The 57,671-nt window shown below is 66.3% G+C and carries 45 protein-coding genes and 3 pseudogenes (2 of these 48 running past the window's edge); 24 read left to right on the top strand and 24 right to left on the bottom strand.

What is annotated here, in order from left to right:
* Positions 1–696: the 5' portion of a substrate-binding domain-containing protein gene (locus tag N5095_RS02780; RefSeq protein ID WP_267620815.1), read on the bottom strand. 741 nt of this gene lie to the left of the window's left edge; only the first 696 of its 1,437 coding nucleotides appear in the window; it begins with the start codon at positions 694–696; its stop codon lies off the left edge, out of view.
* Positions 697–830: 134 nt separating this feature from the next.
* Between N5095_RS02780 and N5095_RS02785 the strand changes: the two genes are divergently transcribed.
* The 4 genes from N5095_RS02785 to pdxA all read left to right on the top strand — a co-directional run bounded on the left by N5095_RS02785 (position 831) and on the right by pdxA (position 5,360).
* Positions 831–1,607 carry an SDR family NAD(P)-dependent oxidoreductase gene (locus tag N5095_RS02785; RefSeq protein ID WP_267620817.1) on the top strand — a complete coding sequence of 259 codons (777 nt, stop codon included), beginning with the start codon at positions 831–833 and terminating at the stop codon, positions 1,605–1,607.
* A gap of 242 nt (positions 1,608–1,849) precedes the next feature.
* Entirely contained in the window at positions 1,850–2,881 is a 1,032-nt protein-coding gene (locus N5095_RS02790; protein WP_267620819.1) for a zinc-dependent alcohol dehydrogenase family protein, read from the top strand.
* Positions 2,882–3,100: 219 nt separating this feature from the next.
* Positions 3,101–4,372 (top strand): four-carbon acid sugar kinase family protein, encoded by a 1,272-nt coding sequence (locus N5095_RS02795; RefSeq protein WP_267620821.1) that lies wholly within the window; start codon positions 3,101–3,103, stop codon positions 4,370–4,372.
* Complete coding sequence (pdxA, locus tag N5095_RS02800) at positions 4,362–5,360, top strand: 4-hydroxythreonine-4-phosphate dehydrogenase PdxA (protein ID WP_267620823.1); 999 nt, start codon at positions 4,362–4,364, stop codon at positions 5,358–5,360. The genes N5095_RS02795 and pdxA overlap by 11 nt, the downstream gene beginning before the upstream one ends.
* A 56-nt stretch (positions 5,361–5,416) precedes the next feature.
* Here pdxA and N5095_RS02805 read toward each other — a convergent pair whose 3' ends face one another.
* The 4 genes from N5095_RS02805 to N5095_RS02820 all read right to left on the bottom strand — a co-directional run bounded on the left by N5095_RS02805 (position 5,417) and on the right by N5095_RS02820 (position 8,673).
* Entirely contained in the window at positions 5,417–6,115 is a 699-nt protein-coding gene (locus N5095_RS02805; RefSeq protein ID WP_267620825.1) for a cyclase family protein, read from the bottom strand.
* 38 nt (positions 6,116–6,153) lie between these two features.
* Positions 6,154–6,918, bottom strand: coding sequence for an HTH-type transcriptional regulator GlpR (glpR, locus tag N5095_RS02810; protein ID WP_267620827.1), 765 nt, complete (start codon positions 6,916–6,918; stop codon positions 6,154–6,156).
* A gap of 75 nt (positions 6,919–6,993) precedes the next feature.
* Positions 6,994–7,833 (bottom strand): class I fructose-bisphosphate aldolase, encoded by an 840-nt coding sequence (locus N5095_RS02815; RefSeq protein WP_267620829.1) that lies wholly within the window; start codon positions 7,831–7,833, stop codon positions 6,994–6,996.
* Between the two features lie 57 nt (positions 7,834–7,890).
* A complete protein-coding gene (locus N5095_RS02820) occupies positions 7,891–8,673 on the bottom strand; it encodes an SDR family NAD(P)-dependent oxidoreductase (RefSeq protein WP_267620831.1) in 783 nt (260 codons plus the stop codon).
* Between the two features lie 1,244 nt (positions 8,674–9,917).
* On the opposite strand from N5095_RS02820, the gene N5095_RS02825 reads away from it, so the two are divergent.
* The gene (locus N5095_RS02825; protein ID WP_267620833.1) at positions 9,918–10,670 is read left to right on the top strand and encodes a ThuA domain-containing protein; all 753 of its coding nucleotides are present in this window, start codon (positions 9,918–9,920) and stop codon (positions 10,668–10,670) included.
* Positions 10,671–10,870: 200 nt separating this feature from the next.
* Here the strand turns inward: N5095_RS02825 and N5095_RS02830 are convergent, their stop codons facing one another.
* A complete protein-coding gene (locus tag N5095_RS02830) occupies positions 10,871–11,038 on the bottom strand; it encodes a hypothetical protein (protein ID WP_267620835.1) in 168 nt (55 codons plus the stop codon).
* Positions 11,039–11,609: 571 nt separating this feature from the next.
* On the opposite strand from N5095_RS02830, the gene N5095_RS02835 reads away from it, so the two are divergent.
* Positions 11,610–12,269 (top strand): helix-turn-helix domain-containing protein, encoded by a 660-nt coding sequence (locus tag N5095_RS02835; protein WP_267620837.1) that lies wholly within the window; start codon positions 11,610–11,612, stop codon positions 12,267–12,269.
* A gap of 69 nt (positions 12,270–12,338) precedes the next feature.
* Here the strand turns inward: N5095_RS02835 and N5095_RS02840 are convergent, their stop codons facing one another.
* Complete coding sequence (locus tag N5095_RS02840; protein WP_267620839.1) at positions 12,339–12,602, bottom strand: hypothetical protein; 264 nt, start codon at positions 12,600–12,602, stop codon at positions 12,339–12,341.
* Between the two features lie 351 nt (positions 12,603–12,953).
* Between N5095_RS02840 and N5095_RS02845 the strand changes: the two genes are divergently transcribed.
* From N5095_RS02845 to N5095_RS02855, 3 genes and pseudogenes are all read left to right on the top strand, one after another.
* Positions 12,954–14,327 carry an aminomethyltransferase family protein gene (locus tag N5095_RS02845; protein WP_267620841.1) on the top strand — a complete coding sequence of 458 codons (1,374 nt, stop codon included), beginning with the start codon at positions 12,954–12,956 and terminating at the stop codon, positions 14,325–14,327.
* A 368-nt stretch (positions 14,328–14,695) separates the two neighbouring features.
* A pseudogene (locus N5095_RS22480) lies at positions 14,696–14,791 on the top strand (hypothetical protein); the annotation flags it as partial.
* A gap of 385 nt (positions 14,792–15,176) precedes the next feature.
* On the top strand, positions 15,177–15,569 hold the full coding sequence (locus N5095_RS02855; protein WP_267620845.1) for a cupin domain-containing protein: 393 nt from the start codon (positions 15,177–15,179) through the stop codon (positions 15,567–15,569).
* A gap of 96 nt (positions 15,570–15,665) precedes the next feature.
* On the opposite strand, the gene N5095_RS02860 is transcribed toward N5095_RS02855, so the two are convergent.
* Entirely contained in the window at positions 15,666–16,553 is an 888-nt protein-coding gene (locus tag N5095_RS02860) for a methylenetetrahydrofolate reductase (RefSeq protein WP_267620847.1), read from the bottom strand.
* A gap of 82 nt (positions 16,554–16,635) precedes the next feature.
* Complete coding sequence (locus N5095_RS02865) at positions 16,636–17,802, bottom strand: DUF8073 domain-containing protein (protein ID WP_267620849.1); 1,167 nt, start codon at positions 17,800–17,802, stop codon at positions 16,636–16,638.
* A 338-nt stretch (positions 17,803–18,140) separates the two neighbouring features.
* On the opposite strand from N5095_RS02865, the pseudogene N5095_RS02870 reads away from it, so the two are divergent.
* Positions 18,141–19,364, top strand: a pseudogene (locus N5095_RS02870) (RNA-guided endonuclease InsQ/TnpB family protein).
* A 153-nt stretch (positions 19,365–19,517) separates the two neighbouring features.
* On the opposite strand, the gene N5095_RS02875 reads toward N5095_RS02870, so the two are convergent.
* The gene (locus N5095_RS02875; RefSeq protein ID WP_267620851.1) at positions 19,518–19,937 is read right to left on the bottom strand and encodes a GlcG/HbpS family heme-binding protein; all 420 of its coding nucleotides are present in this window, start codon (positions 19,935–19,937) and stop codon (positions 19,518–19,520) included.
* 206 nt (positions 19,938–20,143) lie between these two features.
* On the opposite strand from N5095_RS02875, the gene N5095_RS02880 reads away from it, so the two are divergent.
* The 4 genes from N5095_RS02880 (at position 20,144) to N5095_RS02895 (ending at position 27,417) form a co-directional block, all read left to right on the top strand.
* A complete protein-coding gene (locus N5095_RS02880) occupies positions 20,144–22,717 on the top strand; it encodes a GcvT family protein (protein WP_267620853.1) in 2,574 nt (857 codons plus the stop codon).
* A gap of 257 nt (positions 22,718–22,974) precedes the next feature.
* Positions 22,975–25,527, top strand: a complete 2,553-nt coding sequence (locus N5095_RS02885; RefSeq protein WP_267620855.1) for a GcvT family protein — start codon at positions 22,975–22,977, stop codon at positions 25,525–25,527.
* A 68-nt stretch (positions 25,528–25,595) separates the two neighbouring features.
* A complete protein-coding gene (gene ilvA, locus N5095_RS02890) occupies positions 25,596–26,843 on the top strand; it encodes a threonine ammonia-lyase (protein WP_267620857.1) in 1,248 nt (415 codons plus the stop codon).
* 130 nt (positions 26,844–26,973) lie between these two features.
* A complete protein-coding gene (locus tag N5095_RS02895; RefSeq protein WP_267620880.1) occupies positions 26,974–27,417 on the top strand; it encodes a universal stress protein in 444 nt (147 codons plus the stop codon).
* Positions 27,418–27,485: 68 nt separating this feature from the next.
* On the opposite strand, the gene N5095_RS02900 is transcribed toward N5095_RS02895, so the two are convergent.
* Both N5095_RS02900 and N5095_RS02905 read right to left on the bottom strand, forming a co-directional pair.
* The gene (locus tag N5095_RS02900; protein WP_267620882.1) at positions 27,486–27,647 is read right to left on the bottom strand and encodes a hypothetical protein; all 162 of its coding nucleotides are present in this window, start codon (positions 27,645–27,647) and stop codon (positions 27,486–27,488) included.
* Between the two features lie 53 nt (positions 27,648–27,700).
* Complete coding sequence (locus N5095_RS02905; RefSeq protein WP_267620884.1) at positions 27,701–28,117, bottom strand: hypothetical protein; 417 nt, start codon at positions 28,115–28,117, stop codon at positions 27,701–27,703.
* 373 nt (positions 28,118–28,490) lie between these two features.
* On the opposite strand from N5095_RS02905, the gene N5095_RS02910 reads away from it, so the two are divergent.
* Entirely contained in the window at positions 28,491–30,245 is a 1,755-nt protein-coding gene (locus tag N5095_RS02910) for a BCCT family transporter (RefSeq protein WP_267620886.1), read from the top strand.
* A gap of 306 nt (positions 30,246–30,551) precedes the next feature.
* Here the strand turns inward: N5095_RS02910 and N5095_RS02915 are convergent, their stop codons facing one another.
* Positions 30,552–31,136 (bottom strand): hypothetical protein, encoded by a 585-nt coding sequence (locus N5095_RS02915; RefSeq protein ID WP_267620888.1) that lies wholly within the window; start codon positions 31,134–31,136, stop codon positions 30,552–30,554.
* A 123-nt stretch (positions 31,137–31,259) separates the two neighbouring features.
* Positions 31,260–33,731: a dihydropteroate synthase gene (gene folP, locus N5095_RS02920; RefSeq protein ID WP_267620890.1), complete on the bottom strand. Its 2,472-nt coding sequence runs from the start codon at positions 33,729–33,731 to the stop codon at positions 31,260–31,262.
* 286 nt (positions 33,732–34,017) lie between these two features.
* On the opposite strand from folP, the gene N5095_RS02925 reads away from it, so the two are divergent.
* On the top strand, positions 34,018–35,745 hold the full coding sequence (locus tag N5095_RS02925) for a formate--tetrahydrofolate ligase (RefSeq protein ID WP_267620892.1): 1,728 nt from the start codon (positions 34,018–34,020) through the stop codon (positions 35,743–35,745).
* A 225-nt stretch (positions 35,746–35,970) separates the two neighbouring features.
* Here N5095_RS02925 and N5095_RS02930 read toward each other — a convergent pair whose 3' ends face one another.
* The 3 genes from N5095_RS02930 to N5095_RS02940 form a co-directional block, all read right to left on the bottom strand.
* A complete protein-coding gene (locus tag N5095_RS02930; protein WP_267620894.1) occupies positions 35,971–36,351 on the bottom strand; it encodes a Rid family detoxifying hydrolase in 381 nt (126 codons plus the stop codon).
* A 176-nt stretch (positions 36,352–36,527) separates the two neighbouring features.
* On the bottom strand, positions 36,528–37,097 hold the full coding sequence (locus N5095_RS02935; RefSeq protein ID WP_267620896.1) for an anthranilate synthase component II: 570 nt from the start codon (positions 37,095–37,097) through the stop codon (positions 36,528–36,530).
* Position 37,098: 1 nt separating this feature from the next.
* Positions 37,099–38,625: an anthranilate synthase component I family protein gene (locus tag N5095_RS02940; RefSeq protein WP_267620898.1), complete on the bottom strand. Its 1,527-nt coding sequence runs from the start codon at positions 38,623–38,625 to the stop codon at positions 37,099–37,101.
* A 376-nt stretch (positions 38,626–39,001) separates the two neighbouring features.
* Here N5095_RS02940 and N5095_RS02945 point away from each other — a divergent pair, with 376 nt between their 5' ends.
* Entirely contained in the window at positions 39,002–39,895 is an 894-nt protein-coding gene (locus tag N5095_RS02945) for a bifunctional methylenetetrahydrofolate dehydrogenase/methenyltetrahydrofolate cyclohydrolase (protein ID WP_267620900.1), read from the top strand.
* Between the two features lie 1,326 nt (positions 39,896–41,221).
* Here the strand turns inward: N5095_RS02945 and N5095_RS02950 are convergent.
* Positions 41,222–41,806, bottom strand: a complete 585-nt coding sequence (locus tag N5095_RS02950; RefSeq protein ID WP_267620902.1) for a cyclodeaminase/cyclohydrolase family protein — start codon at positions 41,804–41,806, stop codon at positions 41,222–41,224.
* 5 nt (positions 41,807–41,811) lie between these two features.
* Positions 41,812–42,150 (bottom strand): hypothetical protein, encoded by a 339-nt coding sequence (locus tag N5095_RS02955; RefSeq protein ID WP_267620904.1) that lies wholly within the window; start codon positions 42,148–42,150, stop codon positions 41,812–41,814.
* Between the two features lie 258 nt (positions 42,151–42,408).
* Between N5095_RS02955 and N5095_RS02960 the strand changes: the two genes are divergently transcribed.
* Positions 42,409–43,440 carry an NAD(P)-dependent alcohol dehydrogenase gene (locus N5095_RS02960; protein WP_267620906.1) on the top strand — a complete coding sequence of 344 codons (1,032 nt, stop codon included), beginning with the start codon at positions 42,409–42,411 and terminating at the stop codon, positions 43,438–43,440.
* 745 nt (positions 43,441–44,185) lie between these two features.
* On the opposite strand, the gene N5095_RS02965 is transcribed toward N5095_RS02960, so the two are convergent.
* Positions 44,186–45,394, bottom strand: a complete 1,209-nt coding sequence (locus tag N5095_RS02965; RefSeq protein ID WP_267620908.1) for a Cdc6/Cdc18 family protein — start codon at positions 45,392–45,394, stop codon at positions 44,186–44,188.
* 955 nt (positions 45,395–46,349) lie between these two features.
* Between N5095_RS02965 and N5095_RS02970 the strand changes: the two genes are divergently transcribed.
* The 6 genes from N5095_RS02970 to paaK all read left to right on the top strand — a co-directional run bounded on the left by N5095_RS02970 (position 46,350) and on the right by paaK (position 54,391).
* A complete protein-coding gene (locus N5095_RS02970; protein ID WP_390202547.1) occupies positions 46,350–47,801 on the top strand; it encodes a PQQ-dependent sugar dehydrogenase in 1,452 nt (483 codons plus the stop codon).
* Positions 47,802–48,091: 290 nt separating this feature from the next.
* Positions 48,092–49,351 (top strand): ABC transporter substrate-binding protein, encoded by a 1,260-nt coding sequence (locus N5095_RS02975; RefSeq protein WP_267620910.1) that lies wholly within the window; start codon positions 48,092–48,094, stop codon positions 49,349–49,351.
* Complete coding sequence (locus tag N5095_RS02980; protein WP_267620912.1) at positions 49,352–51,331, top strand: ABC transporter permease; 1,980 nt, start codon at positions 49,352–49,354, stop codon at positions 51,329–51,331.
* Positions 51,331–52,269, top strand: a complete 939-nt coding sequence (locus tag N5095_RS02985; protein ID WP_267620914.1) for an ABC transporter ATP-binding protein — start codon at positions 51,331–51,333, stop codon at positions 52,267–52,269. Before N5095_RS02980 ends, N5095_RS02985 begins: the two co-directional genes overlap by 1 nt.
* Complete coding sequence (locus tag N5095_RS02990; protein ID WP_267620916.1) at positions 52,262–53,038, top strand: ABC transporter ATP-binding protein; 777 nt, start codon at positions 52,262–52,264, stop codon at positions 53,036–53,038. Before N5095_RS02985 ends, N5095_RS02990 begins: the two co-directional genes overlap by 8 nt.
* Positions 53,039–53,104: 66 nt before the next feature.
* Complete coding sequence (gene paaK / locus N5095_RS02995) at positions 53,105–54,391, top strand: phenylacetate--CoA ligase PaaK (protein WP_267620918.1); 1,287 nt, start codon at positions 53,105–53,107, stop codon at positions 54,389–54,391.
* A 40-nt stretch (positions 54,392–54,431) separates the two neighbouring features.
* Here the strand turns inward: paaK and N5095_RS03000 are convergent, their stop codons facing one another.
* From N5095_RS03000 to N5095_RS03015, 4 genes and pseudogenes are all read right to left on the bottom strand, one after another.
* The gene (locus tag N5095_RS03000) at positions 54,432–54,890 is read right to left on the bottom strand and encodes a PaaI family thioesterase (protein WP_390202549.1); all 459 of its coding nucleotides are present in this window, start codon (positions 54,888–54,890) and stop codon (positions 54,432–54,434) included.
* Between the two features lie 87 nt (positions 54,891–54,977).
* Positions 54,978–55,466: pseudogene (locus tag N5095_RS03005) on the bottom strand (VOC family protein); the annotation flags it as partial.
* Positions 55,467–55,688: 222 nt separating this feature from the next.
* Positions 55,689–56,417: a G protein-coupled receptor family protein gene (locus N5095_RS03010; RefSeq protein ID WP_267620920.1), complete on the bottom strand. Its 729-nt coding sequence runs from the start codon at positions 56,415–56,417 to the stop codon at positions 55,689–55,691.
* Positions 56,414–57,671, bottom strand: partial view of a methyl-accepting chemotaxis protein gene (locus N5095_RS03015; RefSeq protein ID WP_267620922.1) — the 3' portion only. 431 nt of this gene lie beyond the right edge of the window; 1,258 of the gene's 1,689 nt are visible here — the last part of the coding sequence; its start codon lies beyond the right edge, outside the window; the stop codon is at positions 56,414–56,416. The genes N5095_RS03010 and N5095_RS03015 overlap by 4 nt, the downstream gene beginning before the upstream one ends.

The raw sequence follows: 57,671 nt of genomic DNA on the forward strand, positions 1-57,671 counted from the left end.
TTCTTCGTGGATAACCTTCGCGTTCTCACGGTGGTGTTCCCACGTCTCTGCGACCTCCAGTCCGTGCTTGTCATAGAGGTCTTGGAGGTAAAATTGAGTCTGGACCTCGACGGTGATGGGCAATCCAGTCCACTTGTCACTGTATCCGCCACCGTGGGCCTGCCAGCGTGACGCCTCGAACAGGTCATCAGGCTTGTACCAACCCTCATCATACAGGCTGCTATCGTTGAAGTACGTGTCGAGCGGCTGGAGCCACCCCTCGTCACGGAACTGGTTGACCACCTGATCCATGAAGAAGACGTCGAACTGGCCGGCGCCGGTGCTCACGTCGGTCTGTCGCTTGGTCCGGAACTGCTGCTCGGGCAGGATGTTCCACTTGACGTCGATGCCGGTGAGTTCCTCGAACACCGGAATAGCGGGCTTGATCGCCGACACCCACGGATGCTGGACGGCGCCGATGTTGATCTGGTCCCCCTCGAACTGCTTCCACTCGATGTTCGCGTCCTGGTACTTGCTGAGTGGGATGGCGAGTTCGCCGGAGGAGCCGCCACCACTGCTATTACCCGAGTTACTCGAGTTTCCTCCTCCCCCTCCACTCGAACCCCCGCGCGTGCATCCCGCGAGACTACCCAGTACACCTGCACTCGTTACACCTGCTGCTTTCAGAAACCGGCGTCTCTCCTGGTCGCTGGTCATGGTATGACTACCGTACTCACACCACTATAATCATTGCACTTAATCCTTTCCCAAAATTCGGTGCGATTAGTACCAGCGGCCGGGTGCGACCGACCCCGGGTACTTAGCTACCCCACGTTGAACCGATTACTGCAATGGACTGTGACCTCACAGACAAGACCGCACTGATATCCGGGTCCGGAAGGGGAATGGGACGGGCGTCCGCGGAAGAACTGGCACGAAACGGCGCGGACGTCGTCGTCAACGACGTCGACGAGGCGGTGGCCGAAGAGACCGCGGCGGACGTTCGCGACCTCGGCGTCGACGCGATCGGCGTCCCCGCAGACGTGAGCGACGGAGCAGAAGTGGCTGCGATGGTCGAAACGGCGGTGGACGAGTTGGGACCGATCGATATCCTCGTCAACAACGCCGGTGTGGGCGATTCCGGGCCGTTTCTCGATGGGGAGTACGACGAGACGTTCGAACTGAATCTCGACGTCCACCTCCACGGGGCGTTGAACTGTACCCGGGAGGTCGTCGACGGGATGGTCGAGCAACAGTACGGAAAGATAATCAACTTCACCTCGATCCACACGAAGAACGGGGTCGGGATGTCGCCCGCGTACGACGTCGCGAAGTACAGTCTGCTGGGGCTGACGAAGAGCCTCGCTCTCGAACTCGGGCGGGAGGGTATCCGCGTCAACGCGGTCGCCCCTGGATGGGCGAACACCAGACTGACCGAGGGGTTCAGCGATGCAGTCACCGAGCAGATTCTCGACAACAACCCGCTCGGGCGGTTCGCCGAACCCGAAGAGGTCGCCGACGCAGTGGCCTTCCTGGCCGCCCCGGCGAGTGACTATATCAACGGCCACGAGCTCCGCGTCGACGGCGGACAGGTGCCCATCGACAGTTGGCGACTGGACAGTCGATAGACCCCCGACACTGGCAGCCCACCCGAGTAGCACCAATATTTATATACAATGTCCGGGTGTATTCGCTTGGAGTTACATCGTGTACAGGACTCGGCCTCGACCGTGGGCGGAGCCCCATCCCTCCTGCGAACGTCGAGGTTCCCCGAGTCTCACGATACAGCGATAGCAATGATACAGATACACAGACGCGACGTCCGAGTCGAAGAGCCAGAGCCAGCAACCAGCTATCCACGGAGACGACGATGCGCGTAGCCTCACTGACGGACGTCGGCGAGATGAACGTAGAGGAGCGAGAACGTCCGGAACCGAAACCGGACGAGGTCGTGATACGCGTCGGTGCGTGTGGCGTCTGCGCGACCGACCTCCACATGTACCACGGGTCGTACGCCGTGGACTTCCCGATCGTGCTGGGCCACGAGAGCGCCGGCACCGTCACGGCGGTGGGGTCGGACGTCACCGGCGTGGAGTCCGGTGACCGCGTCGCGTTGAACCCCGCGGTGCCGTGTGGGACCTGTTCGTATTGTAAGCGTGGGAAGACGAACCTCTGTGATAACGCGACCGCGATCGGCGGTGCCGGCGACCGCATCATCGACGGCTCGTTCGCCGAGTACGTCCGAGTGCCAGCGGGCAACGTCGAGAAGGTCGGCGACCTGCCGTTCGACCACGCCGCCCTCGCCGAGCCACTCGGCTGCTGTGTTCACGCTGCCAACCGCAGCGGCGTCGGGCAGGCGGACAGCGTCGCGATAATCGGTGCCGGACCGATCGGGCTCATGATGTTACAGACGCTTCGGAACCGTGGTGCGGGGCCGATAGCTGTCTCGGAACTCGACCCGAAACGTCGCGAAGTCGCCGCCGAGATGGGCGCGGACCTCGTGGTCGATCCCAGCGAAGGCGACCCCGTCGAAACGATTCGAGACGAGATCGGTCCGGTCGACGCCGGCATCGAGGTCGTCGGGCTGGTCCCGACCATCCAGCAGGCCTACGACGTGACCGCCAAAGGGGGCAACACGCTCATCGTGGGTGTGCCGAAGCAAGACGCGACGATGGAGATCAATCCCTTCGAGCTCTACTACAACGACCTCGACATCCGTGGGACGTTCGCGCTCACACAGGAGACGTTCGAACGAGCAGTGTCACTGCTCCGGCAGGGCCGTATCGACGCCGAGTCGCTCGTGACCGAAGAAATCGGTCTCGAAGACATCCCCGACGCGTTCGAACGGATGGAGAACAACGAAGGGCTGAAGAAGGTCGTCATCCCCGGCGACAGCGACTGACGGACTCGGTCTCTTTTTCGCTGCCAACTTCGAACCTCTCGGAGAAGTTCGAACTCCAGGGAAGCAGGAGCCACATCGGATTGGTATTTCTCGTCTTCCACCCTGCAACGGGGCAGCGACGTGCGAACGTTTCTTTACGGCGTGTCTCCCAAGACGACCCATGGACGGTCGCAGTCCAGCCGAGCGTGTTCAGTACGAGAACCGTCGAGAGGGACGACCATGAGCCGATTTGTCGTCGTCGCAGACGACCTGACCGGCAGCTGTGACGCCGGCCACGAGTTCGCGAGGCGAGGGTACGACACCCGGGTCGTGCTCTCCCCACAGTCGGATAGGAGGTCGCAGGGGGACGTCAGCGTATACGACACTGCATCACGCTACGTGGTACCCGCCGACGCCGCCGAGTGCGTTCGAACGGTTCTCGAGGGTTCCGACTCCCCCGTCGTCTACAAGAAGGTCGATTCGACCCTTCGCGGGAACGTTCGCGCGGAGGTCGAAGCTGCCACGCGAGCGGTCTCTCCCGACCTGGTCGTCGTCGCTCCGGCGTTTCCGGCCAACGGACGGGTGACGGCGTGTGGGTACCACCTCGTCGACGGACAGTTGGTGACCGAGTCACCGCCCGGAGGGGACGAGGAACGACCGCCGACACACGACTCCCTCCCGGCGTTCTTCGCGTCGAGTGAGTATCCCGTCGAGCGAGTCGGCGTCGAAGCGGTCTCGCGCGGTGTGACTGCCGTGCGTGAGGCGTTCGAGTCGTCGTGTTCGACGGAGGAACCGGTCGTCGTCGCCTGCGACGCCGTGACGGACGGCCACCTCGAAACACTCGCCACGGCGGCCGACGACTTCTCCGGGCGATGTCTGTACGTCGGGAGCGGTGGTCTCGCCCGCCACGTCGTCGTCCCGGGGAGGCCATCGGGGTCCGACTCGAGCGTCGACGAGAATCGGTCCGTGGTGGGCGTGTCCGGGAGCGTCGCACCGGAGACGCTCGAGCAGGTCACGGCGGTATCGAAGGACCGGCGGCGACAGCTCGACCTCGAGACGGCGGTCACCGACCCGTCCACCGCGGGGGGCGACCTGGCGTCCCGTGGGGGTGCTGTCGCCGCCGAATACGGGGGTGTGCTCCTCCACAGTGCCGAGACACGTGACGACGTCGACCGAGCGACGGTCGCCGGCGAACGGGCTGACGTCGATGGGTCGACGGTTCGACGCCGAGTGTCGACGGCGCTTGCTATCGGTGCTGCGGAGGTCGCCAAGGACGGCCACGCGTCGAACCTCTTTCTCACGGGCGGGGCAACTGCCCGGGCGGTCCTCGAAACCCTCGACGCGACGGCGCTCCGCATGGCCGGGGAGGAGGTCGCCTCGGGAATACCGCTAGCGACGGTAGAGGGGGGCCCAGCGGACGGGGTGACGGCAGTCACGAAAGCGGGCGGGTTCGGCAGCGAGCGGGTAATAATTAAGTCCCTCGCTCGTCTCGGTCTTCCCGATGAGCGATAGACTACCGACTATCGGCGTTACCATGGGTGATCCGGCAGGCATCGGAAGCGAAGTCATCGTCAAATCACACTCGACGTCGGTCGAGACGGCGAACGTGGTGGTGATCGGCGACGCGTCCGTTCTGGCGGACGCGGCAGACCGGTTCGCCCCGGACCTGACCGTGCGCCGTGTCGACTCGCCCGCGGCGGCCGACGCCGACCCCGAGGTACTTCCGGTGGTCGACCTCGATAACGTGTCCGCCCACCAGTACGGGGAGCTTTCACAGGATAACGGCGAGGCGAGCCTCGAGTACATCCAGCGAGCGATCGAACTCGCGCAGGCCGGTGAGATCGACGGCATCACGACCGCGCCCATCAACAAGCAGGCGACCCGGATGGCGGGGAGTGAGTACGCGGGCCACACCGGAATGCTCGCCGACTACAGCGATACCGACGACTACTCGATGATGCTCATCGAAGACGAGTTGACGGTGACGCACGTCAGTACACACATCCCACTGCGAGAGGCCTGTTCCCAACTCACCGTCGACGACGTCGCGTCGACGATTACCGTCACGGACGAGGCACTACGCGACCTCGGTATCGACGACCCTGCTATCGCCGTCGCGGGGCTGAATCCCCACGCGAGCGACGGTGGACTCCTCGGCGACGAGGAAGCGGAGACCATCGAACCGGCGGTGGACCGTGTCGCGAAGACGGGCGTCGACGTCACCGGACCTCACTCGCCGGACACGGTGTACGTTCGAGCCGCGGCAGGTGAGTTCGACTGTGTCGTCTCGATGTATCACGACCAGGGCCACATTCCGATCAAGATGCTCGGCTTCACCGGCAACGACGATGCGGTCAGCGGTGTCAACGTTACCATCGGGCTCCCGATCGTCCGGACGAGCGTCGACCACGGAACAGCCTTCGACATCGCCGGCGACGGAGTCGCCTCCGAGCAGAGTATGATCGACGCGGTGGCGACGGCCGTCGAACTCGTCCGATAGACGCGGGTCCCCGCTATCGCTGCTCCGAACAACTGTGCGAGTTCGTGCCCGGGAGGTTACACCAACGCGAAGGCACGAACCGAACATCCACCCGTTCCCTGGACGTTGAGCGGCGGGAAAAAGAAGTCCGCACGCCGACTGTCCGCACCGTCGAGCACTTGATCGAGGTTCCGTAGCTCCTCGATAGGGATGACGTCGTTCTCGAGTAGCGGGAGATGCGAATCGGCCGGGTGGACGTCGGTCGACGGTCCGTGGGCCGGCACCTCGTCGTACCACCCGCCGACACTCGCCCCTTCCGTTCCCACTGCCTTCGGGTCCAGCGAAGCGACGTACTCCGCGGCCTCACCGGTCAGATAGGGGAACTCGAAGAGGTACTCGGGGGTCTGACCGTAGTACTCGTCCCACCCGGTGTGAAGCATGACGACGTCACCGGGCTGAATCTCGGACTCGTAGGCCTCGATGTCGGCACGAGCTATCGACTCCTCCGGCTCTTTCGGCGTCAAGTCGATGACCACGCCCTCGCCCATGAACCGGTCGATAGCGAAGTCGTCCAGCGTCTTCCCTTCGGGGATGAAGTGTGCCGGGGCGTCGATGTGAGTCGCAGTGTGGCTCCGCATCTCCAGCCGTTCCATCGTGAACCCGTCGCGTGCGGCCAACGACGTCCGTTCCAGGTCGACCGGTGGAAAACTCGGCCACACCGGGATGTTCTCGTTGATCGGGTTGGACAGCTCGATGACTTCCTTGGAGTCGAGCATGGCAGAGCCGACAGACTAGGGGAAGATAAGTATTGTGCTCAGCGGAACACATCTTCGACGAACTCGGTGTCATCGAACAGATCGCGATAGTCGTCGGGAACACGACCGTCGGTGACGAGGAGGTCGATGTCGTCGATGGTCCCGAATCGCCGGAAGCTCTGCTCGCCGAACTTGTCGGTGGTGGTGACGACGACAGTTCGTGCCGCGTGCTCTACGGCGAGCTGCTTGATCTTCGCCTCGGACTCGTTCGGTGCCGACAACGCACCCGTGGGTTCGATACCGTTTACGCCGATGAACGCGAGGTCGAAAGACGAGTTTCGAATGTAATCCTCCGTCGTCGGCCCGATCAGTGCCTTGGTCTCGCTCCGGTACTCTCCACCCGTCAGTTGGACCGTTCCGTCCGCTTTGGATAGTTCCGGCAACAGCAGTGGAGCGTTGGTGACGATGATAGTCGAACTGTCATCAGGGATTTCCTTGGCGACCTGCATCGTGGTCGTCCCTGCGTCGAAGAAGACGACTTGACCTTCGTGAATCTCTTCGACGGCTCGCTCCGCAATGGCCTGCTTGCGGTCCAGGTTCTGGACGAGACGACGGTCGAACGCTCGTTCGACGCCGACGTTCGTCACGGGAACGGCGCCGCCGTGCGTCCGTTCGACGAGGTTCCGCTCGTCGAGGTCGGAGAGGTCGCGCCTGATGGTGGACGGCGACACGTCGAGATGTCCGGCCAACTCCTCGACCGAGAGCCCGCCGTGTTTCGTAACCAGTTCCGTGACGGACCGCCGCCGCTGTTCGGGGGTGCTCATGAGACGACCCCCCTGGGCTGGCCCGTTTGCCGCACCGACGCCGTTGGCATGGCTACGACTACAGCCGAGCGGTATTTAGCTCTCTCGTCCACCCGGAACTGCTGCGGCCTCCGGTTCTTCCCAGACTTCTTCGACGGAGGCCCCTTCGTGGACGATTTTCGTGAGCGCGGAGACCGTCCGTGCTGGGTTCTCGGACTTCCAGATGGTTCGCCCGATCATCAGTCCACGTGCCCCGGCGTCCATCGCGCCTTCGACCGATTCGAGCATGGCCCGAGTGGTGTCGGTCGCTGGCCCACCGAGTATCATCACCGGGACCGGCGAGTTCCGCACCAGGGGTTCGAAGGATTCCACACTACCTGTGTACGGTGCTTTGAGGATATCAGCTCCGAACTCCCAGCCCATGCGCATGGCGTCGGCCACATATTCGGGGTCTGTCTCCAGTTGACCCGGAACCCGTTCGCCCCACATGACGGGTTCGACGACGAGTGGGACGCCCGTTCCACGCAGCTCTTCGGCGAGCTGCCCGATGTACTCGACGTTGCGGCGGAACGTCTCGTTGTTGTCACGGCCGAACACGAGGACCGTTTTGACGCCGACGGGGTCGAGTTCCCGGAGGAACTCGGCGTCGAACGCTGGCGTCCAGAGGTCCTGCCCGTGGTCCCGACCGGGACTGGTCGACCACGTCACGACGTCTGCCGTGAGAACGACGTCGACGTCGGCCTCCCGTAGCCGGTCCTGATAGTGACGGGCGAAGTGGGGGCCGATGAGTACCGCGTCGGGCTCCCCGCGTAGTACTTCGTCGAGTGTCTCTTCGGGCGTCTCGAACCCCTCCGGCGAGCCGAGACTGAGGCCGTGATCCAGCGCTACGACGACTGCGTTCCCTGACGGCGTGTCTAGAAGCTCTGTTTGGGTCATCGACTTCGATTGTGGTGAATATGGCCACCTATTTAACCGTTTTCCTAGCGGTAACCGTTATATCGTCCGCCAGCCGCCATCGACCATCAGAACCTCGCCGGTCACGTAGTCGGCATCGTCACTGGCGAGATAGAGGGCGGCCCCGGCGACGTCTCCGGGTGTTCCCGCACGTCCTGCAGGAACTGGTTTGATGAGGTCGTCCTTCTGAGCTGCCTCCGGCGCCTGCTCCGACCATCCGTCGATGAACTCCGTGGCTATCTGGCCGGGGCCAACTGCGTTTACTCTGATGTCGTGGTCCGCTAGTTCGAGGGCTGCCCCTCGAGTGATCATCTTGACAGCGGCCTTCGTCGAGTCGTACTGTATCTGGTCGTGTTGAGCCACGAACGAACTGATCGAGGCAGTGTTGACGATTGTACCCTCGACACCACGGTCGATCATGTCCTGTGCTGCCGCCTGGCAGCCGAAGAACACTCCCTTCGCATTGACCTGATGGATCTTCTCGAATTCGTCTTCGGAGACGTCGAGCAGGCTCCCGCCGATGAACAACCCTGCATTGTTCACCATCACGTCGACACCGCCGTGTTCCCGGGCACGTTCGACGACCGCACGAATCTCGTCGGCGTTCGAAACGTCCGTTTCCACGAACTCGGACGTTCCACCCTGATTCCGGATCGCTTCGTGCGTCGGCGTCTCCGCGACTTTGGGCTCGGACTCGATGTCCGCGTTCAGTACTGTCGCCCCCGCGTCGGCGAAGCGTAGCGCGATCGCACGTCCGATACCAGAGGTCGCGCCGGTGACCACGACGGTGTCTCCCTCGAAGTCGGTGCTGTAGTCAGGCATCGTAGCGAGTATGGGTGGATTTCGAAATAAAGATTTGGGGTCTTCCTGTCGAGCGCAGCTCATTTCCCACGTGTGTTGAATATTACTATTTATAGAAAGATGATTTTAGTATGAAATACCCAATATTAATTTCTATATTGTTACATGATAACGAGAGGCGCCCCCATGAGACGCTGTGACGCTGTGTCCGAAATCGCACTAATAATCAGGTGGAATAGATTCTTTTGCGTGGTTTAGAGATAAATTACGAGATATCAGTCAGACACATACAGAGGTAGTGTAAATAACAGCACTAACCTCATTAGGTCTTCATTCACTACTCTCCATTCCACATACAAGTATTATGATTTTTATTTGTATTGATTATTGACCCATGTTAGAGTCTCGCTGGTGGGTATACACACAGAGAGTCGTCGGACCGGAGACCGACGTCGGTTGTCTATCGCTTCCGAACGGGATGTGGCGATTCAGTCTCACAGATGCGACTTGTGAACCGGCCGGGTCGTGACGTCGAACAACCGAGATAGTACAGACCTGCTCGACACACGTCGTGGGGCAGGTGGTGAGGAGCGTCGTGAGCGTGAAACGCCGACGCTGCTCGTCGCATCGTTTCGCTGTCACGCGTACAGACGTGGACTACTCGGAGTACTTCGAGTAAAGTCTCAAACCGGCTCGGTCCGCTCGTTTGTCAACCGGCCCGCTGACCGGCAAGCGACCGACCTCGTGAACAAAAATAACACCATTACACCTGTTATTATAGAGAGAACTGGTGTTTAGCGACCATGCAGCAGAGGTGGCTACGTTGACCGGAGTCCTATCGGCGTGAGTTTCGAAAAGTTCTGGCATCGTCTCACCCACTATTCGGTACAAGACCGCTTCGCTCGATGCATCTGTCTGAGAGACGTAGAGCCGAGCACGGGTTGCGTTCTTCGTCGAATGGCTTAGCAACGACGAGCACAAATCTAATGCTTCCGATCGGTTCGAAGAATTATCAGACTTCCGGCTCCCGATGAGGATAGGACGGTTACGCCGACGATACCGACGAAACGGCGCTGTTGGGTAGATACGCCCAACGTCGGGGAGTTCCGAGAGATGGAGCCCGTTGGAGGAATCGCAGACCAGAGATAGTGCGCTGGTCGACGCGCCGTCAGCGATGCCGTCCGAACGAACCCGACGGTCGCGACGGTCGCGATAGGTCCCCACGGATGGGGTACGTTTTTGTGAGGCCCGTTCCAGAGGAAGGTATGTCGAACGACATCCGCGTCACCGTCTGGAACGAGTTCGTCCACGAACAGGAGAGCGAGACGGTCGCCGAAGTGTACCCGGACGGAATCCACGCCGTCGTCGCCGACGCCCTGCGCGAGGGCGGCTTCGACGTGGAGACCGCGACCCTGCAGGAGCCCGAACACGGCCTCACCGAGGCAGTCCTCGACGACACCGACGTGCTCACCTGGTGGGGCCACGCCGCTCACGACGAGGTGTCCGACGAGGTCGTGGAGCGCGTGAAGTCGCGGGTGCTCGATGGGATGGGGTTGCTCGTGCTCCACTCGGGGCACTTCTCCAAGATATTTCGTGAACTGATGGGGACGAGTTGCGCCCTCAAGTGGCGGGAGGCCGCGGAGACCGAACGCCTGTGGGTGACGAACCCCGCCCACCCCATCGTCGACGGGGTCGACGAGTACATCGAGGTACCCGACGCAGAGATGTACGGCGAACACTTCGACATCCCGGAGCCGGACTCGCTCGTCTTCACCTCCTGGTTCGAGGGCGGTGAGGTGTTCCGTTCCGGCTGTTGTTACTATCGCGGCGAGGGGCGCGTGTTCTACTTCCGGCCGGGGCACGAGACGTACCCGGTGTACCATCAGGAGGATATTCGGCAGGTGCTCCGCAACGCCTGCGGGTGGGCGGCGCCGAACGACGACGGTCCGGCGGTCGTCCGCGGGAATCACGAGCCGTTGGCGGAAATCGACACCTCCGACGACCGGACCGTCCACTGAGCCGGGTGCGTCCGACCGAACCGGCCCCTTCCGGAACTGTCGGCCCCCTCCGCGTCGCTGCGGCGTTTCCGCTCGTCTCGCGGACCCACAGCCGTCGCTGTCTCTCGTCGGAAAGCGAGTAGAACGAGGATATCAGTACCTGGGGAAAGAGGAGAGAGAGAGAGAGAGAACGAAGCCCGTCGCCGGGCCCGGTAGTTACATTACTTGTTGTACGTGTCGGGGATCAGTACGACTCCGTGGAAGTCGAACAGGTTTCCGACGATTTCGTCGATGCGGTCGAGGTCGGGCGAAATCGCTGCTGCGGGCAGGTAGAAATCCGTGTCCGTCTTCTCGCTGGCGTTCGAATCGAACTCGGTCAGTTCACTCATCTCGGTCACTGCTTGTAGCCGTCCCTCCTTAGCCCCTAGCGTGTATAGGTACGGGCCTTTTTGAATGACAGAATCCGTATAATTGTTACTGACGGACCGGTACTGCGACCGGCCCCCCGCCGGTCGACCGGGAGACGGGAATCCCCCGACCCGACCGTCGAGAGACGAGTGGTCGACGCAGCCCGCCTCACGTCGGTCGTGGGCGACGCCGCCTCGACTCACTCCGTCACGGAAGGTAACACGCGTCTACGGTGTATAGCGGTGGGCATGTAATATGCCACCCATTCAAATCCACCCTCGTGTCTTCCCCGTCGGTGCGCAGTTGTGGCGCCATTTTTCGTACAATTACTTCTGTCCACTCTTATCTCCGAGAGACCCAAAGTAGTCGTCCGCTGGCGCGCCGCGCCCCCGAACGAGAACACTTAACACACCAGTATATGTACGCATTCGCACCGAGGTAAACGGCATCAGCAACAATGAGATACGAACGCGCGGAGTCCGGAGACGATATGTGGCCACACCGGCGTCGGGTGGACGGGCGTAGCTGTCGACAGTGGGGTGAACAGCACCGATGTCGATAACTGCCAAGATACACATCGAACACGACCGGCTCGCGCTCGTCCCGACGCTACGCGTCCTCGACGACGTGAAAATCAGAGTCATCTCCCAGGGGACGACCAACCCGGGGGCGACCGTCTTCCCGTTCCTCGTCGAGTACGACGACCGGGAGGCCTTGGAGAGCGCGCTGGACGACGACCCGACGGTCGCGAGCTACGAGCTCGTCGACTGGGGGGACGGAAACGGAATCTACTACATCGAGCACGCCGGCGAGACGAAACTGATCAGCACCATCGTGACGGACGTCAACGGGTTCCTGGCGAACACAGAGACCAAGGGGAACGGCTGGCTCGTCCGGCTCCTCCTCCCGAACCGGGAGGCGCTCAACTCGGTGTGGGAGTACGCGCGGGAGAACGACATCTCGCTCGATATCATCGAGATATACGGGAACGAGAGCGCGGGGACCGAGAGCTCGTACGGGCTCACCCTCGAACAGCGGGTCGCTCTCCAGACCGCCTACGAGAAGGGGTACTTTCGGGAGCCGCGGGACATCTCCCTGAACGAGGTCGCAGAGGAGATGGGGCTGTCGTCGACGGCGATGAGCGGTCGGCTCCGCCGCGGGATGCGGAACCTCGTCGCCGCGACGATCGCCGAACCGGACGAAGCGGAGTAGGGCTCCGACCGTCGAGCACCCCAGATACAGATATATTTAGTTAGATAAGTCGTCGCGAGTTCGCCCGCGTCACTTCGACCCGCGCTCCTGGTACACCGGTCGCAGGGACGTACTGTCCTTCCCGTAGCCGAGCCACGAGCTAAGCAGGGTGGCGACGAACACCAAGTACACCGGAAACAGGATAAACAGCGTGTACGCCGCCAGGGCGAGGGTGAGTCGCCCAGTGGCGTACAGAAGTCCGATGGTCACGAGCCCCGGAACGGCGCCGGCTACGGTACCGTACCGGAACGCGGCGTTGGCTGCGGGGCCCGGCGACACACGGATTCGATCCATAAGTTCACTACTACCCGAAGACGAATAAGAAATTCGCGGGGCGCGATGCCGCGTCACCGCTTGGCTCACCGCCCGTCCGAACTCGGCTCGCCGCCGCCACGGGTGTAGGGGCCTGCCGAATTCGACAGCCGGTTCGACTTCGCGTAACGCCGTGATCACCGACCCGACTGCCGTTTCGGTCGCCAACGGACGCGCCCCCGTGTGTCCGGCTACATACAAACACGCCTCTATCCGCCTGCGTCCAACGACGGACATGACAGCCCCTTCATGCGAAAATTCCCGGGGGTACATAAAAGATAGAGGCTATTAACACCGTCATTTATCTGGGTTTACCATGTTGAATCGAATGCCATGACAGAGGATGCCGACCACCCGAACCATCCGAGTATCGACCAGTCCGACCGCGTCTTACCACGCAACCTGCGCCAGAGCGGCGACCCCGGCATTCAGATGCTGGTTTCGACCCGCGTGCGCAAGTCCCCCTTCTTCGACAAGTCGTTCAACGAGGAAGGCGCCTGGCGCTGTACGGTGTACAACCGGACGTACCACCCGCGCGGCCTCGTCGAGCCCGAGGACGGCGGTGCGATGGCCGAGTACGAGGCGCTGACCGAGAAAGTCACCCTCTGGGACGTCGCCGTCGAGCGTCAGATCCGCGTGAAGGGACCGGACGCCGAGGCGCTCACCGACTACGTCATCACGCGTGACGCCACCCAGATCGAACCGATGCACGGGAAGTACGTCATCCTCTGCAACGAGGACGGCGGCATCCTCAACGACCCCATCCTGCTCCGGGTCGAGGAGGACGAGTTCTGGTTCTCCATCTCGGACTCCACGCTGATGCAGTGGCTCCAGGGCGTCAACGTCGGCAAGGACTTCGACGTCGAGATCGACGAAATCGACGTCGCCCCGATGCAGATTCAGGGGCCGCTGTCCGAGGACGTCATGGTCGACGTCGTCGGCGACGAGGTCAGCGACATCCCGTACTACGGTCTGATGGAGGCCGAGATCAACGGCTGTGAGGTGCTCGTCAGCCAGACCGGGTTCTCCGGCGAGAAGGGCTTCGAAGTGTACGTGAAGGACGCCATGGAGAACGCGGAGCGCGTCTGGGACCCGGTGCTCGACACGGTCAAGGAGCACGGCGGGATGCAGATCGCGCCCGGGCACCACCGACGTATCGCGGCCGGTATCCTCTCGTGGGGTCAGGACATGGACCACGAGACCTCGCCGTTCCAGGTCAACTTGGGCTACCAAGTCCCCGACGACAAGGAGGGCGACTACATCGGCAAGGAGGTACTCGAACAGCAGAAGGAGCAGATCGAGAACGGCGAGTACCCGTTCAACCTCAAGCTGGTCGGCCTCAAGATGGCCGGCGAGCCGATCCGCGACTACGCGCCCGACTTCTGGATCGTCTCCGACCCCGACACGGGCGAGGAGTGCGGCTACATGACGTCGCCGTGGTGGAACCCCGAACTCGAGACGAACATCGGCCTCGGGTTCGTCCCCGCGGAGAAGCTCCAGAACGAGACCGACGCGCAGCTCAACGACGAAATCTACGAGGAGGACCTCGACATCGAGTTCCAGGTCCACCTCCCCGACGAGTACTCCGAGGAGGAGGACGAGCCCGTCTACGCCACGGTCGGCGAGGTTCCGTTCAAGGAGTCCGTCAACCCGAGCGCCCGCGAGCAGGCGAAACTCAGCGCGGCGCAGGAAGCCAGCAACGACTAGTCGGAACGCCGCTGGACACCCTCGATTCGAACTTTTTTCACGCCGGCCCCTGCCGATGACGACAGGTTCCCCGATGGACGAGCGGGCGAGGGCGGCCATCGACACGTTGCGTGAGCGCGTCCGTGGCGCGGTTCTCGAACCCGGTGACGACGAGTACGAGGACGGTCGTAGTACCCTGTGGAACACCCGCATCGACCGCGAGCCAGCAGTCGTGGTCGGGTGTGCCAGCGCGGCCGACGTCGTCGCCGGCGTCAACGTCGGCCGCGAGTTCGGCCTCCCGCTCTCGGTGAAGGGCGGCGGCCACCACGTCTCGGGGAGCGCCGTCTGTGAGGACCGGTATCACGCTCGACCTCGGGCCGATGAACTGGATGCGCGTCGACCCCAAGGGGCGGACGGCCCGCGTCGGTCCCGGCGCGACATGGGGCGACGTAGACTGCGAGACGCAGGCGTTCGGGCTGGCCGTTCCGGGCGGACAGGACCCCGACATCGGCGTCCCCGGCCCGACCCTCGGGGCGGCGTCGGCTGGCCCAGTCGGAAGTACGGACTCACCTGCGACAACCTCCTGTCGACCGACGTCGTCACCGCCGGAGGTGACCTGGTCCGCGCGAGCGAGGCGGTCCACCCGAACCTGTTCCGGGCGACCCACCACGTCGAGCCGAACGAGTGACCGGACAGGCGACCGGGCGTATCCGCGTCGCGTCGTCGAGCGTGTCCACACCACGTCGACCGTCGTGTCGACGGTCGTGTCGGAACGGGCCACCGAGGACCGGGACCGTCCGCGAAGCCGACGGACTCCAAACCGGAGGCCCGCCGAAGCTCCCTTTCCCCGGGGTCTCGTAACCTCCTCCCGTGACAGACGAGTTCGCCATCGTCGACCCCGACGACGTCGAGGACGAACGATTTCAGACCTGCGAGACGACCGTTCGGAAACTGACAGCGCCCCTCGACGCGACAGAGCTACGCGCGAACCAGGTGCTCGTCGACCCCGGCGAGGTAACCACGCCCCACACCCACGAGGGTCAGGAGGAGCTGTTCGTGGCGATGACCGCCGGCGAGATCGAGATCGAGGGCGACCTGCACGCCGTCCCGGCGGGCGGCGTCGTCCGCGTCGGCCCCGACGTCGTCAGAAACCTCTGTAACCGGACCGGCGAGTCGACACACGTCTGGCTCGCGCTTGGCGCGCCGCCGGTCGGCTCCGTCGAGGACTTCGGCGCCTACGTCGTCCCCGACGAGGAGGACTGAGTCGGGGGTCGCCGCCGATAGCGCCCCCGCGACGGAGGCGACTCCGGCCAAGTCGGGCTCGACTCTCCGAACTCGTCGACCCGCCGACCGCGGGCGCTACCGCTTGAGTCGTTCGAGCCGCCAGGACTCGAGGTCGGCCGTCTGGTTGAACGCGTAGATGTGGACGCCACGGATACCGTACGACTCGTCGGCGACGTACGGCGCGAGTCCGTCGATGAGCTCGTCGGGCTTGTACGTCCCCCGGGAGCCGATGAGCTGACGGACGAACCCGAGGATACCCGTCGTCTTCTTCAGGAACTTGATCGAATCACCGACGCCGACCTTCTGTGAAATCTGCAGCAGGCGCTGGTACTTCATCACGCCCGGGATACCGACTTCGACCGGGAGGTCGACCCCCCGGTCGCGCAGCTCCGAGATCCACTCGAGCACCGTCTCGGGGTCGTAGCAGAGCTGTGTGACGATGTAGGTCGCGAACGGCTCCTTCCGTTCCATCGACTCCCGAAGCGTCTCGTCGGAGAGGAAGTCGTGGCCCTCGGGGTAGCCCGTGATACCGACCTCCTCGAACTCGTACTCGGTCTCCTCGAGCGCCGTGAGCAGGTCGTACGCCGACTCGAACTCGCCGGCCGGCTCCTCGCGGTCGCCGCCGGGGACGAAGATGTCCGTGACGCCCGCCTCGGTGAGCCGGCGCGCGATCTCCTCTAAGTGCTCCCGGTCCTCCACGTAGCGGGCGGCGACGTGCGGGACCACCTCGTACCCCTGTGCGACCGCCGCTTCGGTCTTCTCGACGGTCCGGTCGATGCCGAGTTGGGGCGACGTGGTGATGGCGACCGTCGCCCCGTCGGGGAGGTGGGTAATCTCCTCGTCGAAGCTCTCGAACGGCATGAGTTCGAAGCGGGCGTTGCCGAGGAGGACCTCGACGCCGTCGACGTCCTCGAGGTCGGCGACCGTCTTCGACTCCGTCTTCGACTCGGACTCCAGGGACATTGCTTGTGGTAGGGGTTGGCGTGCAGCCACTTCGCTTTGCGGGTGACTCACAACACCCATTTAAGTAGCATCGGCGGGGGGTCTACGCACTCCCCGCAGTCGGCGCACTCCGGCGGATGTGGCCGGCGACGTCCTCGTGTGAGAGCTCCTGTTCCGGCCCCGCCGGAAGCCGTCTGGGGACGAACTCGAGCAGGTTCAGCTGCTGGAGAAGCTCCCGGGCGTCCCCCTCCTCCAGGTCGAGCCGCCGTGCGAGTTCGTAGAGGGTCACGGAGCCGACGACCGCGTCGACCACGTCCGGAATTCGGACCTCGTCCGGCAGGCCGACGCCGTCGGCGACGAGCGGCTCCGCACCGACCGGGTCGGCGTCCGGGTCGACGGCGTCGGAGCCCTCGGCCCCATCGTCGTCGGGAGTGCTGGTATCGGAGCCCTCAGCGTCGCCCTCTCCGACTCGGGAGTCCTCGGCCTCCGACCTAGCCCGCGGGGCCGTGTCGTAGGTGGTCGGGGCGTGGACGCCGGCCTCTATCATGTACCGCCTGACGGTCTCCGAGGCGACGTCCATCTCGATACGGCGGCTCATCTCCGTGAACGTCTCGCAACGCTCGTACAGCCGCTCCAAGTAGTCGACGTCGTCGTACGGCGGCACCGACTCGTCGCGAACCGCTGCGAGCGCCTCGGCTCCGTCCTGGGTTACCTCAGTGCCACCTTCGACTGTCCCCACACCGTCCGCTGCGAGGCCGTCGCCGCCGGCGGTCGAACTGTCCCGGGTCGGGGTGTCGTCGGCGGAGGGTCGGTCGCCGGTCGGTCCGCGTGCCTCCTCCGTCGACGCCGACGAATCCCCAGTCGTGTCGAGGTCGGCCGTCGGGGTCGCATCCGACGAGGTCGTCTCCGAGGGGCGGGTCGACCCCTCGATGACGACCTCGACGGTCAGCAGGAGTCCGCCGTCGTCGGTGGTCGCCGCCCCGCGGACGTCCGCGCTGACGGCCGCGTCGACCCGCTCCACGGCGTCTTCGAGGTGTGGCGCGGAGAACGTGACGCCGATACCACACTCCTCGTCGACGGACGCCGACTCGGCGGCGAGCGTCGGCCCGTCCTCCCCGTCCGGACCGGGGAACGCGGCCGGGACGGTGACCGTCGCTCGAACCGTCCCGTCGTCGTCCGTCGACGCCTCGACCGCCCGCACCGACCGCCCCTCCGACTCGTACTGCTCGACGATCCGGGAGAGGAGGTCGAAGGAGGTTCCGAGTGGCATGTGTTGCTATAGAATAACACACCGTAGAGCATAATCGTACGTGAGGAATAGCCCACCCTTTTACTTGAATGAGGCGCTAAGGCCCCTTCTTCAACGAGCGACCAACGGGAGCGAGTAGGGAGGGGATACAGCGCCGCACGAGTAGCAAATACGTTCGGCGCTCGGCCCACAAGCCCACAAATCGCAATAACTATGCGCATAGGTGCGCATAGTGCGTATGTAGTGAGACGGAAGAATATCACCATCCGCGAAGACCAAGCCGAGTGGGTCGAGGAGAACCACCTCAACCTCTCGTCGTTCGTTCGCGGGCAACTTGACGAACTCATCGAAGAACGCTCGTGAACTACAACTACAGGTATCGACTCCGACCGTCCGACGCTCACCGCGAACAGTTAGCGTGGACTGTCGATACCTGTAGGCAGGCCTACAACCACTTCCTCCACCGACTCAACCGCACCGACGACACGTCGGCGTACTCCGAGCAGAAGCTCCTGCCGAGCCTCAAGAAGTGGTGGAGCGACCTGAAAGGCGTTCACTCGAAGGTACTACAGAAGGTCGTGCAACGGCTGTACGACAACCTCTCGACGCTACACGGGAGGAAAGAGAACGGCTAGCGCGTCGGCACGCTCAAGTGGAAGGCACCGGGCGAATACCGCAGTTTCACCTACAGCCAATCCGGCTTCAAGCTCAAGAACACGAGCGGTCGGACGCGACTGTGGCTCTCGAAGCTCGGCGAGATACCCATCACCTTTCACCGCGACCTGCCAAACGACGCTGAAATCAAGACCGTCACGGTCAAGCAGGAACCCACCGGGAAGTGGTACGCCATTCTTGGGGTCGAGACTCCCGACGACCCGCCGGAGAAACCCGAGAATCCCGAGAAATGTGTCGGTATCGACGTGGGGATTCTCAAGTACGCCCACGACACGGACGGAACCGCCGTCGAATCGCTCGACCTGTCCGACGAACGCGAGCGGTTGGAACGCGCACAACGCGACCTCTCGCGGAAGGAACACGGGTCCGCGAATTGGGAGAAACAGCGGAAGGTCGTGGCCGAACGTCATGCCGACCTCAAGAACAAGCGCCGCGACTTCCTTCACAAGTTGTCGAACTACTACGCCCGAGAATACGACCTCGTGGCCGTCGAGGACTTGGACGCGAAGGGTTTGGTCGAACTACCGGGCAACTCGCGCAACCGGGCAGGAGCGGCGTGGGGGACGTTTCTGCGGATGCTCGAATACAAGTGTGAGCGGGAAGGGACGCACTTCGTCGCCGTGAATCCACGCGGAACAACGAAAGAGTGCGCGTCCTGCGGCGTTTCGACCGAGAAACCGTTGTGGGTTCGTGAACACTCCTGCCCGGCGTGTGGGTTCGAAGCGGACAGAGACGCGAACGCGGCGTGGAACATTCTTTCTCGCGGTATCAGGAAGCGGTTAGGAGCGGGACGCTCCGAATCAACGCCTGTGGAGACTGCGCTCCCTGTGGATACGTCCGTGTCTGCAAAGCGTGTCGTTGAAACAGGAAGCCCCACCCTCAAGCGCGAGCCGTCAGGCGAGCGGTAGGGTGGGGTAGTTCACTATCCCGACGGAAACCGGCCGACAGAATCCATCCGTGGAGCGGAGAGGTTCCGTTCCGCCCGACCGACGGGCGGCTCGGCCGGCGGCGTCACCGGGGCGCCGTGTCGGGGTCTACCCGGCGTCGCGTCGGTCAGTCGCTCACTCCGACAGTTCCTGCCAGCGGTCGACGCCGGCCTCGGCGACGTCCCGGTCCTGCGAGACGGCGCCGCCGGAGACGCCGATCGTCCCGACGATCTCGCCGTCGCGTTCGAGCGGGTAACCGCCGCCGAATATCACGATGCGGCCCTCGTCGGTGGTCTGCAGCCCGTACAGGGAGTTGCCCGGCTCCGACGCCTCGGCCAGTTCGTGAGTCGACGTCTCCAGGGCGGCCGCCGTGTACGCCTTGTTCCGCGAGATGTTCACCGAGGCGAGCCAGGCGCCGTCCATGCGGTGCTGGGCGATCAGGTTCCCCTCGCTGTTGGCGACCGTGATCACCATCGGGTTGTCGATCTCCTCGGCCCGGTCCTCCGCCGCGTCGATCAGCTCCGTCGCCGTCTCCAGCGGAATGGATTCGACCATCGGACGGAGGGTCGTAGGACGGACCCAAAAGCGTGGTTGCCGCCGGCAGTACCCGTCGCGGGAGCGGACTGACGAGCGCGCTAGCGGCCGAATAACGGGAGCTCGCCCCTCGAAGCTCTACCTGACACGCCCCCGAAAGGTTGTGCCCGGAACCGTGGGAGGCGGTAGCTATATTGGCGCGCCCGGGTGACGTCAAAATCAGACCCATGAATCCGACAGACAGCTTGCCGTCCGAGGCCGGCACCGTCATCGTCGGCGCCGGGATCGTCGGCTGCAACCTCGCGTACCAGCTCACGAAGCTCGGCCGCGACGACGTGGTCGTCGTCGACCAGGGGCCGATGCCCACGACCGGCGGGTCGTCGACCCACGCGCCGGGCATCATGTTCCAGACGGCGGAGGAGAAGATCCTCACCAAGTTCGCGAACTACAGCCGGGAGCTGTACTCCGAGCTCGAGGGCGCCGACGGCCACCAGGCGTACAACGAGGTCGGCGGCGTCGAGGTCGCCCGTACCGAGGAGCGCATGGACTTCCTCGAGCGCCGCGTGGAGAACGGGCTCGCGTGGGGTATCGAGGACCCGCAGATCCTCTCCCCGGCGGAGGTCGGCGAGCGCCTCCCGCTCGTGAACGAGGACGAGATCATCGGCGGGTACTACTCCCCGACCGACGGGCAGGTCTCGGGCGTCGTCGCCTGCGACGCGTTGGCCCGCGAGGCGATGGAGCAGGGCGCCCAGTTCGTCCCGCACACTCGCACCGAGGACGTCGAGTTCGACGGCGACTCGGTGTCGGCGGTCGTCACCGAGAACGGGGCCATCGACTGCGACGAGGTCGTCGTCGCGACCAACATCTGGGCCCGCCAGCTCGGCGAGGAGCTCGACGTCCACCTCCCGGTGACGCCCGTCGAGCACCAGTACACCATGACCGAGCCGCTCGACGAACTCGCCGAGGGCGCGGTCGACGTCACCGACCACCCGCTGTTCGAGAACTACCGGAACGTCTCCGGCGAGAAGGCGAAGCGCCTGCTCGTCGGCCCCGACCGGCCCATCCTGCGTGACCAGGACAACGCGATGTACTTCCGAACCCACGGGGACGCCTACGGGATCGGTTCGTACAACCACGAGCCCATCGTGCCTGACCCGAAGGAGCTCGGCGGCAACGACCCGGACGGGGAGCAGGGGTCGGTCCACGAGTTCACCGACTACCACATGGAGAACGCGACCCACCCGGACCGACCGGAGAAGGCCCCCCGGCAGGCCAGCGACGAACTGCTCCCCGCCACGGCCGGCAAGGAGCTCGAACACAAGTACAATGGGATGTTCTCGGAGACGCCCAACGGACTCCCCGCGATGGGGCCGGTCCAGGGGTACGACGGGCTCTGGGTGTCGGCGGGCATCTGGGTCACCCACGCCGGCGGCGCCGGAAAGGCCCTCGCGGAGTGGATGGAGAACGGCGTCCCCAGACTCGACGACGGGCCCATCGACCTCGCACACGCCGACGTCAACCGGTTCAACGCCCACGAAGGGAGCTGGGACTTCGCACGCGACCTCGGCGCCGAGGAGTACCGCATCGTCTACAACATCATGCACCCGAAGTGGGTGTGGACGGAGTCACAGCGCGACATCCGGCGGACGCCGATGCACCACACCCACGAGGAGTACGGCGGCGAGATGTGGGCCGAGGCCGGCTGGGAGGCGCCACAGTGGTTCGAGTCGAACGCCGACCTCGTGGCGAGGTACGCCGACCGCATCCCCGACCGCGAGGGGTGGGAGGCGGTGTACTGGTCGCCCATCGAGGGCGCCGAGGCGCTGCACGTCCGCGAGCACGTCGGCCTCCACGACATGACCCCGTTCAACAAGATGGAGGTCATCGGCGACGACGCCGGCGCGTTCGTCCAGCATCTCTGTACGAACGACATGGACCTCGACGTCGGCGACGTGCGCTACACCCTCATGTGCAACGAGGGCGGCGGCGTCCGCGCCGACATCACCGTCACCCGCACCGACGAGGACCGCTACCTCCTCCTGACGACCGGCCGCGAGGTCGGGAACAACCACGTCGCGTGGGTGCGCGAGCAGTCCCCCGACGGCGTCGTCGTCAACGACGTCACCTCCAGCCTCGCCGCGATGGTCTGTACCGGCCCCGACGCCCGGAAGGTGCTGTCGAAGGTGACCGACGTCGACCTCTCCGACGACGCCTTCCCGTTCTTCACCAGCCAGCAGTTCTACGTGAAGAACGTCCCCGTCACCGCGCTGCGGGTCTCCTACGCCGGCGAACTCGGCTGGGAGCTGTACACCCCCTCGGAGTACGGCGAGCGCCTCTGGGAGCACGTCATGGAGGCCGGCGAGGAGTACGACATCCGGCCGTACGGCAACGGCGCGCTCGACATCCTCCGCATCGAGAAGGGGTTCCGGCTGTGGGGCGAGGACCTCCACACCGAGCACAACCCCTACGAGGCCGGCCTCGGGTGGGCCGTCGACCTCGACACCGACTTCGTCGGCAAGGAGGCCGTCGAGGCCGCCGCCGCGGGCGACAACATCGACCACGAGGTCGCCCCCCTCACCCTCGACGACGAGGAGGCGATGGTGATGGCCCACCGGCCGGTGCTCGACGGCGACGACCCCATCGGCTACGTCCACAGCGCCGAGTACGGCTACAGCGTCGGCGCCTGCGTCGCCTACACCTACCTCCCGCCGGAGTACGCCGAACCCGGCACCGAGGTGGAGATTCGCTACGAGGGCGAACGCTACGACGCGACGGTCCGCGAGGAGCCGCTGCTCGACTGACGCGCTACGAGGAACCGGTAACCCGACCGACGCGCCGACCGCCGTCCGCGACAACACCCCTCTTCTCGCTGTCAGGTTGTGGTTCGTTCGGCCCGGCCTCGGCCGTCCAGCCGTTCCGTCGACTCGGCGGTTCGCGGTATCGGCGATTCGACCGCGAGCGCCCTCGGTTCGGGGAGATACCGGTGTTCCGCCCGACGCCGCGACCGACCCCACCGGTGTCTTTAACATTGCCACGGGGACAACCCGCCACGAGAGAGATGAGCACTACGGACCTCCCGTCCCAGTCGAGGACCGTCGTCGTCGGCGCCGGCGCCGTCGGGTGTAGCGTCGCGTACCACCTGACGGAGTTGGGCGCCGAGGACGTCACCGTCGTCGACCAGGGCCCCCTACCGGTCACCGGCGGCTCGTCGGTCCACGCGCCGGGCATCATGTTCCAGACGTCGCCGTCGAAGGTACAGACGAAGGCCGCGTACTACACCAGCCGGTTCCTCTCGGACATCGGCACGTACGACGAGGTCGGCGGCATCGAGGTCGCCCGCAGCGAGGAACGCATGGACTTCCTCCGGCGGCGCGTCGAGTGGGCGACGTCCTACGGCCTCCCCGAACCGGAACTCCTGTCGCCCGAGGAGGTCGGCGAGCGCCTCCCGCTCGTCGACGAGGAGGAGATTCTCGGCGGCTACTACTCCCCGACCGACGGCCGCGTCGACGGCATCGAGACGCTCCAGTGGTACATCGAGAACACCCCGGCGAACTTCGTCGGCGACACGGCGGTGACCGACCTGGAGGTCGAAGACGGCGAAATCACCGCCGTCGTCACCGACAGGGGTCGCATCGACTGCGACCGCTGTGTCATCGCGACGAACAACTGGGGGTATCAAACTGGAAAGCTCGCCGGACTCGACCTCCCCATCGCGCCGGTCGAACACCAGTACGTCGTCACCGAGCCGATGGAGGAACTCGCTGACGCGGAGTCGGGGGTCGGTGACCACACCGCCGGCCTGGACGTCCCCGGGGACCGGAACATCCAGGAGTACATGAGCGAGGGGCCCAACCGCCCGGTCGGCCGCGACCAGGACCACTCGCTCTACTTCCGGACTCACGGCGACGCACTCGGCATGGGGTCGTACAACCACGAGTCCCTGCCGGTCGACCCGGAGGCGATGGGTCGCAACAGCGAGGACCGGCAGGCGTCGGTCCGAGGGTTCTCGACGGAGCACTGGGAACGACCGACCCACCCGAACCGGGACAAGTCCGCGAAGCAGGCGTTCGACGAACTGCTCCCGGCCAGCGCCGACAAAGAGTACGCCGTCACCGAGAACGGCATCTTCGTGTTCACGCCGGACGGGATGCCGGCCGTCGGCCCCACGGCGCAGGTGGACGGGCTCTGGAGCGCCCTCGCCATCTGGTGGACCCACTCCGCCGGCTACGGCCGCATCGTCGCCGAGTGGATGGAGAACGGCGTCCCGCGGCTCCCTTCGGGACCGGTGGACACCGGCGGCATCCACGTGCGGCGCTTCGAACCCCACGCCGGCGAGAAGGACTTCTTCGTCGACCGCGGCGCGAAGCGCTACGAGCAGGTGTACAGCATCGTCGAGCCGCGCTGGCAGCCCGACGACCACCGCGGGCTCCGAGCCAGCCCGTTCTACGAGCAGCAGCGCGACCTCGGCGCGGAGTTCGTCCAGAGCGGCGGCTGGGAGTCGGCGCAGTGGTACGAGTCCAACACGGACCTCGTCGACCGCTACGCGGACCGCATCCCGGAACAGGACGGCTGGCGGGGAATCAACCGTTCCCCCATCGAGGGTGCAGAGCACATCCACACCCGCGAGCACGTGTCGATGTTCGACATGACCACCTTCAGCTCCATCATGGTGTCCGGCGAGGGGAGCGAGGCGTTCCTCCAGCGGGTGTGTAGCAACGACATGGAAATCGAGGAGGGACAGGTGCGCTACTCGCTCCTGCTGAACGAGGGCGGCGGCATCCTCGCCGACGTCACCGTCGTCCGCCTCGGCGCCGAGGAGTACATGGTGACGACCGGCGGCGGCAACTCCCCGCGCATCCACGGCTCGTGGCTGGAGGAGCACGCCCCGGGCACGGTCTCCGTCCACGTCGAGGAGGGCGCGAAGTCCACTATCGGGCTCTGGGGGCCGAAGTCCCGGCTCCTGCTCCAGCGCTGCACCGACGCCGACGTCACGAACGACGGCTTCCCGTACTTCCGCGCGAAGCAGATGTACGTCGGTGAGGTGCCCGTCATCGCCCTGCGCGTCTCGTACGTCGGCGAACTCGGCTGGGAGCTGTGGGCGCCCAGCGAGTACGGCCGGCGCCTCTGGGAGACGCTGTGGGAGGCGGGACAGGACCTCGACGTGCGGCCGATGGGCGGCGGCGCCCTCGAGTCGATGCGCCTCGAAAAGGGGTTCCGCCTCTGGGGGACCGACATCGACACCGACTCGAACCCGTTCGAGGCCGGCCTCCCGTTCGCCGTCGACATGGACACCGACTTCGTCGGCAAGGAGGCGCTCGAGGCCGCGAAAGAGGCGGGTATCGACTCGCGCATCACCCCGCTCACCCTCGACGACACGACCGACATCGCCCTGAGCGGGCGACCGGTCACGAAGGACGGCGAGGCCATCGGCTACGTCCAGGCGGCCGACTACGGCTACACGGTCGGCGAGTCCATCGCCTACACGTACGTCCCGAGCGAGTACGCGGAGGCTGGGACGGACGTGCAGGTCCGGTGCGAGGGCGAACTGTACGACGCGACCGTCCGCGACGAACCGCTGTTCGACCCCGGCCGCGAGAAGATCATCCGGTAGGTTAGACGCGGCCGGCATCCTGCCGGACACAGACAGACCAACGACCAACCCCACCTCACTCATCAGCCATGACCGACGACGACACGGGCGGACTCCCCGTCCGGTACGCGGAGATCGAACGGGCCCGCGAACGCCTCGACGACGACAGCGTCGTGAAGCAGACGCCCGTCGAGCGGAGCACCTCGATCGGCGGGTTCGTCGACGCGGAGGTGTACCTCAAGATGGAGCACCTCCAGTGGACGGGGTCGTTCAAGACCAGAGGGGCGTACAACAAGATCAGCCAAGACGTCGAAGGCGGCGTCGACGAGTTCGTCGCCGCGAGCGCCGGCAACCACGCGCAGGGGGTGGCGCTGGCCGCGACGAAGTGTGGGGCAGAGTCGACCGTGTTCATGCCGGAGAACGCACCGCAGGCGAAGGTCGACGCGACCCGCGGCTACGGGGCCGAAGTAGAACTCGTCGGCAAGGACTTTCAGGAGACCATGGCGCGGGCCCAGTCGGCCGTCGAGGGGACCGACGCGGCGTTCGTCCACGCATACGACGACACGGACATCATCGCCGGCCAGGGGACCCTCGGCATCGAGATGTACCACGACTGTCCGGAGGTCGACACCGTGGTCGTCCCCATCGGCGGCGGCGGCCTCGTCTCGGGAATCTCGACGGCCGTCAAACACCTCTCCCCGGAGACCCGCGTCGTCGGCGTGCAGGCGACCGGGGCCGAGACGGTCCACGAGAGCCTGGACAAGGGGATGCCGGTGACACTAGACGAGGTGAACACCATCGCCGACGGCATCGCCACCGGCGGAATCTCGGAGACGACGCTCGAGATCATCCGGGCGAACGTCGACGAGGTTGTTACCGTCACCGACACCGAGATCGCCCGGGCCGTCCTCGTGTTGCTCGAGCGGGCGAAGCAGGTCGTCGAAGGGGCGGGCGCGGCGTCCGTCGCGGCGCTACTGAGCGACGACCTCGACGTCGCCGGCGAGACCGTCATGCCGCTGCTCTGTGGCGGCAACCTCGACATGACGCAGCTCCAGACAGTGCTCGTCCACGCGCTGACCGAGCGCCGCCAACTCCTGCAGCTGCGGGTCCGGATCGACGACCAGCCGGGGAAGCTCCAGTCCATCTCGGGTATCATCGCCGACGAGGGGGCGAACATCCGCGACGTCCGCCACGACCGCTCCGTCGAGGACCTGGAGGTCGGGGAGGCGTACCTCGTGTTCGACGTCGAGACCAGCGGCGTCGAGCACGCGGCGTCGATCATCGACTCGCTCGAAGGGGCCGGCTACCCTGTCGCCGACGTCACGAAGGCGACCTGACCGGCGGAATCGTTCCTCGGGCGGTGCTCGGACGCCCCTGGGCCTCGGGGCGCCGTGCAGGGGAACCCGCCGCTGACCGCCGGGAAACCTTCTTATGGCTGCTCGCAGATGTGAGAGCGGGTCGTCGGCGATGTACGATAACATACTGCTACCGTACGACGGGAGTGACGAAGCGAAGAAGGCGGCCGTCCACGGCATCGAACTCGCGGCCACAGTCGGCGCGACCATCCACGCGTTCTACGTCATCGACCTCCCGGGGGTTCCCCGGGCGCTGTCGTTGCGGGACGACGAGGAGCGCCTCCGGCGCGAGTACGAGGAGTTCGGCGAGGAGATTCTCGACGAGATATGTTCTATCGCGGCCGAACACGGCGTCGACTGCGAGACGGACATGCGTAGCGGGACAGTCAGCGACGAAATCGTCGACTACGCGGAGGAGAGGGGGATGGACGCGATCGTGATCGGGTCTGCCTACCGCGGAAAGGTCGGCTCGCTCCTCGGCGGAACGACGGACAAGGTGGTCCGAACCGCGACGGTTCCGGTCATCTCACAGCGGATGAAGATGGAGGACACCTGACCGCCGACGACCGCGGTCTCGTCCTCACCACGTCGTCGCCGGGTCCGGTGCAGCGCCTTCCGGTCGAGTCACCCCTCGACCAGCCGCGTCTCCCGGAGGTAGATGACGAGACTGGCGCTGATGAAACAGAGTCCGGCGACCATCGTGGCACCGTTCGTCATCGAGACGAGCGCGACCCCGAACAGCAGTACCGCGAGTACGGCCGCCGCCGTCGCCGGAAGGTTCGCCATGGGCCATCGTACTCGTCGGGCGCAGTAAACACTGCCGCAGGGCGGTCGGCCGGTCAGTAGGAGTGTTTGAACTCCCAGTGGTATCGGCAGCCGTGACACGTCGCCCACTCCGGCACGTCGAACGCTTCGGGATGCCGTCGGCCGTGTTCCATCCGGGTCCCACAGACGGGACAACTCAGGAACAGGAGCTCCAACTCGGGGAACTCCTCGTGAGAGAACTCGGCGACACAGCGCGGACAGTCGATGTCGTCGAGCGGGTGATGTTGTTCACAGTCGGCGCCACACCGTGGACAGCGTAGTCGAGCGGGTGGTCGCCTCCCCCAGCCGACGTCGCCGTCGTTGGTGGTCGTGTGGATTTCGGCACTGGAGAGCCGGAGACTGTCGGAGTCCGGATTCTTCCGAAGCGGGTCGACCACCGCGTTCAGAACCGAGGTGAGCAGACGAAACAGAACCTTCAGCCTGCCGGGCATGTCAAGGAGTAACGGACCGTCTGCTTAATAGCTCTCCGCCGACGGGACAGCGTCGGCCGTGGTGCTCCGTTACCCGACCAGTCTGTTCTCGTGAACGTACACCAAGTTTTAATACTGCATGTTTGTTCATGTGTACCGAGGCTGTGCATCGTGTCACGGTTCACTCACATTATCGAAGCGGCGGACGGCGACCCGTCTCGTCGCGCTCGCCGTGTCCGGTCCGCGGACGCGGCGGGGGAGCGGCCGAAGCGCGAGGACCGAGCCCCGTCCGGCGGGACGGCGGGTGGGACACAGTCGAACCGCAGAACGGCGTGAGACGAGACGATGTACCCCAATAATCAACACCTGTGGCCGCATCATCGAGTGATAATGCATGGCAGACAGCGATAACACGACTGGCGAGATGTCCGACGGCCTCCAGGTGGAGCTGTTCCACCCGGAGTCGGACCGAGAACCGGGCGATACGAACATCGAGAAGTACGGGTTCGACGTCCATCCGGTCGTCTTCCCCGTCGCCCTGCTCCTGATCGGCGCGTTCATCGCGCTGACGCTCATCCTCGGGGCGGAGCGTGCGAACGAGACGTACTCCGCGGTTCGAGGCTTCTTCGAGGGGAACTTCGGGTGGTTCTTCCTGTTGGCGGTGAACATCTTCATCGTCACTATCGTCTACTTCGCGTTCGGGAAGTACGGAACCATCCGCATCGGTGGTGTGCAGGCCGAAAAGGAGTTCAGCGACTTCTCGTGGATGGCGATGCTGTTCAGCGCCGGGATGGGAATCGGTCTCATGTTCTTCAGCGTCTCGGAGCCGCTGTACTACTTCCAGAACGTCCCCGGGTTCTTCGGTGCGGAGGCGGGGACGGGCGCTGCAGCTTCGGCCGCGATGGCACAGACGTTCTTCCACTGGGGGTTCCACCCCTGGGCCATCTACGGCCTCGTCGGCCTCGGGCTCGCCTTCTTCTCGTTCAACCGCGGGCTTCCACTGACGTTCCGGTCGATCTTCTGGCCGCTGCTCGGTGAGCGTATCTACGGGTGGCCGGGCCACGTCATCGACCTGGTGACGGTGTTCGCGACGCTGTTCGGTCTCTCGACCTCGCTCGGACTCGGAGTCGCGCAGGTCAACACCGGACTGTCGTACGTGTTCGGCGACATGATGGGGCTGCTGAGCATCCCGACCGGGACCCTCCCCCGGATTCTGCTCATCGGCGGTATTACCCTCATCGCGACGGCCTCCGTCGCGGCCGGCCTCGACGGCGGTGTCAAGCGCCTGAGCACCGTGAACCTCTACCTGATGTTCATCCTGCTCGGGTTCCTGCTCATCGTCGGACCGACGGTGTACATCTTCGGCACCTGGGTGCAGGGTCTCGGCACCTACTTCGGGAACCTCCTGTCGCTGTCGTTCTTCACCGGCACGCAGGGTGCGGGCGCGACGACGGTCTCCGCCTGGACCATCTTCTACTGGGCGTGGTGGATCGCCTGGTCGCCGTTCGTCGGGATGTTCATCGCGCGCATCTCGAAGGGGCGGACCGTCCGCGAGTTCGTCCTCGGCGTGCTGTTCCTGCCCAGCCTGTTCTCGACCATCTGGCTGTCGACGTTCGGCGGGAGCGCGCTGTTCGACTCGCTCCAGGGTAGCGGTGCGGCGCTCGCCACCTACAACGAACTCGGTCAGACGGTCGCGATGTTCGCCCTGCTGGAGCAGTTCCCCCTGGGAGCCGTCTCCGGCCTGCTCGCGACGTTGCTGGTCATAACGTTCTTCGTCACGTCGTCGGACTCCGGGTCGCTCGTCATCGACCACCTGACCTCCGGCGGCAAGCACGACGTCCCGCGGACCCAGCGCATCTTCTGGGCGGTCACCGAGGGCGCCGTGGCGGCGGTCCTGCTGTGGGGCGGCGGTCTCAACGCGCTGCAGACCGCCTCGATCGCGACGGGCTTCCCGTTCGCGGTCATCCTCGTTCTGATGTGCTACACGGTGTATCAGGGGCTCGACAACGAGTACGAGATACTCGAATCCGAGGAGTTCGCCGAGCGCATCCAACACATGACCGACCAGGACGACATCGACGTCGTGACGACCGGCGATACGACGGTCACGGACATCAAGGGGGGTGCCGACGCCGACAGCGGGGACTGACACCCTCCGAAGCGTGACCGCAGTTCGACCGTACTCTCGACTCCCTCTTCCCGTTTTCCGGTTGCTGTTCGCTGGTTACTGACGAACCGACACGTTCGAGTCGGCTACCCTGTGGAGAACGTCGGATATCGTCCCGTGGGTTCCTCACGCGAGGTGAGACGCGAGCGCGTCGCCGTCGCGGTACGAACGGTCGTGCAGTCACGACAGAACCGGGCGGCCGTGGACTCTCACCGCGGGAATCCAGAGACGGCGGACGACCCACCACCCGATACCGGACGGCGGTGTTTCGGCCCGTACCGACGGGTGTCAATGGCGGTCGGCCTGTGTCCGATCGGCGTGAATCCACCGCCGGGTCGGCCCGCCGACGCCGACGGCAGCGATCGCCAGCCAGACGAGACCGGCCACCGCGAAGGGGAGCAGGTACCACACGAGGGCGCTGGCGCCGCCGACGCCGACGAGTCCGAGCCACGGGTCCCGTACGCCGGCGACCCCGGCGACCCACGTGCCGACGACGACGAACCCCAGACCGCCGAGTGAGAGCACCAAGACGCCGAATGCGGCGGTGACGGCGGTCGCGAGGATGGCGGTTCCGGCGAGGAGCGTGGCCAACTGACTGTACGCGTAGCCGACGAAGAACACGACCATCCCGTACGCCATCAGCCCGTAGAGGACGGAGACGAGCGGGTTCGACGTCGACGCCTCGACGTACTCGTCCACCCGCCCGCCGTACCGGTAGATGACCGCCCCGCCGAAGAGGACCGTCAGAAAGAACGCCGCCGCCGCCCGGACTGCCGGCGGGATATCGGCGACCGCCGTCGGAGCGACCGCCTGTAGCCCGGAGGTCCCGGCGCGACCCACAGCATCGACCACGCCGACGGCGGCAGCGGACATACCGTCACGTTCCATCACAGTATGGGAAAGTCTGTCGGTCCGAGGCGGCTATCCCGACACGAGACGGCGCTCTGGTGGCCGTTTTCCGACGTTCGGGGGAAAGACGTTCCGAGGGGAAGCCACCTACCGTCGGGTCGCCGCCGCGACCGTCCGGACGACCGCCGCGTTCTCCCCGGCGTCGTGCACGCGGACGGCGTCGACGCCGCGGTCGGCCGCCATCGCCGTCACGGCGAGCGTCGGCGGCAACCGCTCCCCGCTCGCGCAGCCGACGCGCTCGAACATGGACTTCCGGGAGTGGCCGAGCAGTACCGAGCAGCCGAGCGCCCGGAGTTCGCCGATGCGGTCGACCAGTTCGAACGACTCGGCCGCGTCCTTCCCGAAGCCGACCCCCGGGTCGACGACGATACGCTCGCGGTCGACGCCGGCCCGCTCCGCGTGCAGCACCGTCTCCGCGAGGTCGTGAAGGACGTCGGTCACCACGTCGTCGTACGTCGCGGTCCGGTCGGGGTCGACGGGCGCCGACAGGCTGTGCATCAGCACGAGCGTCGCGTCGTGCTCGGCGACGACGAACCGCATCTCCGGGTCGGCCAGCCCCGAGACGTCGTTGACGACGGTCGCACCGGCGTCGAGGGCCGCCTCGGCGACGACCGCCTTCCGGGTGTCGATAGACACCGTGACGCCCCGGCCGGCGAGCGCCTCGACGACCGGGAGGACCCGCTCCATCTCCGTCTCCGCGGGGACCGGGTCGGCGCCGGGACGCGTGCTCTCCCCGCCCACGTCGATTACGTCCGCGCCGGCGTCGAGCATCGCTTCCGCCCGCTCGACCGCCGCCTCGGTCGTGTCGTACTCCCCGCCGTCGTGGAAGCTGTCGGGCGTGACGTTCAGCACGCCCACGACGGCCGTGCCGTCGACGTCGAACGCCGGCGGCGGCGTCGGCCCGTCGAGCGCGGCGTCCAGCCGTCGACCGAACCCGGCGAGCCCGCTCCCGTCGGCGGCGACAGAGTCGGCGAGCTCGCGGAGCTGGGCGCGCGTCCCCGACAGCACGGTCGCCTCGACGCCCTCGGGGGTGCCGGCCGACGAGCGTAGCGGGTGGCCGCCCAGGGCGTCGAGCCGGTCCGCGACCGCCTCGGCTTGGGCCGTCCGGAGGGTGGTCGCGACGGTCTCCCGCTCGACGGCGTCGGCCGACCCGTCCGGGAACGCGGCGTCCGCGAGGACGGCGTCGGCGTCCGCCCCTCGGCGAGTCCCGCCGCGGCCGCCGTCCTTCGGGACGACCAGCCGCGTCCACCGGTCCCGAGCCTCAGCGACGGCGTGCAGCGAGCCGGTGACGAGGACGAAGTCGCCCTCGTCGGCCGCGGCCAGCGCACGCTCGGTCGCCTCGGGGACGGAGTCGACCCGCCGTACCCGCTCCGCGTGCCCCTCGAACGCCGCAGCCAGCGCGTCGGGCTCCTCGGCGCGCTCGACGTCCGGACGTGTCGGGTATGCCGTGTCGACCGGCGGGAGCGCCTCGACCATCCCCTCGTAGTCCTTGTCGGCCATGGCGGCGAAGACGACGTGGAGGTCGTCGTACTCGTACCGGTCGAGCAGGGTCGCGACCGTCTCGGCCGCGCCGGGGTTGTGCGACCCGTCGAGCACGACCGTCGGGTCGGCGTCGACGACCTCGAAGCGACCCGGCCAGGTGGCGTCGCGCAACCCTCGGGCGAGCGTCCGCTCGTCGACGTCCGCGACCTGCCCGGCGAGCGTCGCCGCGACCCCGGCGTTCGTGGCCTGGTGCGGCCCGAGCAGCGACAGCCGCGTCTCGACCGACCAGCCGGGGCCGTCGAGGGAGACGGCGCTCTCGACGCCCGAGCGCAGTCCGTGCTCCACGGCGACGACGTCGGGGGCGGCGTCCGCGTCTGTGGGTGCGTCGGGGGTCCCAGTCCCATCCGCCTCCCCGGACCCGACCTCGCCGGAGCCGACCGTGACCACCTCGGTCTCCGAGCGAATCGCGTCGAGAGCCGCCCCGTCGGCGCCGGTGACGAGCGGCGCGTCGGCGGGGGCGACCTGGGCCTTGTCGCGGGCGATCTCCTCGACGGTGTCACCGAGCAGGTCGGTGTGTTCGAGGCTGACGCTCGTGACGGCGCTCGCGACGGGGTCGACCGCGCTGGTCGCGTCGTAGCGGCCGCCGATTCCGACCTCGAGGACGGCGACGTCGACGTCCGCCTCGCCGAAGTGAGACAGCGCGAGCGCCGTGAGGGCCTCGAAGTGGGTCGGAGCGTCGTCGTTCTCGCGGAGCCGCTCCAGACAGGGGTCGAGCCGCTCGACGGCCGCGGCGAGGCGGCTCTTGGGAATCATCCGGCCGTTGACGCGTATCTGCTCGCGGAGGTCCCGGAGCTTCGGCGAGGTGAACAGCCCGACGTCCAGCCCGGCCGCGCGGAGGACGCTCTCGAGCATGCGCGCGGTGCTTCCCTTCCCGTTCGACCCGGCGACCTGTACGCAGTCGAACCCCGCGTGCGGGTCGCCGAGGTGGGCGAGCATCCGGGCCGTCGTCTCCGTCCCGAGCTTCGGCCGGCGGCGCTGCAGCGACAGCAGGGCGTCGGCCGACTCGTGGTACTCCATGACACATAACCCGAATCGGCGACCTGATGAAGCTATCGAACGCGGCGGCGGCGTGCGGTTTCGAGCGGTGCGGAGTCGGGTCGCTCCCGAGTCGGCAGTCGTCGATGGCGGTGTCGTCGACACGGAACGTCACCGGGCTGTTTCGACGCCGACCGAACCACAACTCATCAGCCAAACGGTCGGACGAGGTTCGCCGCCCGGCGTTCGCACTACACAAACACGTCCTATACGGTGGCTCTCAGGTACGCGAACACTCTTACCCCAGTGTCGGGAACGTTCGGACGAGATGTCTTCACCGGACGAGGTCGAGGAGCCCATCCCGACCGACTACGAGATCGCACAGTCCACCGACATGGAGCCGATCTGGGAGCTGGTCGAGCCGTGGGGGCTCGGCCTCGACGACCTCCAGTACTTCGGCGAGCACAAGGCGAAGGTGAAGCACCACGCCATCGACCGTCTCCGTGAGCAAGCCGAGGAGAAGGAGGGCAACCTCGTACTCGTGACGGGGATGACGCCGACGCCGAAGGGCGAGGGGAAGACCGTCACCACCGTCGGCCTCGGACAGACGCTGAACCACCTCGGCGAGGACGCGATGATCGCCATCCGCGAGCCGTCGCTCGGCCCCGTGTTCGGCGTGAAAGGCGGTGCGGCCGGCGGCGGGCGCTCGCAGGTGCTCCCGATGGAGGACATCAACCTCCACTTCACGGGCGACCTCCACGCGCTCACCTCCGCACACAACCTCATCGCGGCGATGCTCGACGCGCGGCTCTCCCAGGGGAACGACCTCGACATCGACGTCAACGACGTCGCGTGGAAGCGCTCGCTCGACATGAACGACCGCGCGCTCCGGAAGACGGTCGTCGGTCTCGGCGGCTCCTCCGGCGGCACGCCCCGCGAGGACGGGTTCAAGCTCACCGCCGCCTCGGAGCTGATGGCCGTCCTCTGTCTAGCGAGCGACCTCGGCGACCTCAAAGAGCGCGTCGGCCGCATCATCGTCGCCTACAACACCGACGGGGAGGCCATCACCGTCGACGACATCGAGGCGACCGGCCCGGTGACGATGCTGCTTCGCGACGCGCTGAAACCGAACATCGTCCAGACCGTCGAGGGGACGCCCGCGTTCGTCCACGGCGGCCCGTTCGCGAACATCGCCCACGGGACGAACTCGCTCATCGCGGACAAGGCCGCCTTCGGTATGGGCGACTACCTCGTCACCGAGGCCGGGTTCGGCTCCGACCTCGGCGCGGAGAAGTTCATGAACATCGTCTGCCGGCTGGGCGATATGACGCCGAACGCCGTCGTCCTCGTTTCCTCGGTCCGCGCACTGCAGTACCACGGGCTGGAGCAGTGGCCGGTCGACTTCGACGAGATCGACGAGTCCGGCGTCGACGCCGTCGAAGCCGGCTTCGAGAACCTCGACCGCCACGTGTCGAACCTGCAGAAGTTCGGCGTCCCGGTCGTCGTCGCCGTCAACCGCTTCCCGGACGACTCGGACGAGGAGGTCCAGGCGGTGCTCGACCACTGTCAGGACGACCTCGGCGTCAGGGCCGCCGAGTCCGAGGTGTTCGAACACGGCAGCGAGGGCGGCGAGGATCTCGGCGAGCACGTAATCTCCGCCGTCGACGAGAGCGACGAGGAGGAGTTCAGCTACCTCTACGACGAGGAGGCCCCGATTCAGGAGAAGATCGAGACGGTCGCCACCGAGATATACGGCGCCGAGGGCGTGAAGTTCACCGGCGGCGCGCTCGACGACATCGAGCGCATGGAGGAGCTCGGCTTCGACGACGTCCCGGTGTGTATGTCCAAGACCTTCCACTCCTTCAGCGACGACGCGAGCAAGAAGGGCGCGCCGGAGGGGTGGGAACTGGAGATCAGCGAGGTGTACCCGTCGGCCGGCGCCGGCTTCATCGTCGCGCTGACCGCCGACGCGCTCACCATGCCCGGTCTCCCGGCGCGGCCCGCCGCCGCCGACATGGACATCGACGAGGACGGCGAGATAACCGGCCTGTTCTGAGCCGGTCCGAACTCCGACCGCCCTCGGACCGGTCGATAACTCCACTCGCCGCCACGAACGGTTAGGTCCGGGTCGGGACAGTCGGGGTCGACACCGCTCGCGGTCGGTCGACGACGTTCGCCGACGGAGTCCCGCGTCGTAGCCGCGGTCGCGCTGCTGGTTCTGCGAACCCGTCGTGTCGACGCGGGTGACTCGCGAATAAAAAGGAGCTGCCGCGCGGGCGCCCTACTCGGTCGTCGCGATGGCCTCGATTTCGACGGCCGCCCCTTTCGGCACGGCGCCGGCCTCGACGGCGCTGCGCGCCGGCGGGTCCTCGTCGAAGTACCCGCCGTAGGCCTCGTTGAACGCGTCGAAGTCGTCGATGTCGTCGAGGAACACCGTCGTCTTGAGCACGTCGTCCAGGGAGAGCCCCTCGGACTCGAGGATGGCCGCGACGTTGTCGAGACACTGCTCGGTCTGTCGGGCCACGGACTCGTCGTCCAGTAGCTCCCCGTCCGCCGTCAGCGGGAGTTGGCCGGCCGTGATGAGCACGTCGCCGTTCGTCGTCGCCTGACTGTACGCGCCGACCGCCGCCGGGGCGTCGTCGGTGCTGATGGTTCGTTTCACGGTCGGCCGTACCGGGTCGGGGCGGATAAAACCAGGCACCGCCGGAAGCGGCCGCGGCGTTCGGCACATCGTGACATCCCGCCGACTGGTTGTGGGAGCGACGGGGGCTCACTCCGCGACGGTCGTACGGTGGGCCTGACCCTCACTCCACGATGGTCGTACGGCGGGCCCCGCCCTCACTCCGCGACGGCCGTACAGAAGTTCTCGACGATGCGCTTGCCCGCGTCGGTGAGGATGCTCTCGGGGTGGAACTGGACCCCGAAGTGGGGCCGGTCTTCGTGGCGAACGCCCATCACGACGCCCTGTTCGTCGTTCGTGTACGCCGTCTTGACGAGGTCCGCGGGCAGCGTGCCGTCCTCGACCGCCAGCGAGTGGTAGCGCCCCACCTCGAACGGGTCGTCGACGCCGTCGTACAGCGGCGACCCGTCGTGGCGGATTTCGGAGGGCTTGCCGTGGACGACCTCTGGGGCGTGGACGACCGACGCCCCGTTGGCGGCACACAGCGCCTGGTGGCCGAGGCAGACCCCCAGCGTGGGGTAGTCGAGGTCGCGGAACACGGGGATGGAGACGCCGGCGTCCGCGGGGGTCCCCGGGCCGGGCGAGACGACGATTCCGTCGGGGTCGAGGTCGCGGATGCCGGCGACGTCGACCGCGTCGTTGCGCCGGACGACGACCTCCTCGAACTCGCCGACGTACTGGACGAGGTTGTACGCGAACGAGTCGTAGTTGTCGACGATGAGAATCATCTCACCGGGCCCCCTCCAGCGCGTCCGCGGCCGGGTCCGCGGCGGACTCGACGGCGAACGACCCCCGCTCGCCGAGCGCCTCGTCGACGGCGGTGACGAGCGCTCGGGCCTTGTCCAGCGTCTCCTCGTACTCCGCGGCCGGGTCGGAGTCGTGGACGACGCCGGCGCCGACGCGCAGGCGGTACTCGCCGTTGCGGTGGACGAGCGTGCGGATAGTGATGTTCAGCGTCGCCCGGTCGTCGAAGCCGAACACGCCGACGCTCCCCGTGTAGGGGCCCCGGCGGGTCGCCTCCACCTCGTCGATTATCTCCATCGTCCGGGGTTTGGGCGCGCCGGTGATGGTCCCGCCCGGGAAGACGGCCGCAACGGCGTCGGCGACGCTCACGCCCTCGCGGCGACGGCCCTCGACGAGCGAGACGAGGTGCATCACCTCCGAGTAGCGGTCGACCCGGCGGTACTCGGCAACGTCGACGCTGCCGTACTCGCTGACCTTCCCGAGGTCGTTGCGCTCGAGGTCGACGAGCATCGCGTGCTCGGCGCGCTCCTTGTCGTCGTTCGTGAGGTCCCGCTCCAGTTCGGCGTCGGCATCGGGTGTGTCGCCCCGCGGTCGCGTGCCCGCGATGGGCTCCGTCACCAGGCGGTCGCCCTCGACGTCCAGCAGTAGTTCGGGGCTGGCACTCACGAGGTCGACCCCCGGAAACTCGAGGAGCCCGGAGTACGGCGCCGGGTTCACGCGCCGCACGGCGTCGTACGTCTCGACCGGGTGGACGGCGGCGGGGGCGACCAGCCGGTGGGAGACGTTCGTCTGGAAGGTGTCGCCGTCGCGGACGTACTCCTTCACCCGGCGCACCCGGTCGGCGAACGCCGCCTCGCCGCACTCGCTCTCGAACGTCGCCTGCCGGCTCGCGACCGGCGGGGAGCCCACGGATGGGTCCCCGTGAAGCGCGGATTCGGCCAGTTCGGTCGCCATCTCCACGCCGGCCTCGTAGGCCGCTTCGGGCGACTCGTACTCGTCGACCACGGGACAGGCGGTCACCCGCAGTCGCACGTCGCCCTCGGTCGGCGCCTCCCAGGCGGCGACGCGGTCGAACACGCCGAGTTGGAGCCGTGGAAGCCCGTCCGGGGCCGTCGTCGCCGGCAGGTCCTCGAGTTCGCGGGCGACGTCGTAGGAGAGCCAGCCGAACGCGCCGCAGGGGTACGGCACCTCGCAGTCCCCGCGGACGAGCGTCTCGCGGTCGAGCAGCGAGTCGATGGCGTCGACGGTCGGGCTCTCTCCGTCCGGCGAAGCCGCGTCGGCGCCCACCTGTAGGCGCTCGACCGGGTCGACCGCGAAGTACCCCCAGCCGGACTGCCCGCCGGTCGTCTCGAGAAACGCCCCGTCCGCGTCGCCGTCGCGGGCTCGGCGGTAGGCCCCGAAGGGGTCCGAGACGGTGACCCTCACCTCGACCGGGACTCGGGCCCCGACCGGAGCCGAGGCTGCGGTCCCGACGAACGATGCGCGCTCCGTGACGACTGATGGCTGGCTCATGTGAGTCGGACGACTCTAAGGGGGACCGTCGGTCGGTCCCGGTCGTTAGTCCGAACTGACGCGCTCGCCCCCCAAAAAACCTTCCGCGCTGGCGCCTCCTGTGGGGGTTTCGTGGCTCGGCCGCCATGTTGCCTCCCGGGCGGGCCGGGGTAGCAGTGTGGTATTCAACGGGTGGAATATACCTCACGGTGAGTTATGTCGGTGGGTGAGGAGGTTGGGACAGAGAGCCCGTCTAGCGCGACGTTCACCGGCACGCCGGCGCGCCATCGGCACGTGGAACGCGGAAACGGCCGACGCGAGCGGCGCGGCGGGTCCGACCCGGAGCCGGCCCGAACCGGGGCCGGTCCGAACGTCGGCGGCGGCGCCACCACCGACCATGACCACGATAATCGACGGGAACGAGATCGCGGACCGAATCAGAGCGGACGTATCGGACTGCGCGACACGACTCGCGGACGAGGGAGTGACCCCGGGGCTCGCGACGGTGCTGATGAGCGACGACGGGGCCAGCGAGACGTATGTCTCGATGAAACAGCGAGCCTGTGAGGAGACCGGAATCGAGGGGATTCACCAGGAGCTCGACCCCGACGCCTCGGCCGAGACCCTCCTGCAGCGAATCGACGACCTCAACGACGACCCGACGGTGCACGGCATCCTCGTCCAGATGCCGGTGCCGGACCACGTCGATTCGCGCGCGGTGCTCGAGCGTATCGACCCGATGAAGGACGTCGACGGGTTCCACCCGGAGAACGTCGGCCGCGTCGTCGCCGGGAACGCCCGGTTCAAGCCCTGCACGCCCCACGGCGTGCAGAAGCTCCTCGAGGCCGCCGACGTCGACACCGAAGGGAAGGACGCCGTCGTCGTCGGCCGCTCGGACATCGTCGGCAAGCCGATGGCGAACCTCCTCATCCAGAAGGCACCGGGCGGCAACGCCACGACGACCGTCTGTCACTCCCGTACCGACGACCTGGCCGAGAAGACCCGTGCAGCCGACATCGTCGTCGCCGCCGCGGGCGTCCCCGAGATGATAACCGGCGACATGCTCTCTGCGGGGTCGACGGTCGTCGACGTCGGCGTCAACCGCGTCGAGGCGGACACCGAGAAGGGGTACGAACTCGTTGGCGACGTCGAGTTCGAGAGCGCGAAGGAGAAGGCGGACGCCATCACGCCCGTCCCCGGCGGCGTCGGCCCGATGACCATCGCGATGCTGATGTACAACACCGTGAAAGCGGCGAGCCTGCAGTCGGGCGTGGACGTCGACCTGCCCTGAACGGGGCAGAACGTCCCCCTCAGTAACTGGGAATCGACTACGAGGCCCCGTCACACGTCGCACCGGGGTGAACTCGGGCGGACGGCGTAGAGTCTCGAGAACCGAATCCATCGTACTGGCCGAGCGAGCCGACCGGCGTACTCGTTCGTGCTCTCGGCATCGACCGCCACTTAACTGGGGTGAAAATGCCTGATGTATGGTGAAGGACCTCGACGCCAACCTGAGTAGTGGGTTCCGTGACCGGCTGATAGTCGGAGCTCACGTCCCATATCCCCGAGTGCGGGACCCGTCAGACATATGTGGTGGCCCTGCACCTCGGTGCAGCCACCTTCTCGCGCGACCCTCACCCGACTGGCTACGTCCGTCGTCTCCGACCCGCCGTTCCCGGTCCCCTGTTCTCGACGCCGTGCGCTCGGACCCAGCGTCCGGATGGAGACACGCGCCCCGAGACCCGTCGGTGTCGGGTCGACGACCCGTTCTCCGGGTGACCGACCCGATGGCTCGTCCAATCACGAAGTCGACGTGACGAGCCACATCCGGACAGACAAGTGATGGGTCGAGCCGCCGACTCGACATCGGCAAGTTAGAGGTACGGTCGGTGTCGTCGGCCCGGCCGCTCCATCCGATAGAGGGAGGGACTCCGATGCCCCGTTCACCGTCAGCTTTGACAGCGGTCTCGCCGACCGTGACTCGCCGCCCGGGCAGCCGAAGACGGGTCAGGTACGCGACCGACCGGTCGAGGAGCCCGGTACGCGGTGCGCTGTACAGCCCAGTGGTACAGCTTTCGCCTCGTCTACCGCGAGTCGGAGTCCGAATCGGGAGACAGTACAGGAGAATCCGCCGACTTTGGTGTTTAGAGACTGCCGTCTTTCAGCACGGCATCGTGGGTATAACTGGTATATCGTTGTTATTGTAGCGTGTCGAAAGATAGACCGAATCGATGTGGTTCCGAGAGATGCCGAGCGGCTGAGTCGCTTTATCCCTCGAACCACACGTAAAATCCGATTGGTGTATCGAAGACGTGAGCCGGTTAATTCCACGACTCGTAGGTGGAAGTCCCCCGACCGCTCGCTAATCACTTGTGTAAAACAGGCATTGCTACAACCCGTACCGACTGAACCAAGCGCTCGACGGACGGGTATTGGCTGCAGAGACCAACTGGACGCAGTCCGTCGGTAGATGTCGGCAGACAGTAAAATCGTCACTACGAACCTGAGCCGAGTACGGCCGTCGTCGGATTCGTACCCGAGGAGGGCGATTCCGGTTAATTACGGCCCCGACACGGGGGTCGGACTCCGACGTCTCTGGGCGAGAGCGATAGCAACCTCACTCGATGTTCGAGAGCACTCGCTCGAACGCGATATCGGCTGATCGCTCGATATCGGCTGCCTGGGTCTCCATCTGTTCGGTAAACGCTGGGTCCGAGAGATGGTTTAGATTGGTCCGCACGGTGAAGACGGACGCTCGAAGTGCAGAATGCACGAAAAACGAGCCGGTTCCGGCGTCGGGGGCGGCGTTCCTGTTGCCCTTTTCGGTCACGACAGCCGCCTGCTCGAGGACGGACAGGCACGCCTCAGCAATCGTGAGCGGCACTCCCGTGGCCCTCTTCATCGTGACGCTCCGATCCGTCTCGTCACGATTCGCGCCGAACAGATCGTCGACAACCTCCGCATCTCTGTTGGAGAGTTCGAGAAGGAACTCCCGCTGTGATTGGAGGTCTTTCCGTACTTCGGCCAATTCGTCTGCTCCGTCTCCGTGCTCGTCTCCGCCGACAGTGTGTATGCACACCATTTCACAGAGTGCCGTGCCGATAGCGCCGACGAGCGCCCCGGCCGTGCCCCCTGCTGGGGTCACCTTCTGTGACGCGACGCTGTCGAGAAAGTCGTCGATTGATTCGTCACCGTAGCTCATAGCGATCACTCGGCCCGGTGAAGTATGTGTGTTTCTCCGCACCTCGACCCGGTCCGGTTGGCCGAGATGTCTCGTGTACTGATAGGAATGGGTTGTGCGCTCAAGTGGCAGGGGAGCCACGAGCCACTGAGAAAATCGACACCACCGACGGCCGAACTGTCGACCGCCGCCGTGGCCGTCTGCTGGCGGAGGGATTCGGCGTTTATCGGGTCCTCTTCGGAGACGTTCGACGTGACTCGTCCTCCGAACAGGCTGTACTTTCTGAACAGGCCGCACTTTCCGAACAACCCGTGCTCTCCGAACGTGATAGGCACTACGAGCGTTCCGAACGTGTTTGTAATCACGTAAGGCCGACACCCGACCGAGACGCCTCTGAAGCTAAGGAACTATCGAGTGCGGGCGTCGGTTCAGTCTTCGAGTAGTGCTACTTCGAATGGTATTTGCATTGCCGCTTGTTCCGAACGCTCGCCCGACTCGAGCGTGAACGGTCACGTGACGCTACGCTGGAGTGGTCGAACAGGTCCCGGGGCGACACGGTAGAGTGGTCGAACACGCCACGACGTACCGTAGCTATTAGTGACGGTACCTTCTAATTCGGGAGTATGCGAACCGCAGTGTTGGTCGAACCGCACCAGTTCGAACTCGAGGACCGTCCTCGGCCGATGCCGGCACCGGACGAGGTGCTCGTCGCCGTGCGGGACGTCGGAATCTGTGGATCGGACGTCCACTACTACGAGCACGGTCGCATCGGCGACTACGTCGTCGAGAACCCGCTCGTCCTCGGACACGAGAGTGCCGGAGAGGTCGTCGAGGTCGGCGAGGACGTCACCACACACGAGGTCGGCGACCGCGTCGCCCTCGAACCGGGCGTTCCGTGTCGCCGGTGTGCGCACTGTAAACACGGCGACTACCACCTCTGTGAGGAGGTGCGGTTCATGGCGACGCCGCCGCACGACGGCGCCTTCACCGAGTACGTCTCGTGGCCGGCCGACTACGCATACGAGCTCCCCGACGGCGTCTCGACCACGGAAGGGGCACTCTGCGAGCCGCTCTCCGTCGGCATCCACGCGTGCCGGCGCGGCGACGTCGGAACGGGCGACACCGTCCTCGTGGCCGGTGCCGGACCTATCGGACTGCTGGTGATGGAGGCCGCCCGGGCGGCGGGCGCGACCGACGTCATCGTCACCGACGTGGTCGACGAGAAGCTGGACTTCGCCCGGAAGCGTGGGGCCGACCTCGCCGTCGACGCCGCGGCGGGCGACTTGGAGGCGGCCGTCGACGAGTACACCGACGGCGCCGGGGTCGACGTTGTGGTCGAAGCCTCCGGTGCGGCGTCGTCCGTTCAGACCAGCGTCGACGTAGTCCGACGTGGTGGCACCGTCGTCCTCGTGGGCCTCGCCAGCGAGGCGACGGTTCCTCTCGACGTACTCGACATCATCGACAACGAACTCGACGTCCTCGGCTCGTTCCGGTACAAGAACACTTACCCGACGGCGATCGACCTGCTGGCTGAAGGCGTAGTCGACGTCGAGGGCATCGTCGAGTTCGAATCCACGCTTGACGAGGTCGACGACGCGTTCCGACGGGCGATGGACCCGGACGTAATCAAAGGGATGATCACGCTGGATTCGTGAGTGCTCGGTCGTCCGGAACCGACGACGGCCGTGTCGGTGTCGGGAGCCCGGACCCCCAAGACCGCCGCGCCGACACGGACGGTGTCCCGTTTCGGGACGACTACGTCGTCCGGGTTGGCCGTAGTAGGATGATAGAAAACATTAGATTTTTTTAGTTATTCCCGGTACGGAGAGTGAGGCTTGGTTGTGAAATTTCTCTTCGTAGGACGTCTCCACGTTGACCGTCTTGTCGCCGTTCTTGTCGGTTGAACGGACTGGAGGAGACCATCGGCCGCATATCGTCCAGAGACTCTCTCGTGTTCACGGTCGAGTGTCGGAAGTATAGCTCGAATACTATCGAGAGAGATTATGTGCCGTTTTTCGACGTATTTGCGTCGGTAGCGTCCGTTTTATATGAATATCGAATATTTCGTTTCGGAGCCGGTGTTTGTTCGTATCTCGTTACAGTCAGAGTCGGGTGGCACGAAATTTTGTCCGATTAAAAGTGTTGCTTGGGCGATACCCGTCGCACCAGTGGCCGGAGTGACGGTCTCGTCGAGGTACCGGGAGCCGAGGGGTCGGTCCTCCACAGAGAGCCGTCGTCGGAGGGTCCGTGGACGTGAGCGTGTACAGGGGGGTCCGTGGACATGAGCGTGTACATGGGTGCGTCCTTCTCTTTCTCTCTCACGACCAACCGCAGACTCGCTCACCCGTTGAACGCGGCTCTTGCTCGTCGAATACGGCTCTCACTCATCAGGTACACCGCTCACCCATCGAGTGCGTCGAGTACGATCTCGGGGTCGCGCATCAGGCGGTGCTCGAGGTAGCTCCCCTGTCCACGACCGCCGCCGGTGTGGTGGCTCTCGGTGACACCGAGGAACGTCTGCTCTTTCAGGAGTCGGTAGACGCGGTCCTGGGTAATGGGCTCCGAACCCTCCGCCTCGGCCTGCTGTTTGTACCGCTGGTAGATGTCGTGAGTCGAGAACATGTCCTTCGTGGGACGGCTCTGGGTGAGGATGGCGAGCGAGCGGAGGAGGTACTTGACGTGTGGTGTCGAGCCGGCGACGAGCTCCTGGAACCGGTTGACCTCCGCCTCCCGTTGTGCGTCCTCGAGGTGGGACTCGGTGACCCGGGCGTCGCCCTGTCCCTCCGCGAGCGCCCCCGCCTCGTAGATAATCTCGATCGCCTTCCGGGCGTCCCCGTGTTCACGCGCCGCGAGCGCGGCGGTCTTCGGGATGACGGAGTCCTCCAAGACGTCCGCCTGGAAGGCGTCGCGGCGGTTCTCGAGGATATCCTTCAGCTGTGCCGCGTCGTAGGGATGAAAGACGAACTCGCTGTCCTGCAGGCTGGAGTTGACGCGCTCGTTGAGCCGCTCGCGGTACTCTATCTTGTTGCTGATGGAGATGACGCCGACGTAGCAGTCGGTCTTTCCCGACTCCTCCGCTCGGGAGAGCTGCATGAGGACCTCGTCGTCCCGAAGCTTGTCGATCTCGTCGAGGATGACGACGAACACGTCGACCGCCTCGAGGAGGTTCCAGAGGTAGTGGTAGTACTCGGAGGCGCCGAGACCGCTCGTCGGGATGTGCAGCGACGGGTCGACCTCGTCCCGGACGCCGAGCGCCATCCGGCGGGCGACCCGAGTCTCGGTGTCGGCGTCCGAACAGTCGATGTAGACGCTTACGAACCGAACGCCGTTCTCCTCCGCCCGGTCCCGCGCCCGGCGTGAGACGTGTCGCGAGACGAGTGACTTCCCCGTCCCCGTCTTCCCGTAGATGATGAGATTTCGCGGCGGTCCGCCCTGTGTCGCCGGCCCCAACGCCTTCCCCACACGTTGCATCTCGTCGTCCCGGCCGACGATTCGGGCCCGTTCGGGGACGTGACCGACTCGGAGGAGCTCCCGACGGGCGAAGATGTTACCCGTCGAAAAGAGGTCGTCGTCCGTGAAGTCCGAGAGGTCGGAGTCCGAGTCAGTCATTCGTTCACACGTCCTCGGAGATTCGTATAAAGCTATCGGACCCGACACCGAGTGAAAACGGACCGTTCTGTAGAAGTAGGAGTCGTGAGAGCGTCTCGGTTGCGATTCGCGTCAGACACCCTCCCCCCCCTCAGACCGAGTGAAAACGGTGAGAAGGGGGGGAGAGAGAAACGGACGACACACCCCTCAAACCGAGTGTAAAACCCGAATTCTACTCGCTCTCACGGCCGCTACTAACCGATTTGCTCTATAGTCGATGTGAAGGGCTATCCCATATAATATATACTTTACTATACAGGATAATAACATATTATAATAGTGGATAGGAACCAGTTGAGGGTATTCTAACCGGGTATGAGATATCACGTCAACAAACGTGAGGTTGGTTTAAATAAAATCAGTCGAGCGGGCTCCGCCACCCCCCACCCGTTCGTCCGTTTACACTCGGTATGAGGGGGGTGTGTGTTATTTTCAACTCGTCGTCTTCCTCTCCTCCTGTTCCACCCACCGACCAGTCATCGTTTACACTCGGTCCGAGGGGTGGGCGTGTAGGGACGAGTCCGGAGGTAGTTCTCCCCCCAACCGGTCACACCCCTCGGACCGAGTGTAAACACGGTAGTCGGTCACACCCTCGAATTCACTCGGTGTGAGGGGGGTTCCCCTCACCGACTGTTCCCGACGAGGGTTCGGACAGCGTGGTTTCTCCCGTCCGACTACTGCTCCCCAAGCTGACCGGCCGCGCGGTCCGCCGACTGTCTGCCGTACTATCCGGCTGTCTCGACTGATGAGTCGCCAGAGCCGTGGGGAGCAGGTATTACCGTCCAGAAGCCATCTACCGAGCATGAGCTCCCCTCGACAGTCCGGTCGTCGGCGACCCCACGGGCGACTACGGAGCCGTACTCGGTCTCCGGACGCGGACGCAGACCAGGACGCGGACCAGGACGAAGACGTGGACGTGGGGCCCACGCGGCGGTCGTTCCTCCGGCGCGGTTCGGCAGTCGCGACGCTCGGGAGTCTCGTCGGTTTGACAGGGTGCTCGCAGTCGGTCGCTCCCTCGGCTGACGCTGGTGACGGGGCCGCCGAGTCGTCGGAGACGAACGATTCGACGACCGGGTCGTCTCCGGCCACCGATGAGACGGCCGACGATGGGGGTACCGACGCTGGCCCGTCCGTCCCCGAGTCCGTGGCTCTCGAGCCGCTGGTGACCGGATTCCAGGCTCCGGTCGCCGTCGTGTTTCCACCCGACACATCTCCCGACTCTCCCGACCGCGCGTACGTCGTCGACCAGTCCGGGGTCGTCTCCCTGTACGAGTCCGGCGAACTCCGAGACGGACCGTTCCTCGACCTCCGGGACAGTCTCGAGTTCGGTGGCGAGAAGGGATTACTTGGGTTCGCGCTCCACCCCAACTTCGCGGGGAATCGCCGGTTGTTCGTCCGCTACAGCGCCCCTCGACGGGAGGGAACACCGTCCGCCTACAGCCACACGTTCGTTCTCGCGGAGTTCCAGGCGGCCGCCGACGGGCGTACCGTCCGGCGGGACTCCGAGCGGACGCTCCTCGAGATTCCGGAGCCACAGCGTAACCACAACGCGGGCGACGTCGCGTTCGGTCCCGACGGCTACCTCTACGTCGCGGTCGGCGACGGCGGGGGCGGGAACGACCGAGGTCGGGGCCACGTCGACGACTGGTACGACCCCGTCCCGGGGGGGAACGGACAGGACGTGACGGAGAACCTCCTCGGAAGCATCCTCCGCATCGACGTGGACTCGCGCTCGGACGGGAAGCCGTACGGAATTCCCGAGGACAACCCGCTCGTCGGCACCGACGGACTGGACGAACACTACGCCTGGGGGTTCCGGAACCCGTGGCGGATGTCCTTCGACGGCGAGGACCTCTACGTCGGGGACGTCGGTCAGGGCTGGTTCGAGGAGGTCGACCTGGTCCGGGCGGGGGGGAACTACGGGTGGAACGTCAAGGAGGGAACCCACTGCCTTCGTCGCGAGTCTTGTCCGGACCGGACGCCCGACTCGGTGCGCGGGGGGGAGCCCCTCCTCGACCCGGTGGTGGAGTATCCCCACTCCGGCGGCGAGGTGAGCGGCATCTCGGTCATCGGCGGGTACGTCTACCGGGGGTCCGCGGTACCGGGTCTCCGCGGACGGTACGTCTTCGCGGACCTGAACGCGAACGGTCGGCTGTTCGTCGCGACGCCTCCGGATGTCGGCACGGGCACTGACGGGAGGGACGGCACCGAGGGAGGGTTGTGGCCGGTCCGCGCCCTCGACGTCCAGGGTGGCGAGCGCACGCTCGAGCGGGTTCTCTCGTTCGGGCGCGACCCGCGAGGCGAACTGTACGTGCTCGGGGGCGGAAGCGGCGAAAGCGGAGTCTACCGGGTCGTCGCCGGCGAGTGAGTCAGCCATGAACGCAGGTCCCCCTCGGTAAGCGGACGGTAGTTCGCGTGACCGATACAGCCGCGGCCGGTCCGACCTACGTAGCGGTCACGACCAGCACGATTCGTGGCTCGGCCGCGACCGACACCACCCGTGGTCCGACCGCGACCGTAGTCCGGTTGTGACCGATACGGCCCGCAGTTCGGTCGCGTCGACCTTCGCCGACCCCCGGTCCGTCTCCGGTTTTGCGCACTCCGCCTCCGGGAGTAACGATACCAATCATTAATTATAGTCCGTCTCAAGGGTGCGGTATGGTCGACAATGACACGGAGGAGAACCGGAACCACTGCCGCAGTCGGTCCGGCCGTCGGGCGTTCCTCGCGGCGGCCGGCGCAGCGGGGGTCACCGGACTGAGTGGCTGTCTCGGTTCCATCGGCGGTGGCGGCGGTGGGAACACCGTCACCTACGGGCTGCTGAACCCGATGTCGGGGGCGTACAGCAGTCTCGGTCCGAACCAGCGCCGCGGCGCCGAACTCGCCGTCGAACACATCAACGACAGCGACGCGTTCGACACGCAGGTCGAGACGGTGACGGGGGACACCCAGACGGACTCGACGGCGGCGGTCCAGGAGGCAGAGCGGCTCGTCAACAGGAACGGGGCGACGTACCTCTTCGGGGCGATATCCAGCTCCGTCGCGCTCGCGCTCAACGAGTTCGCGGCGGAGCAGGAGATCGTCTACAACCCGGGCGGGGCCGCCGTCCCCATCACCGGGGAGGCCTGCAACGAGTTCGTCTTTCGCACCGAGACCAACACCGCACAGATTGCGGAGGCGGTGTCCGCGTACACGGCGAACAACCTCGGCACGAGGGTCTGGTTCCACATCGCCGACTACGCTTACGGGGAGTCAGTGCTGAATCGCGTGCGGAGCCGGATGCAGGACGCAAACGGGAACGTCGAGGTGGTCGGCACCTCCCGCTCCCAGCTCGGCGCCAGCAACTACGACTCCTTCATCAGCGAGATCGCCAACTCCGACGCCGAGGTGGCGGTGCTCGGGATGACCGGCGGCGACCTCATCAACTTCGTGAGCCAGGCGGACGGACAGGGGTTGAAAGACCAGGTGAACATCATGAGTCCGACGATGACGTTCCAGACCGTCCGGGGAGCGCTCGGCGACGCGGCGGTCGGCACGTACGGCGGGGTGCGCTACCTGCCGAAGCTGACCACCGGCGACAACCAGCAGTTCGTCGAGGCGTACCGGAGCCAGCACGACGAGGACCCGGACAACTTCGCCCGAGTCGGCTACGAGTCGCTCCGGATGACCGTCCGCGGGGTCGACGCGGCCGGGTCGGCCGAGCCGACGGACGTCGTCGAACAGCTGCCGGGCATGGAGATGGACACCATCTTCGGCCCGAACCGGTTCCGAGACTGCGACCACCAGGCGACGAACCCGACGTGGATGGGCGAGGTCGTCGAGGGGAACGGCAACCTCCCGGGCGTCGAGACCCTCCAGAAGGTCGAGGGGACGGACGCCCTGCCGCCCTGCTCGGAGCTGGGCTGCGACCTCGGATAGATGGCGGCCGCAGGCGCCCTGTTCGACCAGGTGTTGAACGGGCTGACCATCGGGATGGTGTACGTCCTGTTAGCGGCGGGACTCTCCATCGTCTTCGGCGTGATGGACGTCATCAACTTCGCCCACGGCGAGTTCTTCGCGCTCGGGGCGTACTTCGCGCTCTCTGTCGCCATCGCGACCGGCCCCGGCGGGTTCTGGGTGGCGCTGCTCGTCGCGCCGCTGCTCGTCGCGGTCGTCGGCGCGGGCGTCGAGCGATTCACCGTCCGGCCGCTGTACGGGCGGAACCCACTGTATCACATCCTGCTCACCTTCGGGCTCGTCCTCGTCATCAAGGACGTCGTCGAACTCGTCTGGGGGCCACAGCCCTACCAGTTCGCGAAGCCGCCGGTCCTCCGCGGGACGGTCGAGATACTGGGGTACGGCTACTCGGTGTACAGCTACTTCGTCGTCGGCGTCGGCCTGCTCATCGCCGTCGGGACGTGGCTCGCGCTCACGCGGACGAAGTACGGCCTCATCATCCGCGCGGGGTCGATGGACCGCGGGATGGTCCGGAACCTCGGCATCGACGTGGACCGCTACTACACGCTGGTGTTCGCCTTCGGCGCGCTGCTGGCGGCGGTCGGCGGCGTCGTCATCGCCGGCCGACAGAGCGTCAGCCCGGGGATGGGCGACTCGGTCATCATCCCGGCGTTCATCATCGTCGTCCTCGGCGGACTCGGGAGCTTCCGTGGGGCCGTCGTCGGTGGACTCGCCGTCGGCGTCGTCCAGACGCTCGTCCGGAGCTACGTCCCCGTCCTGGAGGGGCTCGTCGTCTTCCTCCTGATGATCGTCGTCCTGCTCGTCCGACCGCAGGGGCTGTTCGGCAACCCCGAGTGGGCCGGCGCCGACGAGGGAGGTGACCTGCTGACGGTGAGCGGCGGCGGCGTCTTCGACTCGACCCTGCGGCGACGCGCCGGCGCGGCGCTCGTCGCGGCGTTCGCCGTCGTTCCCCTCTTGGTCGGACTCCCCTCGTACTACGTCAACACGCTCGCCGTCTCCATCTTCGTCTGGGCGCTGTTCGCACTGAGCCTCGACCTCGTGATGGGGTACGCGGGACTGGTCTCGCTCGGACACGTCCTCTTCTACGGCGTCGGGGCGTACGCGACGGTGCTCGTCGTCGTCAACCTCGTTCCGTCGTTGTGGGTCGCGCTCGCGGTCGCCATCGCCGTCTGCACCGCCGTCGCGTGGGTCGTCGGCCACCTCTCCATCCGCGTCTCGGGGGTGTACTTCTCGATGATCACGCTCGCGTTCGCGGAGCTGTTCCACAGCGCCGTCTACAAGTTCGGGTGGACTGGCGGCTCGGACGGCATCTTCGGCGGGTTCGACCCCACGTACGGTCTGGTCGGCGGCCCCGCGGTCCGGAGCATCGAACTGGTCGGCGACGTAGAGCTGTTTTACTACGTCGCGCTCGCGGCCGCGGTGGGTGGCTACCTGCTCGCCCGGCGACTTATCCGGGCACCGTTCGGGAGCGTGCTCCAGGCCATCCGGGAGAGCGAGGACCGGACGGCGTTCGTCGGCTACGACGTCACCGCCTACAAGCGCCGGGCGTTCGTCGTCAGCGGCGGGCTGGCGGGACTCGCCGGCGGGCTGTCGGCGACGCTCACCGGCGGCGTCGCACCCGAGTTTCTCGCCTGGATTCTCTCGGGGGAGGTCATCGTGATGACCATCCTCGGCGGCATGGGGACCCTGTACGGCCCGATGCTCGGCGCCGGCGTCTACCTCGTGGTCAAGGACGTGCTCCTGAGCCTGACAAACGCCGGCAGCCCGCTGCTCGTCGCGCTCGGCGAGTTCTGGCAGGGCGCCCTCGGCCTCCTCTTCGTGGCGTTCGTCATCTTCGTCCCCGAGGGGCTCGTCTCGTTGCCGGAGACGGTCGCGAGTCGAATCGACCGCCGCTCCGGCGGCGGCGAGACCATCGCGGAGGACGCGGAGGTGAGCGACTGATGTCGACAGACGACGAACGTACGACGGACGCATCGACGACGAATAGTACGGCGACCGATAGTACGACGGACGCGTCGACGGCCGATAGTACGACGGACGCATCGACGACGAATAGTACGACCGACGTACCGACGGCCGATAGCGGCACCCCGGACGGGAGACCCGACCTCGGCGGCGACCCCGTCCTCCGGACCGAGGGACTGACCCGGCGGTTCGGCGAACTCGTCGCCGTCGACGATGTCGACCTCGCGGTCGACCGCGGGGAGTTCCGGAGCGTCATCGGACCCAACGGCGCCGGCAAGACCACGCTGTTCAACCTGATTTCGGGGGCGCTCTCGCCTTCCGAGGGTCGCGTCGTCCTCGACGGCGAGGACGTCACGGCGCTCTCGCCCCACGAGCGGGTCCGGCGCGGCATCGGACGTTCCTTCCAGATAACGAACGTCTTCGGCGGGCTCTCCGTCGAGGAGAACGTCCGCATCGCGGCGCGTTCGACGGTCGAGACCGACCTCTCCGCGTGGGAGCGCTACCTTCGGTCGACCGACGCCTTCGACGAGGTGAACGAGCGGGCGGCGGCGACGCTCGAACGGGTCGGCCTCGCCGACCGGGCAGAGGAGCGCGCGGGGGCGCTCTCCTACGGCGACCGACGCCGGCTCGAACTCGGACTGGTGCTCGCGACCGACCCGCAGGTCGTCCTCCTCGACGAGCCGACCGCGGGGATGAGCCGCGAGGTGACGCAGTCGACCATCGACCTCATCGACGAGGTGCTCGCCGACCGCACGCTCCTGCTCATCGAACACGACATCGACCTCGTGATGCGGGTCTCCGACCGCATCACCGTGCTCGACCGGGGTTCCGAACTCGTCACCGGCACGCCGGACGCCGTCGCCGCCGACCCGGAGGTCCGGAAGGCCTATCTCGGAGGTGTCGCCGATGAGTGACGACGACCCGCCCTCTGACGCCGCCCGACCCGCCGACCGCGCGTCAGCCGACGTCGACCCGCTGCTCCGACTGGAGAACCTCCGAGCCGGCTACGGCGAGACACGCGTGCTCGACGGGGTCGACATGACGGTCCCGCGCGGCGAAATCGTCGCCCTCGTCGGACGCAACGGGGTCGGCAAGACGACCACGCTCCGGAGCATCATGGGCGAGGTACGGCCGACCGACGGTCGGGTGACGTACGCCGGCGAGGACGTGACGACCCTCGGCCCGGTCGAGACGGTACGACGGGGAATCGGGTTCGTCCCGGAGGAGCGGCGGGTGTTCCCCGGGCTCACCGTCGAGGAGAACCTCACCGTCGGGAGCTACGGCGGCGGCGACGCCGCCAACCGGCGCTCCATCGAGGACGTGTTCGACGCCTTCGAGAACCTCGACCGCCGTCGGGACAGCCGCGGGACCGACCTCTCCGGCGGCGAACAGCAGATGCTCGCCGTCGGTCGGGCGCTGGTCGCCGGCGCCGACCTCCTCCTGCTCGACGAGCCGACGGAGGGGCTCGCGCCGCTCATCGTCGAGCGCGTCGCCGACATCGTCCGCGAGGCCAACGCGGACGGCGTCACCGTCCTCCTCGTCGAGCAGAACGTCGCGGCCGCGCTCGACCTGGCCGACCGCGTCTACGTCCTCGACGGCGGACGCATCGTCTACGAGGGGACGCCCGAGGAGCTCCGCGCCGACGAGTCGGTGATGGACCGCTACCTGGGTGTAGGGGTCTAACCGCCGGACCCGGGTGCGGTCACCGCCGTCCGAACCTATTTATCGGTCGGCGCGCCGTATTCACGCATGGTCTATAATGATATAGAAACCGCCCCACGGGAGGCGCTTCGCGACCTCCAGGACGAGCGGCTCCGGGACGCCGTCTCGCGCGCCTACGAGAACGTCCCCTTCTACCGGGAACGGCTCGACGAGGCCGGCGTCGCCCCCGAGGACGTCGGGAGCGTCGACGACGTGACGAAGCTCCCGTTCACGACGAAGGGCGACTTCCGCGAGGAGTATCCGGACGGGCTGTTCGCCGTCGACTGGGACGACGTCTCCCGTATCCACGCCTCCTCGGGGACGACGGGGAAGCCCAAGGTCGTCGCCTACACCGACGCCGACCTCGGGGTGTGGCGCGAGGTGATGGCCCGGTCGCTGTACGCCGCCGGGGTGCGCGACGACCACGTCGTCCAGAACGCCTACGGGTACGGTCTCTTCACCGGCGGACTGGGCTTCCACGACGGCGTCGAGGAGTTGGGTGCCTGCGTCATCCCCGTCGGCGGCGGTAACACGAGCAGGCAAATCGACCTGCTTCAGGACCTCCGGAGCGACGTGCTCTCCGCGACGCCGTCGTACTGTCTCTACCTCGCCGAGCGCGCCGAGGAGCGCGGCGTCGATATCCGCGACCTCCCGCTGTCGCGGGTCGTCATCGGCGCCGAGCCGTTCACCGACCCGATGCGTGAGGAGATAGAGGCGGCCCTCGGCGTGACCGCCGTCGACGTGTACGGTCTCTCAGAAATCATCGGCCCGGGTGTCTCCATCGAGTGCGCCGAGGCACAGGACGGACTGCACGTCTGGGAGGACCACTTCCTCCCCGAGGTGGTCGACCCCGAGACCGGCGAGCCAGTGCCCGAGGGCGAGGAGGGTGAACTCGTCCTGACGACGCTGACGAAGGAGGCCCTCCCCGTGCTCCGCTACCGGACCGGCGACATGACCTCCCTGACCTACGACACCTGTGACTGCGGCCGCACCGCGGTCCGCATGGACAACGTCACCGGCCGGGCCGACGACCTGCTCATCGTCCGCGGGGTGAACGTCTACCCGAGCCAGATAGAGGCGGTGATGCTCGACCTCGACGCCGTCGCTCCTCACTACCGAATCGACCTGCGCCGGGAGAATCAACTCGACCGCATGGAAATCACCGTCGAACACCACGAGTCGTACGACGGCACCCCCGAGGAGCTCCGGGCGGAGGTCGCCGACCGGCTGGCGGACGTGCTCGACGTGTCGCCGGACTCGCTCGACGTCGTCGACCCCGGCGCCCTCGAGCGCACGGAGGTCGGGAAGGTGAAGCGGGTGTACGACCACCGGTAGCGACCGCCGCACGCGAGCCCGAAACCGGCCACCTACGGCCCTACGGCCGATACACTCGGCCGCGGAACGTCGCCACGCGCCTCTCCTCACCTCGCCCCTCCCCGTCTCCGTTTCCGCTCTCGGGTCGTCTCTCGTTGTCGCCCTCGAGTCGTCCCCCCTCCTCGCCGTCACCCGCTCCGGCGGACTCTTCGCCGACCACGACCTCGTACTCGGCGGTCCGTCTGGTCCGGTGTGTCTCCCGCGCGCGAGCGACGAGCGTCCCGTCCACGTCGGCCGCCGCGAGGTAGGAGACGTTCGTCTCCAGGGCGACCGCCGGCTCGCCGTGGCTGTTCGACGCGGCCGCGAAGGCGGCGTCCGCGAGCGAGTAGACCGCGCCGCCGTGGGGCGTCCCGTGGAAGTTCGTCAGCCCCTCGTCGAGGTCGAGCGCGGTCGTCGCCCGGCCGGGGCCGAGCGACCGCAGTTCGATTCCCAGGCGGGCGCAGAACGGGTCGCCGGCGATGCGCTCTACCGTCTCCGGGCCGACGCCCTCGGTTTCGAGGTCCGTCGCGGCGACGCCCGACTCCGAGTCGGGGCCCGAACCGGTGGCGCTTCCCAACCGCTCGCCGCCGACGTAGGCGTGCTCGGGACCGCCCCGCTCGTCGGCGTACCCCTCGTGGTACTCCATCAGTTGGAAGAGGGCTCCGGTGGGGTTCCGTGGCGAGACGAACGCCTCGGTCCACCCCTCGTGCTCCGCGTAGTCGACCGTCTCGAACCCTGCGTCCGCCACCGCCGTCACGGCCGCGTCGATATCGTCCGTCTCCAGCGTGACGTGGTGGAGGCCCGGGCCGTTCGACGCGAGGAAGGCCGCGATGGGGCCGTCGGCGCCGCCTTCGCCCTCCTCGACCGGCGCGACGAGTTCGAGTCGCGACGCGCTCCCGGCTTCGAACTCGTAGGTCGCCCAGACGAACGACCCGCCGGGGCCGACCTCCCGGTGGGTCCGCTCACAACCGAGCGCGAGTAGAACCGGCTCCGCCTCGGCGACCGACTGGACGGCGACGCCGACGTGGTCCAGCCGGAGCGTGGGTGTCGATGACATGCACCGAGGTCGCCCGCCCCACGTTAAGTTCTTCCCCCGGGTCTCAGTCGACTATAGCCGACTGGGGGGAACGGAGAGTGCGAAGAGGCGGAAGCCGCGGGGAGCGCGGAGAAGCTGAAGACTGCGAGGTACGGAGGCCGCAGATGCCACGGCGAGTGCGGAGTACGGGCGGCCGAGAACTGCTCGTGCCGACCGGACGAAACGTGACCGACTACTGAACCGTCACTCGCCGGTCGCGGAGGCCGGTGCCGGCGAGACCACCGACGACGTAGAGCCGCGTCCGTCGTCCTCGCCGAGACTCCCGGCGTTCACGAAGAGCAAGCTGGTCACGCCGACCCGCATCAGGAGGTCGATGTAGAGGTTGAGCGAGGTGTTCAGGAACTCGGTCAGTACCCCGGAGAGCGCGAGCATCGCGTAGACGATGAGCGTCGCGAACAGGAACAATACGAGGTTTCGACATTTCCAGTGGACGAGCCGGCGCTTCGCGGGCTGGTTCCGTGCCGCTCGCCAGATGGGTCCGGCGAAGATGCCGCTGATGACGAACCAGCCGACGACCACGACCCCGGCGGCCGCGAGCGCGCCGGTTCCTCCTACGATACCCGCATAAGGGAGTTCGAACGCGAGTCGCTGGGCGGCGACGATTCCGGACACGGCCACGATCCACCGCTTCGAGGGGCCGGCCAGCACCGCTGCGAGTCCGTACATCCCCGCGTACGTGGCCGTGTCGTCGAGCAGGTTCGGCGCGTCCACGACACCCCCCGCGACGGGAATCATCCCGGCGCCGGTCGACATCATGGTGTACGCGACGGCTGACAGGCCGACCAGCCCGGTGGCGAGCGCACAGAGTCGCCTCCCGTCCCCCTCCAGTCGACGGAGCCACGCGACGAACGCGACGAACAGGACGCCGTACACGACCGCGGCCCCGAAGTAGAGGTCCGTCGACGGAATCATCGCTCTCCTCCGTCGGTCGCGACGGCGCCGGCCACGGGCGCGTCACCGGAATCGGACGCGTCGCCCGAACCCGACGTGTCACCCGAATCTGCCGCGCGTGCCGAGTCGGGCACGCCGGCCGACGCAGGGCCGTCCGCCCCGGCGGACGTATCGACCCCGGTGCGGCCCGACCGAACCCCGTCGGCGACGGTGAACTCGTTCAGTTCGCCCTGCAGTTCCTCGGTTGCTACGGTGAGTCGTTCGGCACGGTCTCGCATCTCGCTCAGCGTCCGGGCGTTCGCCTCCGCGGCGTCCGCGATGTCCCGCCCGCGTTCGGCGACACGTCGCGCGCTCTCTCTGACCTCGTCGACGGTCGCGGTCACCTCCTCCGTGCGGGCGGCGGCGTCCTCAGTCGCCCGTGCGACCTCACCGACCGACCGCTCGACGTCCGCGGCGGACTCGTCCAACCGTTCGAACGTCTCGCCGCTCGTGGTCGCGGCCTCGATGCTCACGTCGATCTCCGACTCGGCCGTACGCATCTCTTCGATGACGGCGTCCAACTCCGAGCGGGTCCGCTCGACGACCGAAGCGATGCCGTCGGACTGCTGTTGGGTCTCCTCCGCGAGGCTCTTCACCTCGTCGGCGACGACGGTGAACCCGTCCCCGTCCGCGCCGGCGCGTGCGGCCTCGATGTTCGCGTTGAGCGCGAGGAGATTCGTCTGCTCGGATATCTCCTCGATGGTGGCGGTCGACTCGGCCACGTCGCTCATGCTAGCGTCGAGCGCGTCGACCATGTCCGCGAGCGTGCCGATGGCGACCTCCAGGTCCTCTATCGCGTCGACGGTCTCCGCCGCCCGCGACGTGCCACCGTCGCTCAGCTCCGCCGCGTGGCTCGCCTGGTCTGCGACCCCGTCCGACGTGGAGGCTATCTCCTCGATGGCCGCCGACAACTGTGCGGCCTCGTCGGTGACGGAGTCGAGCTCGTCCGCCTGTTCGACGATGGACTCGGCGTGCGTCCGGAGGTCGGTCGCGAACTGTCGCTGTTCGTGCTCGATGGCCGTCGCGTCCTCCCGGACGGACGTGGCGACCTCGTCGACTCTGTCGGCGAACGCCCGGATTCCGACGACGGTGCCGGAGAGGTCGGTCGTCATCTCCTCGTAGGCGCGACCGATGGCGTCGATGGCCCGGACGTCCGTGTCCGTCGGTGCGGACCGGTCGAGGCGGCCGTCGGAGACGTGCTCCATCAACTCGGCGATACAAGTCGCGTGGTCGAGC

This window comes from Halobium salinum, from assembly GCF_026586625.1.
Classification (GTDB): Archaea; Halobacteriota; Halobacteria; order Halobacteriales; family Haloferacaceae; genus Halobium; species Halobium salinum.

Coding starts and splice junctions, on each gene's coding strand:
- pdxA (WP_267620823.1), top strand. CDS start 4,362: ATGAGCGATAGACTACCGACTATCGGCGTTACCATGGGTGATCCGGCA.
- paaK (WP_267620918.1), top strand. CDS start 53,105: ATGGTCTATAATGATATAGAAACCGCCCCACGGGAGGCGCTTCGCGAC.
- N5095_RS02880 (WP_267620853.1), top strand. CDS start 20,144: ATGAATCCGACAGACAGCTTGCCGTCCGAGGCCGGCACCGTCATCGTC.
- N5095_RS02940 (WP_267620898.1), bottom strand. CDS start 38,625: ATGAGCCAGCCATCAGTCGTCACGGAGCGCGCATCGTTCGTCGGGACC.
- N5095_RS02895 (WP_267620880.1), top strand. CDS start 26,974: ATGTACGATAACATACTGCTACCGTACGACGGGAGTGACGAAGCGAAG.
- N5095_RS02945 (WP_267620900.1), top strand. CDS start 39,002: ATGACCACGATAATCGACGGGAACGAGATCGCGGACCGAATCAGAGCG.
- N5095_RS02910 (WP_267620886.1), top strand. CDS start 28,491: ATGGCAGACAGCGATAACACGACTGGCGAGATGTCCGACGGCCTCCAG.
- N5095_RS02815 (WP_267620829.1), bottom strand. CDS start 7,833: ATGACCCAAACAGAGCTTCTAGACACGCCGTCAGGGAACGCAGTCGTC.
- N5095_RS02960 (WP_267620906.1), top strand. CDS start 42,409: ATGCGAACCGCAGTGTTGGTCGAACCGCACCAGTTCGAACTCGAGGAC.
- N5095_RS02865 (WP_267620849.1), bottom strand. CDS start 17,802: ATGCCACTCGGAACCTCCTTCGACCTCCTCTCCCGGATCGTCGAGCAG.
- N5095_RS02925 (WP_267620892.1), top strand. CDS start 34,018: ATGTCTTCACCGGACGAGGTCGAGGAGCCCATCCCGACCGACTACGAG.
- N5095_RS02900 (WP_267620882.1), bottom strand. CDS start 27,647: ATGGCGAACCTTCCGGCGACGGCGGCGGCCGTACTCGCGGTACTGCTG.
- N5095_RS02975 (WP_267620910.1), top strand. CDS start 48,092: ATGGTCGACAATGACACGGAGGAGAACCGGAACCACTGCCGCAGTCGG.
- N5095_RS02860 (WP_267620847.1), bottom strand. CDS start 16,553: ATGTCCCTGGAGTCCGAGTCGAAGACGGAGTCGAAGACGGTCGCCGAC.
- N5095_RS02840 (WP_267620839.1), bottom strand. CDS start 12,602: ATGGATCGAATCCGTGTGTCGCCGGGCCCCGCAGCCAACGCCGCGTTC.
- N5095_RS02885 (WP_267620855.1), top strand. CDS start 22,975: ATGAGCACTACGGACCTCCCGTCCCAGTCGAGGACCGTCGTCGTCGGC.
- N5095_RS02905 (WP_267620884.1), bottom strand. CDS start 28,117: ATGCCCGGCAGGCTGAAGGTTCTGTTTCGTCTGCTCACCTCGGTTCTG.
- N5095_RS02785 (WP_267620817.1), top strand. CDS start 831: ATGGACTGTGACCTCACAGACAAGACCGCACTGATATCCGGGTCCGGA.
- N5095_RS02795 (WP_267620821.1), top strand. CDS start 3,101: ATGAGCCGATTTGTCGTCGTCGCAGACGACCTGACCGGCAGCTGTGAC.
- N5095_RS02820 (WP_267620831.1), bottom strand. CDS start 8,673: ATGCCTGACTACAGCACCGACTTCGAGGGAGACACCGTCGTGGTCACC.
- N5095_RS02985 (WP_267620914.1), top strand. CDS start 51,331: ATGTCGACAGACGACGAACGTACGACGGACGCATCGACGACGAATAGT.
- N5095_RS02875 (WP_267620851.1), bottom strand. CDS start 19,937: ATGGTCGAATCCATTCCGCTGGAGACGGCGACGGAGCTGATCGACGCG.
- N5095_RS03010 (WP_267620920.1), bottom strand. CDS start 56,417: ATGATTCCGTCGACGGACCTCTACTTCGGGGCCGCGGTCGTGTACGGC.
- N5095_RS02935 (WP_267620896.1), bottom strand. CDS start 37,097: ATGATTCTCATCGTCGACAACTACGACTCGTTCGCGTACAACCTCGTC.
- N5095_RS02990 (WP_267620916.1), top strand. CDS start 52,262: ATGAGTGACGACGACCCGCCCTCTGACGCCGCCCGACCCGCCGACCGC.
- N5095_RS02980 (WP_267620912.1), top strand. CDS start 49,352: ATGGCGGCCGCAGGCGCCCTGTTCGACCAGGTGTTGAACGGGCTGACC.
- N5095_RS02845 (WP_267620841.1), top strand. CDS start 12,954: ATGACAGAGGATGCCGACCACCCGAACCATCCGAGTATCGACCAGTCC.
- folP (WP_267620890.1), bottom strand. CDS start 33,731: ATGGAGTACCACGAGTCGGCCGACGCCCTGCTGTCGCTGCAGCGCCGC.
- N5095_RS02790 (WP_267620819.1), top strand. CDS start 1,850: ATGCGCGTAGCCTCACTGACGGACGTCGGCGAGATGAACGTAGAGGAG.
- N5095_RS02965 (WP_267620908.1), bottom strand. CDS start 45,394: ATGACTGACTCGGACTCCGACCTCTCGGACTTCACGGACGACGACCTC.
- ilvA (WP_267620857.1), top strand. CDS start 25,596: ATGACCGACGACGACACGGGCGGACTCCCCGTCCGGTACGCGGAGATC.
- glpR (WP_267620827.1), bottom strand. CDS start 6,918: ATGAGCACCCCCGAACAGCGGCGGCGGTCCGTCACGGAACTGGTTACG.
- N5095_RS02950 (WP_267620902.1), bottom strand. CDS start 41,806: ATGAGCTACGGTGACGAATCAATCGACGACTTTCTCGACAGCGTCGCG.
- N5095_RS02915 (WP_267620888.1), bottom strand. CDS start 31,136: ATGTCCGCTGCCGCCGTCGGCGTGGTCGATGCTGTGGGTCGCGCCGGG.
- N5095_RS02825 (WP_267620833.1), top strand. CDS start 9,918: ATGTCGAACGACATCCGCGTCACCGTCTGGAACGAGTTCGTCCACGAA.
- N5095_RS02830 (WP_267620835.1), bottom strand. CDS start 11,038: ATGAGTGAACTGACCGAGTTCGATTCGAACGCCAGCGAGAAGACGGAC.
- N5095_RS02805 (WP_267620825.1), bottom strand. CDS start 6,115: ATGCTCGACTCCAAGGAAGTCATCGAGCTGTCCAACCCGATCAACGAG.
- N5095_RS02835 (WP_267620837.1), top strand. CDS start 11,610: ATGTCGATAACTGCCAAGATACACATCGAACACGACCGGCTCGCGCTC.